At 54.7% G+C, this 57374-nt stretch carries 52 protein-coding genes, 1 tRNA gene and 2 rRNA genes (1 of these 55 running past the window's edge); 27 read left to right on the forward strand and 28 right to left on the reverse strand.

The features are described 5' to 3' along the window. Nucleotides 1-88, forward strand: a 23S ribosomal RNA gene (locus tag F7R27_RS14220); the annotation flags it as partial. Between the two features lie 154 nt (nucleotides 89-242). Next, a 5S ribosomal RNA gene (rrf, locus tag F7R27_RS14225) occupies nucleotides 243-358 on the forward strand. A gap of 249 nt (nucleotides 359-607) precedes the next feature. Here the strand turns inward: rrf and gcvH are convergent. Beyond that, nucleotides 608-997, reverse strand: coding sequence for a glycine cleavage system protein GcvH (gene gcvH / locus F7R27_RS14230; protein ID WP_151704939.1), 390 nt, complete (start codon nucleotides 995-997; stop codon nucleotides 608-610). A 54-nt stretch (nucleotides 998-1051) separates the two neighbouring features. Further along, entirely contained in the window at nucleotides 1052-2431 is a 1380-nt protein-coding gene (locus F7R27_RS14235) for an L-serine ammonia-lyase (RefSeq protein WP_151704940.1), read from the reverse strand. A gap of 192 nt (nucleotides 2432-2623) precedes the next feature. Here F7R27_RS14235 and gcvT point away from each other — a divergent pair, with 192 nt between their 5' ends. Then, on the forward strand, nucleotides 2624-3742 hold the full coding sequence (gene gcvT, locus F7R27_RS14240; RefSeq protein ID WP_151704941.1) for a glycine cleavage system aminomethyltransferase GcvT: 1119 nt from the start codon (nucleotides 2624-2626) through the stop codon (nucleotides 3740-3742). A 47-nt stretch (nucleotides 3743-3789) separates the two neighbouring features. Here the strand turns inward: gcvT and F7R27_RS14245 are convergent, their stop codons facing one another. From F7R27_RS14245 to pyrE, 3 genes are all read right to left on the reverse strand, one after another. Beyond that, a complete protein-coding gene (locus F7R27_RS14245; RefSeq protein ID WP_151704942.1) occupies nucleotides 3790-6051 on the reverse strand; it encodes a GspE/PulE family protein in 2262 nt (753 codons plus the stop codon). A gap of 133 nt (nucleotides 6052-6184) precedes the next feature. Then, a tRNA-Phe gene (locus tag F7R27_RS14250) sits at nucleotides 6185-6260 on the reverse strand. A gap of 65 nt (nucleotides 6261-6325) precedes the next feature. Further along, the gene (gene pyrE / locus F7R27_RS14255; protein WP_151704943.1) at nucleotides 6326-6967 is read right to left on the reverse strand and encodes an orotate phosphoribosyltransferase; all 642 of its coding nucleotides are present in this window, start codon (nucleotides 6965-6967) and stop codon (nucleotides 6326-6328) included. Nucleotides 6968-7137: 170 nt separating this feature from the next. Here pyrE and F7R27_RS14260 point away from each other — a divergent pair, with 170 nt between their 5' ends. After that, nucleotides 7138-7911: an exodeoxyribonuclease III gene (locus F7R27_RS14260; protein WP_151704944.1), complete on the forward strand. Its 774-nt coding sequence runs from the start codon at nucleotides 7138-7140 to the stop codon at nucleotides 7909-7911. 45 nt (nucleotides 7912-7956) lie between these two features. On the opposite strand, the gene rph is transcribed toward F7R27_RS14260, so the two are convergent. Beyond that, nucleotides 7957-8727 carry a ribonuclease PH gene (gene rph, locus F7R27_RS14265; RefSeq protein ID WP_151704945.1) on the reverse strand — a complete coding sequence of 257 codons (771 nt, stop codon included), beginning with the start codon at nucleotides 8725-8727 and terminating at the stop codon, nucleotides 7957-7959. Nucleotides 8728-8828: 101 nt separating this feature from the next. Between rph and F7R27_RS14270 the strand changes: the two genes are divergently transcribed. Continuing rightward, entirely contained in the window at nucleotides 8829-9692 is an 864-nt protein-coding gene (locus tag F7R27_RS14270; protein ID WP_151704946.1) for a YicC/YloC family endoribonuclease, read from the forward strand. A gap of 104 nt (nucleotides 9693-9796) precedes the next feature. Here the strand turns inward: F7R27_RS14270 and F7R27_RS14275 are convergent, their stop codons facing one another. Next, a complete protein-coding gene (locus tag F7R27_RS14275) occupies nucleotides 9797-10453 on the reverse strand; it encodes a type II toxin-antitoxin system HipA family toxin (RefSeq protein WP_240776382.1) in 657 nt (218 codons plus the stop codon). Nucleotides 10454-10731: 278 nt separating this feature from the next. Here F7R27_RS14275 and F7R27_RS14280 point away from each other — a divergent pair, with 278 nt between their 5' ends. Further along, complete coding sequence (locus tag F7R27_RS14280; protein ID WP_206060525.1) at nucleotides 10732-10974, forward strand: hypothetical protein; 243 nt, start codon at nucleotides 10732-10734, stop codon at nucleotides 10972-10974. 54 nt (nucleotides 10975-11028) lie between these two features. Continuing rightward, nucleotides 11029-11157 carry a hypothetical protein gene (locus F7R27_RS18930; RefSeq protein ID WP_276612568.1) on the forward strand — a complete coding sequence of 43 codons (129 nt, stop codon included), beginning with the start codon at nucleotides 11029-11031 and terminating at the stop codon, nucleotides 11155-11157. 25 nt (nucleotides 11158-11182) lie between these two features. Here the strand turns inward: F7R27_RS18930 and ppiC are convergent, their stop codons facing one another. The 3 genes from ppiC to F7R27_RS19040 all read right to left on the reverse strand — a co-directional run bounded on the left by ppiC (nucleotide 11183) and on the right by F7R27_RS19040 (nucleotide 13461). Then, nucleotides 11183-11518 carry a peptidylprolyl isomerase PpiC gene (gene ppiC / locus F7R27_RS14285; protein ID WP_151704947.1) on the reverse strand — a complete coding sequence of 112 codons (336 nt, stop codon included), beginning with the start codon at nucleotides 11516-11518 and terminating at the stop codon, nucleotides 11183-11185. Nucleotides 11519-11594: 76 nt separating this feature from the next. Continuing rightward, entirely contained in the window at nucleotides 11595-12944 is a 1350-nt protein-coding gene (locus F7R27_RS14290; protein WP_476739170.1) for a flavodoxin domain-containing protein, read from the reverse strand. Continuing rightward, complete coding sequence (locus tag F7R27_RS19040) at nucleotides 12919-13461, reverse strand: DUF7265 domain-containing protein (protein ID WP_476739171.1); 543 nt, start codon at nucleotides 13459-13461, stop codon at nucleotides 12919-12921. The genes F7R27_RS14290 and F7R27_RS19040 overlap by 26 nt, the downstream gene beginning before the upstream one ends. 92 nt (nucleotides 13462-13553) lie before the next feature. Between F7R27_RS19040 and F7R27_RS14295 the strand changes: the two genes are divergently transcribed. From F7R27_RS14295 to F7R27_RS14305, 3 genes are all read left to right on the forward strand, one after another. Further along, on the forward strand, nucleotides 13554-14156 hold the full coding sequence (locus F7R27_RS14295) for a PepSY-associated TM helix domain-containing protein (RefSeq protein ID WP_151704949.1): 603 nt from the start codon (nucleotides 13554-13556) through the stop codon (nucleotides 14154-14156). A gap of 184 nt (nucleotides 14157-14340) precedes the next feature. After that, on the forward strand, nucleotides 14341-16563 hold the full coding sequence (locus tag F7R27_RS14300) for a TonB-dependent receptor (protein WP_151704950.1): 2223 nt from the start codon (nucleotides 14341-14343) through the stop codon (nucleotides 16561-16563). A gap of 91 nt (nucleotides 16564-16654) precedes the next feature. After that, the gene (locus F7R27_RS14305; RefSeq protein WP_151704951.1) at nucleotides 16655-17353 is read left to right on the forward strand and encodes a Fe2+-dependent dioxygenase; all 699 of its coding nucleotides are present in this window, start codon (nucleotides 16655-16657) and stop codon (nucleotides 17351-17353) included. A gap of 22 nt (nucleotides 17354-17375) precedes the next feature. Here the strand turns inward: F7R27_RS14305 and F7R27_RS14310 are convergent, their stop codons facing one another. From F7R27_RS14310 to F7R27_RS14335, 6 genes are all read right to left on the reverse strand, one after another. Next, nucleotides 17376-18458, reverse strand: a complete 1083-nt coding sequence (locus F7R27_RS14310; protein WP_151704952.1) for an alpha-hydroxy acid oxidase — start codon at nucleotides 18456-18458, stop codon at nucleotides 17376-17378. 32 nt (nucleotides 18459-18490) lie between these two features. Next, nucleotides 18491-18928 (reverse strand): OsmC family protein, encoded by a 438-nt coding sequence (locus F7R27_RS14315; RefSeq protein WP_151704953.1) that lies wholly within the window; start codon nucleotides 18926-18928, stop codon nucleotides 18491-18493. Between the two features lie 91 nt (nucleotides 18929-19019). Continuing rightward, the gene (locus F7R27_RS14320) at nucleotides 19020-20405 is read right to left on the reverse strand and encodes a DUF3422 family protein (RefSeq protein WP_151704954.1); all 1386 of its coding nucleotides are present in this window, start codon (nucleotides 20403-20405) and stop codon (nucleotides 19020-19022) included. A gap of 52 nt (nucleotides 20406-20457) precedes the next feature. Continuing rightward, nucleotides 20458-21237, reverse strand: a complete 780-nt coding sequence (locus tag F7R27_RS14325; protein WP_151704955.1) for an ABC transporter permease — start codon at nucleotides 21235-21237, stop codon at nucleotides 20458-20460. Nucleotides 21238-21250: 13 nt separating this feature from the next. Next, nucleotides 21251-22030, reverse strand: coding sequence for an ABC transporter ATP-binding protein (locus F7R27_RS14330; RefSeq protein ID WP_151704956.1), 780 nt, complete (start codon nucleotides 22028-22030; stop codon nucleotides 21251-21253). Between the two features lie 10 nt (nucleotides 22031-22040). Further along, entirely contained in the window at nucleotides 22041-23105 is a 1065-nt protein-coding gene (locus tag F7R27_RS14335) for an ABC transporter substrate-binding protein (protein ID WP_151704957.1), read from the reverse strand. A 309-nt stretch (nucleotides 23106-23414) separates the two neighbouring features. On the opposite strand from F7R27_RS14335, the gene gmk reads away from it, so the two are divergent. The 4 genes from gmk to F7R27_RS14355 all read left to right on the forward strand — a co-directional run bounded on the left by gmk (nucleotide 23415) and on the right by F7R27_RS14355 (nucleotide 27987). Beyond that, nucleotides 23415-24035, forward strand: coding sequence for a guanylate kinase (gmk, locus tag F7R27_RS14340; protein WP_151704958.1), 621 nt, complete (start codon nucleotides 23415-23417; stop codon nucleotides 24033-24035). A gap of 62 nt (nucleotides 24036-24097) precedes the next feature. Further along, nucleotides 24098-24310 (forward strand): DNA-directed RNA polymerase subunit omega, encoded by a 213-nt coding sequence (rpoZ, locus tag F7R27_RS14345; protein WP_151704959.1) that lies wholly within the window; start codon nucleotides 24098-24100, stop codon nucleotides 24308-24310. Between the two features lie 96 nt (nucleotides 24311-24406). Beyond that, nucleotides 24407-26527 (forward strand): bifunctional GTP diphosphokinase/guanosine-3',5'-bis pyrophosphate 3'-pyrophosphohydrolase, encoded by a 2121-nt coding sequence (gene spoT, locus F7R27_RS14350; protein ID WP_151704960.1) that lies wholly within the window; start codon nucleotides 24407-24409, stop codon nucleotides 26525-26527. A 152-nt stretch (nucleotides 26528-26679) separates the two neighbouring features. Beyond that, entirely contained in the window at nucleotides 26680-27987 is a 1308-nt protein-coding gene (locus F7R27_RS14355) for an HDOD domain-containing protein (protein WP_240776383.1), read from the forward strand. 3 nt (nucleotides 27988-27990) lie between these two features. Here F7R27_RS14355 and F7R27_RS14360 read toward each other — a convergent pair whose 3' ends face one another. After that, complete coding sequence (locus tag F7R27_RS14360) at nucleotides 27991-29922, reverse strand: ABC-F family ATP-binding cassette domain-containing protein (RefSeq protein WP_151704961.1); 1932 nt, start codon at nucleotides 29920-29922, stop codon at nucleotides 27991-27993. 19 nt (nucleotides 29923-29941) lie between these two features. Between F7R27_RS14360 and F7R27_RS14365 the strand changes: the two genes are divergently transcribed. After that, on the forward strand, nucleotides 29942-30475 hold the full coding sequence (locus F7R27_RS14365) for a TIGR02444 family protein (RefSeq protein ID WP_151704962.1): 534 nt from the start codon (nucleotides 29942-29944) through the stop codon (nucleotides 30473-30475). A 54-nt stretch (nucleotides 30476-30529) separates the two neighbouring features. After that, nucleotides 30530-31219, forward strand: a complete 690-nt coding sequence (locus F7R27_RS14370) for a BamJ family beta-barrel-assembly machinery protein (protein WP_151704963.1) — start codon at nucleotides 30530-30532, stop codon at nucleotides 31217-31219. Between the two features lie 79 nt (nucleotides 31220-31298). Here F7R27_RS14370 and F7R27_RS14375 read toward each other — a convergent pair whose 3' ends face one another. Next, the gene (locus F7R27_RS14375; protein ID WP_240776384.1) at nucleotides 31299-32270 is read right to left on the reverse strand and encodes a WD40 repeat domain-containing protein; all 972 of its coding nucleotides are present in this window, start codon (nucleotides 32268-32270) and stop codon (nucleotides 31299-31301) included. 2 nt (nucleotides 32271-32272) lie between these two features. After that, a complete protein-coding gene (rsd, locus tag F7R27_RS14380; protein ID WP_151704965.1) occupies nucleotides 32273-32746 on the reverse strand; it encodes a sigma D regulator in 474 nt (157 codons plus the stop codon). A gap of 192 nt (nucleotides 32747-32938) precedes the next feature. Between rsd and F7R27_RS14385 the strand changes: the two genes are divergently transcribed. Then, nucleotides 32939-33343: a flagellar basal body-associated FliL family protein gene (locus tag F7R27_RS14385; protein WP_151704966.1), complete on the forward strand. Its 405-nt coding sequence runs from the start codon at nucleotides 32939-32941 to the stop codon at nucleotides 33341-33343. 87 nt (nucleotides 33344-33430) lie between these two features. On the opposite strand, the gene gshA is transcribed toward F7R27_RS14385, so the two are convergent. After that, nucleotides 33431-34996, reverse strand: a complete 1566-nt coding sequence (gene gshA, locus F7R27_RS14390) for a glutamate--cysteine ligase (protein ID WP_151704967.1) — start codon at nucleotides 34994-34996, stop codon at nucleotides 33431-33433. Nucleotides 34997-35085: 89 nt separating this feature from the next. After that, nucleotides 35086-37368, reverse strand: a complete 2283-nt coding sequence (locus F7R27_RS14395) for a Tex family protein (RefSeq protein WP_151704968.1) — start codon at nucleotides 37366-37368, stop codon at nucleotides 35086-35088. A gap of 226 nt (nucleotides 37369-37594) precedes the next feature. Between F7R27_RS14395 and F7R27_RS14400 the strand changes: the two genes are divergently transcribed. Both F7R27_RS14400 and F7R27_RS14405 read left to right on the forward strand, forming a co-directional pair. Further along, entirely contained in the window at nucleotides 37595-39877 is a 2283-nt protein-coding gene (locus tag F7R27_RS14400) for a PAS domain S-box protein (RefSeq protein WP_151704969.1), read from the forward strand. Between the two features lie 31 nt (nucleotides 39878-39908). Continuing rightward, nucleotides 39909-41279 carry a sigma-54-dependent transcriptional regulator gene (locus F7R27_RS14405; protein ID WP_151704970.1) on the forward strand — a complete coding sequence of 457 codons (1371 nt, stop codon included), beginning with the start codon at nucleotides 39909-39911 and terminating at the stop codon, nucleotides 41277-41279. 82 nt (nucleotides 41280-41361) lie between these two features. Here the strand turns inward: F7R27_RS14405 and F7R27_RS14410 are convergent, their stop codons facing one another. Continuing rightward, nucleotides 41362-42957 carry a methyl-accepting chemotaxis protein gene (locus tag F7R27_RS14410; protein ID WP_151704971.1) on the reverse strand — a complete coding sequence of 532 codons (1596 nt, stop codon included), beginning with the start codon at nucleotides 42955-42957 and terminating at the stop codon, nucleotides 41362-41364. 477 nt (nucleotides 42958-43434) lie between these two features. Between F7R27_RS14410 and F7R27_RS14415 the strand changes: the two genes are divergently transcribed. The 4 genes from F7R27_RS14415 to F7R27_RS14430 all read left to right on the forward strand — a co-directional run bounded on the left by F7R27_RS14415 (nucleotide 43435) and on the right by F7R27_RS14430 (nucleotide 47914). Next, nucleotides 43435-45630: a TRAP transporter permease gene (locus tag F7R27_RS14415; RefSeq protein ID WP_151704972.1), complete on the forward strand. Its 2196-nt coding sequence runs from the start codon at nucleotides 43435-43437 to the stop codon at nucleotides 45628-45630. A 12-nt stretch (nucleotides 45631-45642) separates the two neighbouring features. Further along, nucleotides 45643-46095, forward strand: coding sequence for a universal stress protein (locus F7R27_RS14420; RefSeq protein WP_151704973.1), 453 nt, complete (start codon nucleotides 45643-45645; stop codon nucleotides 46093-46095). An 82-nt stretch (nucleotides 46096-46177) separates the two neighbouring features. Continuing rightward, nucleotides 46178-47176, forward strand: coding sequence for a TAXI family TRAP transporter solute-binding subunit (locus tag F7R27_RS14425; protein WP_206060526.1), 999 nt, complete (start codon nucleotides 46178-46180; stop codon nucleotides 47174-47176). A 225-nt stretch (nucleotides 47177-47401) separates the two neighbouring features. Next, a complete protein-coding gene (locus tag F7R27_RS14430) occupies nucleotides 47402-47914 on the forward strand; it encodes a hypothetical protein (RefSeq protein WP_151704974.1) in 513 nt (170 codons plus the stop codon). A gap of 5 nt (nucleotides 47915-47919) precedes the next feature. Here F7R27_RS14430 and ilvA read toward each other — a convergent pair whose 3' ends face one another. Beyond that, on the reverse strand, nucleotides 47920-49437 hold the full coding sequence (gene ilvA, locus F7R27_RS14435) for a threonine ammonia-lyase, biosynthetic (RefSeq protein ID WP_151704975.1): 1518 nt from the start codon (nucleotides 49435-49437) through the stop codon (nucleotides 47920-47922). 183 nt (nucleotides 49438-49620) lie between these two features. Here ilvA and rpiA point away from each other — a divergent pair, with 183 nt between their 5' ends. Continuing rightward, nucleotides 49621-50295 carry a ribose-5-phosphate isomerase RpiA gene (gene rpiA, locus F7R27_RS14440; protein ID WP_151704976.1) on the forward strand — a complete coding sequence of 225 codons (675 nt, stop codon included), beginning with the start codon at nucleotides 49621-49623 and terminating at the stop codon, nucleotides 50293-50295. Between the two features lie 3 nt (nucleotides 50296-50298). Here rpiA and F7R27_RS14445 read toward each other — a convergent pair whose 3' ends face one another. Further along, entirely contained in the window at nucleotides 50299-52770 is a 2472-nt protein-coding gene (locus tag F7R27_RS14445) for an ABC transporter permease (RefSeq protein ID WP_151704977.1), read from the reverse strand. Next, nucleotides 52767-53462 carry an ABC transporter ATP-binding protein gene (locus F7R27_RS14450; protein ID WP_240776385.1) on the reverse strand — a complete coding sequence of 232 codons (696 nt, stop codon included), beginning with the start codon at nucleotides 53460-53462 and terminating at the stop codon, nucleotides 52767-52769. The genes F7R27_RS14445 and F7R27_RS14450 overlap by 4 nt, the downstream gene beginning before the upstream one ends. Between F7R27_RS14450 and F7R27_RS14455 the strand changes: the two genes are divergently transcribed. Both F7R27_RS14455 and F7R27_RS14460 read left to right on the forward strand, forming a co-directional pair. Continuing rightward, on the forward strand, nucleotides 53461-54063 hold the full coding sequence (locus tag F7R27_RS14455; RefSeq protein ID WP_151704979.1) for an arylesterase: 603 nt from the start codon (nucleotides 53461-53463) through the stop codon (nucleotides 54061-54063). The genes F7R27_RS14450 and F7R27_RS14455 overlap by 2 nt on opposite strands. 36 nt (nucleotides 54064-54099) lie before the next feature. Then, complete coding sequence (locus tag F7R27_RS14460; RefSeq protein ID WP_151704980.1) at nucleotides 54100-54645, forward strand: hypothetical protein; 546 nt, start codon at nucleotides 54100-54102, stop codon at nucleotides 54643-54645. On the opposite strand, the gene trmB is transcribed toward F7R27_RS14460, so the two are convergent. From trmB to cysQ, 3 genes are all read right to left on the reverse strand, one after another. Continuing rightward, the gene (trmB, locus tag F7R27_RS14465; RefSeq protein ID WP_151704981.1) at nucleotides 54608-55315 is read right to left on the reverse strand and encodes a tRNA (guanine(46)-N(7))-methyltransferase TrmB; all 708 of its coding nucleotides are present in this window, start codon (nucleotides 55313-55315) and stop codon (nucleotides 54608-54610) included. The genes F7R27_RS14460 and trmB overlap by 38 nt on opposite strands. Before the next feature lie 71 nt (nucleotides 55316-55386). Beyond that, nucleotides 55387-55971: a superoxide dismutase gene (locus F7R27_RS14470; protein ID WP_151704982.1), complete on the reverse strand. Its 585-nt coding sequence runs from the start codon at nucleotides 55969-55971 to the stop codon at nucleotides 55387-55389. A 230-nt stretch (nucleotides 55972-56201) separates the two neighbouring features. Further along, nucleotides 56202-57032, reverse strand: a complete 831-nt coding sequence (gene cysQ, locus F7R27_RS14475) for a 3'(2'),5'-bisphosphate nucleotidase CysQ (RefSeq protein WP_151704983.1) — start codon at nucleotides 57030-57032, stop codon at nucleotides 56202-56204. A 136-nt stretch (nucleotides 57033-57168) separates the two neighbouring features. Here cysQ and yrfG point away from each other — a divergent pair, with 136 nt between their 5' ends. Beyond that, nucleotides 57169-57374, forward strand: the beginning of a protein-coding gene (yrfG, locus tag F7R27_RS14480) for a GMP/IMP nucleotidase (protein ID WP_151704984.1). Its footprint extends 451 nt past the window's final position; only the first 206 of its 657 coding nucleotides appear in the window; the start codon lies at nucleotides 57169-57171; its stop codon lies beyond the right edge, outside the window.

The following is a 57374-nucleotide window of genomic DNA, read 5'->3' on the forward strand; positions in this document are numbered from 1 at the left end:
TCCGAGACCAGGACGTTGATAGGCAGGGTGTGTAAGCGTTGTAAGGCGTTGAGCTAACCTGTACTAATGGCTCGTGAGGCTTGACCATATAACGCCCAAGGCGTTTGGTTGAATGCTAGAGATTGATTGTAGAGACAGTAGATTGAGCTTGTGTTGTGGACAGGTTGTAGCAAGTGTTACGACAAGTACTAAACAAAAGACGCATCAAGTACAGACTTCAGATCCCGGTTGTTCCAGTTTTGTCTGGCGACCATAGAGACGTGGCACCACCTGATCCCATACCGAACTCAGAAGTGAAACGCGTCATCGCCGATGGTAGTGTGGGGTCTCCCCATGCGAGAGTAGGTCATCGCCAGGCACTTAATACCGCAGCCCCCGATCTCTTCGAGATCGGGGGTTTTTGCGTTATGGATATTTGCCCTCATAGCAGGGTACCCCGGTAGTGCTCTGAGTTGCAGTAGCAGGGTGGTGGCAGGCTATTGGTAACAGGATTGCAGGGATAGATGCAGCAAGAGATGAAGTGTGTGGCGGGTGTATCTGTAGCGTAACCTGGCAGCTGCAGCATCTGAATGAAAAGCTGCAGCTACCGGAAAGAGCTGATCCTGTATCAGGCGTCTGCGATCATCGCTGAATAGGCAGCAGCATCAAGCAGGTTGTTCAGATCGCCAGCATCATTCAGATGCAACTTGACCATCCAGCCATCGCCATAGGGATCGCTGTTGACGGTTTCGGGCGCATCACTCAGTGTGTCATTAACGGCTATCACGACTCCTGAAAGCGGTGAGTAGATATCGGATGCTGCTTTCACGGACTCTACCAGTGCAAACTCTTCGCCTGCTTCAACAGTGCGCTCCAGTTCCGGCAGTTCAACAAATACCACATCACCCAGCAGTTCCTGGGCATGGCTGGTAATACCGATCGTGACCGTTTCATCGCCATTATCCAGTACCCATTCATGACTCTTGGTATAACGCAGATTGGCAGGTGTTGTGCTCATTGATCTTTCCTTTTGTAAGCTGGTTTGGATGTTCTTTTTTCGGGTCTGGCAGACTCAGCAGGCAACAACGTTGACAGCCAGGCCACCGGTTGAGGTTTCCTTGTACTTGTCCTGCATATCCATACCCGTCTGGCGCATGGTCTCGATAACGCTGTCCAGTGATACATGGTGTTGCCCATCACCGTGAAGCGCCAGGCGTGCAGCATTGATCGCTTTAATAGCTCCCATGGTGTTGCGCTCGATACAGGGTACCTGTACGAGGCCGGCAATCGGATCACACGTCAGACCAAGGTTGTGCTCCATGCCTATCTCGGCTGCGTTCTCAACTTGCTGGTTGGTACCGCCGAGTACTGCACACAGTGCACCTGCAGCCATGGAGCAGGCAACGCCGATCTCTCCCTGACATCCAACTTCGGCGGCGGATATGGAGGCATTTTTCTTGTAGAGGGTGCCGATTGCAGCAGCAGTGGCCAGGAATTCGAAAATACCCTGTCGGCTGGCGCTGGGTATGAAGCGGTGGTAGTAGGCGAGTACTGCAGGGATAACGCCTGCAGCACCATTTGTCGGTGCGGTGACGACCCGCCCCCCTGCAGCGTTTTCTTCATTGACTGCCATGGCAAACAGGTTGACCCAGTCCAACACGATAAGTTGATCGTGCAGAGTGCCGTCAGTGCTTTTGTTCAGTGTAGTGAGCAACTGATTTGCACGCCGTCTGATTTTCAATTCACCGGGGAGGAGTCCTGTGGCATTACATCCCGCCTCTATACACTCCTGGAAGGTGTCCCATATTTTCAACAGTCCACGCTCCAGCTCTTCCTGTGTCTGCCATGAAAGCTCATTGGCGAGTTGCAGTTGTGCGATGCTGAGCCCGGCTTTTTCTGCTGTTGCGACCAGTTCGGCTCCATTATTGAAGGGATAGCGCGGTTCTGGCCTGCTGTTCGCGGAAGCTGGTTGTGTAAACTCTTCATCACTGAGGACAAAACCACCCCCTACTGAGTAGTAGATGTTTTCCTGCAGAATGATGCCTGCTGCATCAATGGCCTGAAAACGCATCCCGTTCGGATGCCTCGGCAGGGTTTCGGTAAAGTAAAAGCGCAGATGCTCGGCTTCGGTGAAGGCGATATGTCTCAGGCCGCCCAGCTTGAGGCTGCCACTTGTACGGATCTCCTGCAGATAATCACTCACCCTCTGCGGGTCGACCATATCCGGCCTCTCCCCTTGCAGGCCCAGCAATACAGCAGTATCTGTTGCGTGTCCTTTGCCCGTCATGGCCAATGAGCCGTACAGACCTACCCGCACACCGGCTATCTGGGTCAGCAGATGTCTGCTGCAGAGCTGTTCAACGAACCGGTTGGCGGCGACCATGGGGCCGACAGTATGTGAGCTGGAAGGACCCACTCCGATTTTAAACAGATCAAATATACTTAATGACATCAGGTCATCTCACTTTTTATCAGTCCAGGGCGCAGCCTTCATGACAGGCAAAGGCATCCTATAGTAGGGCCAAGGTTATCAAGTGAGTTTTCCAAAATCAACCAAATATTTCCTATTGGAAACTTTGCGCACTCATGCGATAATCATTTCTGTTCATAAATTGTACTGTAGCCTGCTCAATGGGAGAGAACTATGTCCGAACTGCTGAAAACACCACTCCATGATCTGCATGTCGAAACGGGTGCGAAGATGGTGCCTTTTGCCGGTTACAGCATGCCGGTGCAGTATCCAGCCGGGGTGATGAAGGAGCATCTGCACACACGTGATCAGGCAGGCCTGTTTGATGTCTCGCACATGGGCCAGGTTGTACTGCGTGGTGAAGGTGCAGCGGCAGCACTGGAGCAACTGGTGCCGGTTGATATTCTGGACCTTCCAGTTGGCAAACAGCGCTATGCATTCTTTACCAATGAGCAGGGTGGTGTGCTGGATGATTTGATGGTGGCTAATTATGGCGACTTTATCTATGTCGTCGTTAATGCGGCATGCAAGGAGCAGGATATTGCCCATATGCGGGCTTGTCTCGGTGCTGATGTTGAGCTTGAAGTACTGGATGATCGTGCACTGATAGCACTGCAGGGGCCTCTGGCTGCACAGGTGCTGGCCAGAATCCAGCCTGAGCTGAAATTGATGCTGTTCATGGATGTTCGTCAGGTGGAGATCGAGGGCATGTCCTGCCTGGTCAGTCGTTCCGGCTACACGGGTGAAGACGGCTATGAAATCTCTCTGCCGGGAGATCAGGCTGAGCGCTTCTGTCGCCTGTTGCTGCAGCAGCCTGAAGTGGCGTTGATTGGGTTGGGGGCACGTGACTCGTTGCGTCTGGAGTCTGGACTGTGCCTCTATGGTCATGACATCACGACGCAGACGACCCCCGTGGAGGCCAGTCTGCTGTGGGCGATCAGTAAGGTACGCCGTGTTGATGGTGAGCGTGCGGGTGGTTTTCCGGGTGCGGATAGAATTTTTGAGCAGATGCGCAACAGTGATGAGCTGCGCCAGAAACGCGTCGGCCTGATAGCTACCGGCAAAGCACCTGTACGCGAGGGTACTGAGTTGGTGAATATCGAAGGGGTCAAAATAGGTGAAGTCACCAGCGGCAGCTTTGGCCCTTCTGTCGGTAGTCCGGTTGCTATGGGATACATTGCGCGCGAGTATGCCGCACTGGATACCGAGGTATATGCTCTTGTGCGTGGCAAGGCGCTGCCGATGAAAGTGGCATCCATGCCTTTCGTCAAGCAGCGCTATTATCGTGGTTAGAGAGCCGTGGTTAGAGAGCCGTGGATAGATAGGATAGGGCAGGAAGGTTACTCGACGGCGACCTTTCTGACCTGCACGAAATCCGTATCCCCCTTTACCACTTTATAGATGCCATCCTGCAGTAGTGTCCGCATCCCCTCTTTGATTGCGATCTGTTTGATTGCGGCGACACTGCTCTGTTTATAGATCATCTCTCGCATCGGGGCCGAGGAGATGAGCAGCTCATGCAGCCCCGTTCTGCCTCTGTAGCCTGTATGGTTACAGGTGTCGCATCCGGTGGGTTTGTATAGCGTCATGCCGGGCTTCAGCTGCAGGTCCTTCTCATGCTGAGGCCCGTAGTGTCGCTTGAGCACTTCCACCTCCTCTTCACTGGCAGCATAAGGCGCTTTGCATTGGCCACACAGGGTTCTGACCAGACGCTGAGCAAGAATGCCAAGCAACGCGTCGGAGAAGCTGATGGGGTCTATACCGAGATCCAGCAGGCGTGTAATGGTTTCGGGTGCTGAGTTGGTGTGCAGGGTGGAGAAGACCAGATGTCCCGTTAGCGAGGCCTCTACGGCTGCATGAGCCGTCTCTTTGTCCCTCATCTCACCAATCAGTATCACATCAGGATCGGCACGCAGGAAGGCTCGCAGCGCAGCAGTAAAGTCAAAACCGATTTTCGGTTGTACCTGAACCTGTTGAAGCCCCGGCTGAGTGATCTCGACAGGGTCTTCAGCGGTCCAGATCTTTCTGTCCGGAGTATTCAGGCAAGCCAGTACAGCATGCAGCGTGGTGGTTTTACCCGAGCCTGTCGGGCCGACCACCAGAAATATTCCGTGCGGATGTGCCAGCAGACCTTCTATTGATTGCTGCGTGGCGGGTGCCAGATTGAGCTGATCGAAAGGGATCGGCTCGCCTGTCTGCAACAGGCGCATCACCACGCCTTCGCCGTTAACGGTCGGGATGGTGGCAACACGCACTTCCAGCGTCTGCCCCATCAGACGGACACTGAATTTGCCATCCTGAGGCAGGCGCCGCTCCGAAATATCCAGCCTTGAGATGATCTTGATGCGGGATATGGCCGCCTTGGCATGGCTGGCAGGTATCTGAATGATCTCCTGACAGACGCCATCTATACGCATGCGCACTGAGGTGGGTTTCTGACCCTTGCCTGGCTCGATGTGGATGTCTGACGCATTCAGTCGCTTACAGTCGATCAGGATGCGATTGACCAGTTTGACGATGGCTGAATCCTGATCAGAGATCTGTTCATCATCCGATTGCTCCTCTTCGGCAGAGGAGGCATCAGCCACCTCCAGCTCATCCAGCAGACTATTGAGGTTAGATGAATCACTGACATCGGGACTCATATAGCCGAGATACTGATGAATATCCTCCAGCAGCCCGACACAGATCAGTGCTTCACGAGTGCCGAGAATATTCTCAACCTCCATGATGCGTCTGGCATCATTGGGGTTATCTATCAGGATCAGAACCTTGCTGTCATCCTTGCCGTTGCTCAGCAGCGCAAGATTATTGTTCTTCAGATAGGCTTTGTTGATCTTATTGCAGATAGGGTGAGCAAAATAGCGATCAGGCAGATAGCTGATAAAAGGCACCTGATAGAAGGCCTCCAGCGATTGCCCGATTTCTGCTTTGGGAATCTTGAACAGCTCCGTCAGAATCCGGGTCACGGGCACCTGTGGCTTGTCTTTGCTGGCCTTATCGAGATCTGACTGCTTGAGCAGGCCTTTCTGGATAAGATATTCATAGGGTGCCTGAGTACAACCGAAGTCATAGCGGAACTTCTGTCCGATCAGTGACGCCAACTCGCAGGCTCTGCGCATATCCTCTTCGCTGAAACGCGTCCCATCCGAGCGGTTTATGATCTGCAGGACGCCCAGCAATACCTCATTATTAGCAATCGGTACCACCAGCATTGATTCGCTTCTGAAATCGGTCGGCTCCTCGAAGGCCGGGTTGAAATGCAGGTTGGGGTGCAGTTGCTTAAGCTCCTCAGCATCACGCACATCATTGATCAGCAGTGGTCGCCGACTGAAGGCAACATAGCCGGCAATGGATGTGGTGCTGACTGGTACGCGGATCTCACTGACGTCATCGCCGGTCTTGAAGCGGGAGACAATATCGTTGCTGGCCCGATTACGTTGGTAGATGGTCAGACGCTCGGCATGAAACAGGCGCAGGATTGATTTTTCAACAGCAGGATAAGCATCCTCGAAACTGCGTGAGTGATGAACCTTATTCAGAATCGACAATAGGCGCTGGTAGTACTGATCCTGCGTGTGGGTTTGCTGCGTTGTACTCATCGTTACCTGCTCATAAGGTTCAAACCTGAGATCAATCCCATATGGCTTGAGTTTAGAAGCATTCAGGTGTGATTGTCATTATTTCAGCGGGAGTGGCTGATGGAAAAGCATGCGGAGGGGGGAAGCATGGTAATGGTGCCCGGAGGCGGAATCGAACCACCGACACGAGGATTTTCAATCCTCTGCTCTACCGACTGAGCTATCCGGGCAAGGAAGATGCAGGATTACACCGGAAAACAGACTGTTAGTCAAGTGTACTCCTGCAGGGAGATGATCAGATACCGTAGTTGTGGCGGTAGTCTCGAATTGAGTCCAGCTCCTGCTTCATATTGCCCTGCTCTTCAAGATATTCAATCAGATCGGCGAGGCTGATGATGCTGATCACAGAGATGCTGTAGTCACGCTCGACCTCCTGAATGGCAGACAGTTCGCCGGTGCCGCGCTCCTGTCGGTCCAGAGCGATCACAACACCAGCGGGAGAGGCTCCAGCCTGATCAATGATGCTCATCACTTCACGGATGGCTGTACCTGCTGTGATCACATCATCAATGATCAGTGCCTTGCCTTCAAGCGGGGCGCCGACCAGGTTGCCACCTTCACCGTGGTCCTTGGCTTCCTTTCGGTTGAACACGTAGGGCACATCCAGTTGGTGGTCGTTGAACAGAGCCACCGCAGTTGCAGTCGCAAGTGGTATGCCCTTGTAGGCAGGACCCAGCAGCAGATCGTAGGGGATGCCCGCATCGACGATGGCGGCGGCATAGAACTTGCCCAGGCGAGCCAGCGCTTCGCCCGTGTTGAACAGGCCCGCGTTGAAAAAATACGGACTTTTTCGTCCTGATTTGAGGGTAAATTCACCAAATCGAAGAACTTTTCGGTTGATGGCGAAGTCTATGAAAGCGCGTTGGTAATCCTGCATCTGCTGTTATCCACGTGTATCATGTCCGGGAAGCTAATGATAACGTGCCTTTGGCAGCGCTTCCATGAAAGGGATACAGATAAATTTCAATTTGTGCTGCATACCTATACAATTTCCGTTTAATATCAACTAAAGAATAATTCACACACGCTCAATGGAGCTGGAGAGATATGCGCGTCATCACCTTCAATACACAAGGTATTGAACAAGCCGCAGACAGAGGTTTTTTTGACTGGATGGTTCGCCAGGATGCGGACGTAATCTGTCTGCAGAATCTTCGTGCAAAAGAGTATCAACTGGATGGCGATCGTTACCACCCAGAGGGCTATCACGCCTATTTTTTTGATGCCTTCGAAGATGGGGTCAGTGGTGTGGCCATATACACCCGACATGTGCCCAAGGCGATCATGACCGGGCTGGGCTTCGAGCAGTGTGACTTTCATGGTCGCTTCATTCAGGCAGATTTTGATAAGGTCAGTATCTCATCACTGACGGTTCCATCAGGCCTCAGAAGCGATGAAGCACAGGCCGCCAAGATGGAGTATCTGGGTCTGTTCATGGGGCATCTGAAAAAGACACTGCGCAAGCGCCGTGATTTCATCTTCACCGGTACGCTGCATATTGCACACAAATCGATCGATCTGAGCAACTGGTATGTGAACCAGCGTGTATCCGGCTTTTTGGCAGAAGAGCGTGCCTGGCTGGAAGAGGTGTTCAAGGATCTGGGGTATGTGGATGCGTTTCGTCAGATCAACAAGGCGGATCGGCAGTATACCTGGTGGCCAGATTACAACCGTGCCTGGTCATTGAATGAGGGTGCACGGCTGGATTATCAGATCACAACGCCCAACCTGCGTAAGAGTGTCAAGAATGTGTATATTTATCGTGAGCAGCGCTTCTCTGATCATGCGCCGCTGATCATCGATTACGATATACCGATGTAAGTTCTGCTCAGGGCAGTGTCTTGCGACCTGCCCTGAGAGCCCGGCTTATGCGTTCAGCGCCGCTTTCTGATGTTCCACCAGCTCTGTAATCCCTTTGCGGGCCAGCTCCAGCATCGCATTCAGCTCTTCCTGAGTATAGGGTGCTGCTTCTGCCGTACCCTGAATTTCAATGAATCCGCCCTGATCCGTCATGATCACGTTCATGTCGGTTTCGGCGACTGAATCCTCTTCATAGTTCAGATCCAGTACCGGCTGCCCTTTGCAGACACCAACTGATACCGCGGCGATCATGTATTTGACCGGGTCACCTTTCATGGCACCGTTCTTGTCTTTCTTCAGGAAGGCGATGGCGTCCATCAATGCTACGCAGGCACCCGTGATGGCTGCTGTGCGGGTGCCGCCATCAGCCTGAATCACATCGCAGTCGATGGTGATGGTGTTCTCACCCAGTTTTTTCAGATCAAGTGCAGCGCGCAGAGAACGGCCGATCAGACGCTGGATTTCGGTGGTGCGACCGCTTTGTTTGCCACGTGCTGCTTCGCGGTCATTTCGCGTGTTGGTAGAGCGCGGCAGCATGCCATATTCGGCCGTGACCCATCCCGAACCTGAACCACGCAGGAAGCGGGGAACGCCCCGTTCGACGCTGGCGGTGCAGATCACCTTGGTATCGCCAAACTCAACCAGTACAGACCCTTCTGCATGCTTGGTGAAATTGCGGGTAATGCGTACTTCCCGCATCTGATCCGGCTGCCTTCCGCCGGGACGTATCTTGTTCAGTCCAAGAGTCTGAAGTTGCTGTGAAAGGGTAGAGCTCATACTGGTTACCTTGTGACTGTACCGGCAAAAAATAGTGGATCGATTGCCGGGCTGTTAGAATGGTGCATCAGGACAACGATTTTAATCGAGATCGATCTATTATGACACGAAGCATGACTGCTTTTGCCCGTCAGGAGCAACAATATGAGGGTGGGACCCTGGTCTGGGAGATCCGTTCCGTCAATCATCGCTATCTGGAGTATCAGTTACGTCTGCCGGAATCGTTACGACATCTTGAAACGGCCCTGCGCGACAGGCTGCGCAAACAGCTCAGCAGGGGCAAGGTTGAATGCACGCTGCGCTTGCATACCGAGCAGACACAGCAGTCACTGGATATTGACGCGGCGCTGGCCGCTGAAGTGATCAGCGCCGCGGAAAAAGTCAGGGCACTGTTGCCGCAGCCGGGTAGCCTGGACATCATGGATGTTTTACGCTGGCCCGGCGTCATGAAAGAGGCTCAGCCGGATATCGAGCAACTCTCGAAAACCTCATTGGCACTGTTCGACAAGGCGCTGCAGGATCTGATCACCGGTCGTGAACGTGAAGGCACCGAGCTGCAACAGATGATCCGCCAGCGCCTGGATATGATCAGCCAGATAGTGGCTGAGGTTCGACAACTGATGCCCGAGATTCTGAATAACCAGGCGCAGATGCTGCGTAATCGTCTCGCTGAGCTGAAGTCCGATCTTGATCCCGCGCGGCTGGAGCAGGAGCTGGTTCTGCTGGCACAGAAAGCCGATGTTGCCGAGGAGCTGGACCGGCTGGAAACCCATGTGCAGGAGGTCGGCCGAGTGATGAAGGATAAAGCCTCGGTCGGGCGCCGTCTGGATTTCCTGATGCAGGAGCTGAACCGTGAAGCAAATACCCTGTCATCGAAATCGATCGTGGTAGCCACCACCCAGCGGGCGGTGGAGCTGAAGGTGCTGATTGAGCAGATGCGGGAGCAGATTCAGAATATCGAATAAGTTTTCTACCCGCCAAAACAAGGGCAGCTGTTCGCTGAAGTATGGGGTTTAGAGTAAATCGCTATTCTCTTTTCTGCGCTGATCTAAGATTTTTTGAATAGCACTCAGAGTGGTTTTTTTAATATCTTGATCTCTTGCAAGATTTGAAAAATCACCGAGCGCATCAACGACTTCGTGAATACTCTGCCTCGCTTCACTCCAGGATGCGAAACCCGCGCTGACAGCCAGTTCTTACTGTGATCGTCCTGGTTAGCGGCGAACAGATTAAACACCGCTCGACGAAATTGCAGTTGGCCAACACTCGGCGCTTTGCATAATTGCCGACTGGCTTTAATCAGGTCAACATAATCTAGACTTGTCGTACGAAAATCCGCATCTAATAAGCCACAGGCACTGTGCATGTGCAGCCGTCCGGGCATTACCATTTTGGTGTTGGGTTTTCTGGCATCATGCTCAACAGGAAGATAATCAAAGCGCTTTACGGCCAGCCAGGCAAGGGCACCACTTTGCTTGCTCTTATGTTGGGCTGCCGGGATCAGTTGCCAGGATGGTGGCTGGCAATTGGCTTGCGCTGCCATTTGTAAATAAACCGCTTCACAAAGCCCCTCCTCATGACCAAGTGCCAGATTCCTGGAAGTAAATTTCACCAACCAGGCTTCGTCTTCAGGTTCTGCATAGGTGCGGCACTGCTCCAGGTTGCCTGCACTCATAAACACTTGGGCTTTTGGTCTGGCACCACCAGAACTGCCAACCGCGACCAAGGTTGCGAGAACTTCCTGTGTTTGACCATCCAGTTCGTCAGTAAGGGACTTATCAAATAGGGTTTGGGCTTCAAAACCCAGTTGATAAAGTCCGGCTGATGATAAGCTTTTGAATAGGTTTAAAACTCACCTTTCAGCACCTCATCAATCGTTGTGGGCATGGACTCGGTAGCGCGTGAATTTTTTCCTGAAAAATTCATTAGACTAAAGTGTATGCGCGGGGTTGGTTTGTTAAGTTGTCTTACTTTCATAACCAGCTCCCTCAGGTACCCGACACCGTGAGCACGTCCAATCAGATCCACCTGTTACAGCGCTACCAGCAGCACGAGCAGACAATCCATTTATTGATGGAATCGATGATGACCCGTCTGAACGTCCGGGAGCTGATTTTCGATCGGAGCGCTCAACTGCAGACTGTCGAGCATCTCAGCCGTGCTTATCCTTTCGTTGAGCTGATGTACAGCCTGGACTCAAAGGGAGTTCAGCGCATGGATTCCGCCTATGCCCCGAATGTCAGTTAACGCAAACGGCGTTCTCTGGGCCAGGGCAGTGATCGCAGTAGCCGCCCTTATGTTGTGGCGAGCAGCATCGCGGGTACCGAGTTGATAGGTGCGGTCTGGATGTCGATGGCAGCAGTTGCGATGCTGGCAGGCCTGGGTGTTTATCTCTATCTGAGTCGTGAACCTGACAGCGTTAGAACCTGACGTCAGGTATCCTCAGCACTGAGCATTATCTGCGATACAGCACCTTGATAAGGTGGAAGCCGAAGCGGGTTTTTATCGGTCCTCTCAGGCCTGTTGCAGGGCCTGAGAATACCGCCTTGTCGAAGGCTGCCACCATATCACCGCGACGAAACTCTCCCAGATCTCCGCCGCGCTTCTTGGATGGGCAGGTTGAATGAGCACGTGCCAGTTTTCCGAAGTCGTCCCCTTTTTTCAGTTTTTCCAGAAGGGCCAGTGCCAGGCTTTCCTCCTTGACAAGGATATGCAGCGCGCTGGCATGGGTCTCTACCTTGCGGCTTTGAGAGGGGCTTCTGGTTGGTCGAACTGAACGGTTTTCAGGCATGGGCTTACTCGTAAGGTCAGGATCTTTGTCGAATAGTATTATTATAGAGTAGAACGCGCCTGCCATGGGATCTGCTTCAATACAGGTCAGTATGCAGCCGGGCAATAAGCAGATCCCGGTCCAGCAGCACTTCCAAAGTGCCCAACACCGACTCGCCAAAACCCTCGCGACTGCCACACACGAAGATGTGGGCTCCGTGCTCCTCAACCCATTCAAGCAGTGTTACGCTCAGCTGTGCGAGTCTGTCCTGCACATATTCGTTATCATCGCGTGACCAGACGCAGTCGAGCCGAGTCAGTACACCCAACTGCTGAAAATGCTCCAGCCGTTCGGCAAAATAAGCATCCTGCGCTTTGTACTGCTCGCCAAACAGAAGCCAGTTGGGTGTTGTTGCGCGCCAGGACTGCTTTTGTTGCAGAAACCCCATAAACGGCGCAAGGCCCGTGCCGGCACTAATCATGATCAAAGGAACATCTCCCGGGAGGTGGAAGGTCGCATGGGTGCGAACACTGGCTTCAATCTGGTCCCCCACTTTAAGCCCACACAGATAGCCGGATGCATGGCCGATACTATGATCCTGACGCAGATGACGGCGCACCAGCAGATCAAGATGATCAGCCTGGCAGGATGCAATGGAGTAGAGACGCTCATGTATCGGTTTCAGTTGATCCACCAGCGCCTGGGGGCTGTCTGCCTGCTCATCGATCCACTCCAGCGTCTGCAGCAGCTCCAGCAGTGTTCGGGCTTCGTTCTGATAGCGCACCGTCTCATGTGCAGACCAACCGAGTTGCGCCAGGCGCTGCTCGATCTGTTCAGGTTGGATGTGTGGTTTGACGGCCAGCAGATCTCCCGCCTGATAGTGTGTACCCGCTTTGAACAGGCGAAGATGATGTGCGTGGCGATGTGTTTGCTCAGGGTTGAGGCATCGGTTTTCCATCACGGTCAGCACCTCGTACGGCATCGCCTGAGGAGATGACACCTGTCCGAAAGCGGTCGAGACATGCTGCCACCAGTGGTTCACGGCACCCATGTCCATCCTGTCGACCTCAACAGTGGGGACAAAACTCTGCAGACCCTTGCTTTGCAATAGCTTGTAGAGATGATGGCCGAAGGCACAGAAGGACTGATAATGACGATCACCCAGGGCAAGAATGCTGAATCTGGGTTGTCCCGGCAGGGAGGGCTCTGCTTGCAGTGCTTTGATAAACCGGTTTGCACTGTCGGGGGCTTGTCCATCCCCTTGGGTACTGACAACGAACAGGACCTGATCATACTGGCTCAGACAGGCTGGTGTCAGTCGGGACAGGCAGCGCAGGTCGAGGGCGTGGTTGGCAGAGCGGTGCAGTTGTTGTGCCAGTTGCATGGCGCTGCCGGTCTGGCTGGCATACGCGATCAGACTGTTACGGTTGGTGGCACTGGGGCGCATGGCAAGTGCACGGTTGATCAGCAGTGTGCAAAGCAGTAATACGCTCAGCTTTACCAGCTCCAGCAGTGGCTGTGAGACCCCATGCGTGAGCAGATAGGGAAGTTCTGCACTGAACAGCATGACGCATAGAACGATGCCAAATACGAGGTGCCAGCGATAGCGTTGCCGATCTTGCAGAGCCAGAAAGATCGTTGCAGAGAGTAGTGTTGCCATACCAGTCCACAGAGTCAGGAGCAGACTTCGAATCACCATCACTTCTGGTTGCGTGAACAGGTGTGTGATGGACTGCTCCTGACCACTGATAATCTGCCCGGGTTGCAGAGCCAGCCATTGCTGACCAAACATCAGCACGGAATTGAGGCCGGGCTGAGTGGCGAACGGCAGGCTCAGTCGTGTTTCGCTGAGGAGTAACAGGAGCAGACCATTCAGGAAAATGCCTGACACCAGCATAAAGATGGCGATGCGTGCCAGATGGTCGGCTGTAAACGTTGCAAATTTCTGCACAATGGTACCGAATATAATAGTGAGAATGATTCGTATTATATTGACATTACCGGCGGGATGCGAGCATCATATGCGAAATTTCACATAGATTATTGATAATCATTCATGAATTCTACGTCAGGCCCCGTCAACCGCTGGATGCGCTGGTTACATATCTACAGCGCCGTTCCGGTGTTGATCTCTATGATTTTTTTTGCCGTGACCGGTTTTTTTCTGAATCATCCTGACTGGTCACCAGGGCAGACCAGAGCACATGAGTTGTCCCTGATCTTGCCTGATGAGCTTGCCAGTATCGACTGGCAGGCGAGCCCATCGATATTCACGCTGGGCGTGCTGCAGTGGCTTGACAGGGAGCAGGGGATCCGTGGCGTCAAGATGGAGGTTGAGTGGGAGGATGATGAGTTGCTGATCATCACTCTGGAAGGACCGAGCACCACCCAGACGGTTGAAGTGTTACCGGATGAGGGCGAGGTGGAGGTTTTCGCACTTTCGTTACCGCTGATGGCGATGCTGAATAACCTGCATCGTGGTAAGCAGGTCAGTGATATCTGGCGACTGTTCTCAGACCTGTCTGCCATATTCATGTTGGTTTTCTGCCTGACCGGTCTGTGGCTGGTGTGTGTAAACAGGATGCAGAGAGTGACAGCCGGATCGTGGGTCGCTATCGGTGGGGGCCTGTTTTTTGTGATTGTTTATCTTATGCACTGATAGAGCGTAAGCCTGCACCTTGGCAGGATAGCGTTAATCTACTATTCGAGGAGATTACGATAATAAAATGATAATCATTAGTCTTAGTTTTAAGAATTAATACTGATCCAGGTAATGAAACCTAACTGAAGTAAACCCAACACAAGTAAACAAACTCAAGAAATTTCAAAGGAAAGAAATTCACATGTCCCTTCATTCAGATCACCCTCGTGCGATACCCAAACTGAACCCTCTGGCTGTTGCGATAGCGTCAGCACTGGCATTCATGGTGACTCAGTCACACGCTCAGTCCGACAGTATTCATCTGCCTGAGCTGGAAATATCGGGTCAGGTCGAGCAGAGCTACAACGTCGAGAAGCCTTCCAGTGTCCGATTCACACAGGACCTGGTAGATACACCCAAAACCATCACGGTAGTAAACGAAGCGCTGCTGCAGGATCAGGGCGTGACCAGTCTGCAGGATGCGTTGCGAAATGTATCCGGGGTTTCTACCTTTGGTGCCGGTGAGGGCGGCGGCGGTCATGTCACTACCGGCGATACCATCACCATTCGTGGCTTTGATGTGAATGGTAGCATCTATGCTGACGGCATCCGGGATGTTGCCGGTTACAGTCGTGATCTCTTCAATACCGAGCAGATCGAGGTGGCTAAGGGTTCTGCAGGTAGTCTGTTTGGTAAGGGCTCGGCAGGAGGGAGTGTGAATCTGGTCACCAAGAGTGCCCAAACCGATGAGGATATGAATGCTTTCTCAATCGCCTATGATCAGGGGCAGCTTGGGCGACTCACGGGTGATATCAACAGAGTGCTGTCAGATAACAGCGCACTGCGTCTGAACCTGCTGGCGCAAAAGGGAGGAGACTACTGGGATAATGGTGAAGAGGATTATCAGACGCTTGCAATTGCACCTTCCTATTTCATGCAGCTGAGTGAACAGACTGATCTCACGCTTAATCTGTTCCACATGCGACAGGATAATACGCCGGTTCTGGGTCTTCCTTTCGTCAACGATGTGGCGGCTGAGCAGTTGAACATTCCGGCGGGCCCGATTGCAGATCAATACTGGGACAACTACTACGGTGTGAAAGGACGTGACTTTGAGAAGGTCGATGTGACGACCCTGACCGCTGTCGTTAATCACCAGATGAGTGATGCCTGGCGTTTGCGTAGTCAGACACGGGTAGGAAAAAACGAGCGTCAGGCGATGACATCACGTCCTGCATTGCATAATACCGGAACCCGTAACGATCCTGTTTACGACGGCAGTGTGAACCTGTCATCCGCTCTATCTGAGTTCAGCGAGAATAAACTGTTCGTCACGCAGTTGGATGCAATCGGCGAGATCCACACCGGCAGTATCAAGCATGACCTGGTTGTGGGTGCCGAACTATACCGTGAAAACAGTAAAACACCCGGTATTAATACCTCGGGTTTGGACTTGTCATCAGAGACGGTTGACCTGTTCAATCCCGCATTGGTGACGGCCAGTGGGCGTTGGCATAAGGATGGCTACACCTCCGATACAACAGCCAAAGGCCTGGCGACCTACCTGATCAATACCACCACTTTGAATGAATCGTGGCAGGTCAGTGGTGGCCTGCGCTATGAAGATTTTGATGCGAAAGGCTATAAAACATCCCGTGATGAAAAGGTGCATGCGCGAACCCGGTCTGATCTGATAAGTTGGCAGGCGGGTATCAACTACAAACCGGCTCAGAATGGCAGTATTTATGCCTCTATCTCCAACTCTCAGGAGCCCAACGCCACCAATCTGGTTCTGCAGGGCAACGCGACGACTATAGATACCTATGCCAGACTGGATCCGTTGGAATCAGTGACCAAGGAGATTGGCACCAAATGGATGCTGCTGGATGAACGGCTGCTGCTGGGAGCTGCCGTATTTGAGACCACCAAGGATGTCTACGATACGGTTGGTGATGTGATCACCACCTCCGGCCAGCAACGTAATCGCGGACTGGAACTCAGTGCGACCGGCCGTCTGACTGATCAGATCAATATGATTGCGACCTATACCAGGCAGAATGGCAAAGTGACTGAAGATGCGCCGAGCTCTTCGGGTGCAACGGCTGAAGGTAATGGGCTGACAGCCGCGCCGGATAACTCTGCCAGCCTGTGGCTGACCTACACGACGGGCCCGCTGGTGCTGGGTGCAGGAGCTGAGTACAACAGCGGTAACACTTTCTGGCGCCAGCAACGGGCGTTTTATGAAACAGGCAGTGTCACACTGGTGAATGCGATGGCTAACTATACCTTCACCGATCAGCTTTCTGCTCAGTTGAATATCAGCAATCTCACCGATGAACATTACGTCACGGACTACAGTGCTCGAGGCCATTTCAGGCCGGGCAATCCGCGTAATGTCAGGCTGAGCATGACCTACAACTTCTAAGCCTGCTGTTTAACCGGCCCTGCCTCAGTGCAGGGCCATTTTTGTTATATCAGTGCCAGGATAGCGTCATATAGAACGGGAGTAGATACTTATGTTGCTGCATTTGAAGCAAATTCTGAGCCCGGTACAGGTCAGGGAGATCCGCACGGCACTCCAGGCATCGGACTGGCAGGATGGCAAGCTGACTGCTGGCCATGCGGCGCGTCAGCAAAAGAGCAACTTACAGCTGGATGAACGCTCACCACTGGCGGTTGAGTTAGGTAACGCTCTTTTGCAAATACTGGGTGGGCGTGAGGATTTCATGGCCGCGGCCTTACCGGCCAAAATTTATCCGCCCATGTTCAATTGCTACTGCGATGGTGGTGAGTTCGGATATCACATCGATAACGCGATCCGGCAGGTGCCGGGAACGCCGGTCAAGATTCGTACTGATCTGTCAATGACACTGTTTCTCAGCAAACCTCAGGATTACGAAGGTGGGGAGCTGGTTATTGAGGATACATTTGGAACACAATGTATAAAGCTCGCGGCCGGAGACATGGTTTTGTACCCCTCCAGTAGTCTGCATCGAGTGACGCCTGTAACAAAAGGGCAGCGGATCAGCGCTTTCTTCTGGTTGCAGAGCCTGGTGCGGGATAATGAGCAGCGGCGCACGCTCTATCAACTGGATCAGAGCATTCAGGGCTTACGACGTAACCGGATAGAGGATGCTCAGGCAGACGCTGAGCATATCGAACGCCTGATCGGTGTGTATCACAACCTGCTGCGCCAGTGGAGTCAGACCAACTAGCGCCAGGCACTCTCAGGCGCTCTCAGTCAGATAGAGGCAGATAGAGGCAGGATGATTTGATATCCGCCAGTCTGGCACAGCCACACAGCGCCATGGTGGCCTCCAGTTCGTCGCGAAGAATGCGCAGGATATGCGCAACGCCGAACGGGCCGGCAACGGCGAGTGCATAAAAAACCGAGCGCCCCAGTAATACGGCATCCGCACCTGAGGCCAACGCCTTGAAAATATCGCTGCCACGCCGGATACCGCTGTCCAGCAGGACAGGTATCTCTGCCGGGACAGATCGTCGAATCGCAGGCAACACCTCAATTGTAGACGGCTGACTGTCCAGAACACGGCCTCCGTGATTGGACACGATAATCCCCTCTACACCCAGCTCGACAGCCTGCTGCGCATCAGCCGGGTGCATGACGCCTTTGAGAATAACAGGGAGGTGAGTCTGGCGGATGATCTCAGCGAGAGTGTTCCAGTTTGGCGCCTGTCGCATCCAGCAGGCAAAGACAGAGTCCCCGGCTTCGGGCTTGGGCAGTCCCTGCAGATTGACCGCAGCCACCGTATCGGGCAGGCGGAAACCGCTGCGCTGCTCGGCGTTGCGAACGCCGTTGATGGGAGCATCTGCTGTCACGACCAGCGCACGATAACCGGCTGCCTCTGCGCGGCGAATCAGGTTTAGCGTAGCGTTGGGGTCTGGTTGGCAATAGAGCTGGAACCAGCGCGCGGCATCTGGCGCTATCTGGGCAACCTCCTCCAGTGTTGAGCTGGCCAGTGTGGATAGGCAGAAGCCAACTCCCTGCGCGGCAGCAGCTTGAACACTGGCCAGTTCACCCATCGGATGGGCCAGTTTCTGATAAGCCAGAGGAGCTATCAGCAGGGGTAGGGTAAGTGTCTGGCCGAACAGCTCTGTATGGCAGTCACCCTGGCCGAGGCCATTCACGAGTATCCTTTGTTGCAGTAGCAAGGCATCGAGTCGGGATCGGTTACGCTGCTGCGTGAAGCCATCCATTGAGGCGCCTGAGATATAAGCCCAGATGTCGGCTGGCAGCAGTGTTTGAGCGCGATGCTGATAATCTTCCAATGAGCACAGGTCGGCAGGGATGGCAGACATAACGATTCCATTCAGTCAAAACACGAATCATATCAGGCCAGGTTGTGCAGTACATCGGTTTCCAGACGCGTATTGTCATGCAGCGGGCAGCGCTCACAGACCTGATCCAGAAACGCCTTTTTCTCTTCATGACTCAGGTCGGCGTCGATCTCGGCACGGATTCTGATCTGCTGAAAACCGGTACGGTCATCGGTCGGCTTGCCGAGCAGCCCGGCAGGGTTGTAGTCGCCCTCTACCCAGATTGTCATGCCGCGCAACGTGATCTTCTGCTGCATCGCTACAATGCGACCGATGGTGCCTATGCAGCCCGCCATCGCAAACATGTAATACTCAAGTGGCGTAGGTCCTTGGCCTGTGCCACGCGCAGCCACTGGCTGGTCTATCAGTAATCGGTGTTCGCCTATCTGGGCTTCGACAACAAAGCTATCGTTCAGAGAGGCCGTAACGGCAACTGTTTTGGTCTGACTCATGGCAAACATCCATTAAATTAAATAAATCTAATATATAGTGTGGCTGGCCAGAATACCAGTGCGATCAGGTGGTGGTATTGATCTTAATCAATTAGCGAGGGTCTTGAGACTCGCTGCTTGCTGTCTCTGTCTGCTCGTCCTGCAGAATGATCTTCTTGATGCGGTGGGTCAGCCACCAGACCGTGCCCACAACAAAGGGAACGGCAATGGCGGTACCGACATCCTTGTTGATGTCGATGCCCAGAGGTTCCAGTGCACCGAGCAGATAGCGGATCAGGCTGATGCCGTAATAGCTGATGGCGGCAATGGAGAGGCCCTCTACTGTTTCCTGCATGCGTAGCTGCACTTTCGAGCGACGGTTCATGGAGGCCAGGAGGCCGCGGTTCTGCTCTTCAAGCTTCAGATCAACGCGGGTGCGGATCAGGTCGCCGGCACGTTCGATACGGCGTGCCAGGTCCTCCAACCGGCTGCCGACCGATTCGCAGGTGCTGGCAGCCGGTGTCAGACGGCGGCTGAAGAAGGCGGCCAGGGTGAAGTTGGGACCAGCATCCAGCTCCTTCAGCTCTTCCAGTCGTTTCATCACCAGTTGGTAATAGGCCTGAGTGGCGGCAAAGCGTGACATGGTGTTGGCGCGGTAGCGTTCGATCTGCGCGGCCATGGTGGTGAGCTGGCGCAGTAGCTGTCGCTCCTCTTCAAGCCCTTCGGTATCGGATAGGTGGGTGATCATATCGGCCAGGCGTTGATCGAGTCGGCCCAGCTCCGGGGCCAGATCGCGTGCCGGTTGTGCGCCCAACAGCGCCATCAGGCGATAGGTTTCCAGTTCCAGCACCCGCAGGATCAAGCGTCCCGTCTGGTTGTCATTCAGGCCGTGGTTCTGCAGCAGGATGCGCCCGGCACCATCCCCATGCAGGCGAAAAGCGCTCCACAAGGTTGCTGAGCCCTCCAGCAGGCGACCGCTGACCAGTCTCTGCCCCTCGAAACACTCAGCAAGCGCTTCGCGGTCCAGTTGTTCAGCTTCGGGACTGACAACCTCAAGATGCAACGCGACCACCAGCTGTCCCGGGATCTCTTGCAGCCAGTCGGTTGGCAACATCGACAGCGTCGGATGGCTGAACGGCAGACTGTTGGTGCCCGGACGCAGAAAGGTATAGGTCACAAACTCCAGATGCCGCTCCCAGCGCACCTCAAACTCACCAAAACGCTGATGAAAACTGGTTTCATGGTCGGCCGGTGGGTTGACACCATAACGAATGCATAGATGACGCAGGTGCTGAAAGTCCCGCTCACGGTCCTCATCTGTCAGCAGTAGTGCCAGGTGCGAAATACGCACCGGGCTGGCTATCACCGGAAAGGGGCGGGCATGCAGCTCATGATAGAGCGCCTCACGGGCCGGGTGCAGCTGCAGTGGCAGAATATTGGGCGCAGATGAGTTGTTGGCTGGCACGATAAACCCTTCCTGATAACAAACTGCATGCATGATGCTGGCTCAGGCCGCAGCTTGCAAGCCTCTGTCGCCCATGGCCGGTCAATCAGAAGGCGCCACCCGGGCTGCGATGTGCCCAGCCGGTGAAGCGTTTCTCGAAAAAGGCAAACAGCTCATACATGCCGACACCCATGGCGCCGATCACGAACAGCCCAGCGAAAACCAGCGCCATATCCATGGATGAGCTGGCGGCCATCATCAGATAACCTATACCGAGATTGGAGGCAACGGTTTCGGAGATGACAGAGCCGACAAACGCCAGGGTGATGGCGACCTTCAGGGAGGCAAAGAAGTAGGGCAGCGCTCTGGGCAGGCCTACTTTGCGCAGTATGTCCATCTTCGAGGCGCCGAGTGATCTCAACACATCTTCCAGTTCCGGCTCCAGTGTTGCCAGCCCGGTGGCGACATTGACCAGTACCGGGAAAAATGAGATCAGAAAGGCGGTCAGGATAGCTGGCACTGTGCCTATGCCGAACCAGACGACCAGTACGGGAACAAAAGCCACCTTAGGGATGCTGTTGAACCCCACCAGCAGAGGGTAGAGGGCGCGATACACGACCGGGTAGGTGCCGACGGCAATACCCAGCAGTAACCCCACGGCAACAGCGATGGCAAATCCGGCCAGCGTGGTGAAGAAGGTCTGCAGTGCGTGCTGCAGGATCACCTCCCAACGTGCTACACCGGCCGACCAGATGGCTGATGGGGCAGGGAATAGATATTCCGGAACCTTGAGGCTGGAGCAGATAATCTCCCAGATCAGCAGCAATGACAGCAGCAGTATCCAGGAGGCGTGGGTGATAAGAAACTTCTGGTAACGGGGTTTCATGCGGATGTCCTGTTCAGGTCTGTCTGATGCGACCGATATGCTCTCGCAGCTCATGCACCTGGCTGGCAAAACTATCGGTATAGGTGTCTTCCAGGGTGCGTGGACGGGGCAGGTCGATTGGTTTGCGGACCAGAATGCGCCCGGGCCCTTTGCTCATCACATAGACGGTGTCTGCGAGAAAGACCGCTTCGCGCAGGTCATGGGTGACCAATACCACTGTAAAGGGCGACTCCTGCCACAGATCCTGCAACATGCACCAGAGTTCTTCACGGGTGAAGGCATCCAGTGCACCGAAGGGCTCATCCAGCATCAACAGACGAGGCTTGTGGATAAGTGCACGGCAGATGGAGGCGCGCTGCTGCATGCCGCCAGACAGCTCCCAGGGGAACTTGTCTTCGCAGCCTGCCAGACCGACCCGTGCCAGCAGTGCCCGAGCCTGCTCCTCAAACTCGCGACGATTACGGCGCATCTGTGAGCGATAGGGCTGAACTATCTCAAGAGGCAACAGGATGTTCTGCAGCGTAGTTCGCCAAGGCAGGAGATTGGAGGCCTGAAACGCCATGCCGATCGATTTCTGCGGCCCCTTGACCTGCTCCCCGCTGAGGTAGACAACCCCCTGTGAAGGCTTGCTGAGTCCGGAGACCAGTTTCATCAGGGTGGATTTGCCACACCCTGATGGGCCGACTACAGCGACGAATTCGTTGGCATCAACCGTCAGGCTGACATCCTCAATGGCCAGAGGGCCGCCTTCATCATAAGCGAGGCTGACCCTGTCAAAGCTTACAAACGACATGTTCAGACCCTTACATCTGTGGCACGGAGCGAGAGGCCCGCTCAGGCAGCAGGGCGAAGTTGAACAGTTGCGCTGCGTCCGGGCGGTTGGTCAGACCGAAGGATACAACCGCTTCATCTATAGCCAGTTCCAGGCGCTCCGGTGTGACAGCACCCAGCCCTTCGGCCAGCGTCTCGCCGGTCACAACCTGTGCATCCAGCGCGAGCTTCAGACGCCTCAGCTCGAGCTCTTCGTTCACCAGCGCATCACGTTTTTTTACATAGGTGACAGCGGTGGCAGGGTCTTCCAGGGTTTCGACCAGTGCGCGGTTAAAGGCTCTGTTAAATGCAGCGACGGCATCGGGGTTGTCGTTGAGTAAGCGCTCGCTTGCGATGATCGCATTGCCATACAGCTGCACGCCATGATCGGAGTAGGGCAGGATAACAATATCTTCAGGGCTGACGCCACGCGCTTCGAGGTTCAGCAGGCTGGTGAAGTAGAAGCCAGTGATCGCGTCCACCTGCTTGCGTGCCAGCAGGGTTTCACGCAATGCCGGTTCAACGCTCTGCCAGGTGACCGAATCTACCGCCAGATCGTTATGCCCGGCAAAGGAGGGCCAGGCTTTACGTCCACCATCGAAGACCGGTGCTGCGAGTGTTTTGCCCACCAGATCTGCCGGGCTGCTGATACCTGACTCCTTCAGTGCGAAAACTGCAGCCGGTGTAGAGTTGTATACCATATAGACCGCCTGAATACGGCTGTCCGGATTGCCTGCGCTGTGCTCGACCAGCGCATTGAAATCAGCAAATCCCATATCATAGGCACCGGTGGCAACACGCGTGACGGCACCTGCCGAACCATTACCAGAGTCGATGGTGACCGTCAGGCCCTCTTCCGTAAAGTAACCCTTATCCAGCGCCATCAGGAAGGGGGCGGAGGGGCCTTCAAAGCGCCAGTCCAGTGTGAAATTGATGGCTGTACTGGCTGCGGCACTGCTGCTCAGTGTGACTGCAGCAGGCAACAGAGCCAGACCTGCGATCGCCAGCAGTTTTCTTATCCCTTTGAAGTGGTGTGCGCTGCGGACATGCTTAATCATGCGTGCTTTCCCGTTAAATTGTTTTTCACTGTCGCTTCCCGTCTTGGGCTCAGGCGATTGAAAGAGGTTGAGCAAAGGCTGTGCCACTTTGCAGTTGGATACGGTCTGGTGTGGTTTCTGCGTACAAAATATGCAGCAGTCCGGCGGTGAGATGCACCATTGTGGGATAGATAAAATTGTCCCGGGCGACAGGTGTTTCAAAATGGTGCGAGGCATATCAATAGATCTGTACTGCAGGGTAAGGCATAATTCGCTATTGAATATTCAGCCTTGTGTCCCTGTATCAAGACCAGTAAGAGTGAGTCCGCCATGAGCTTAGGAACCCTTTATGTGATATCTGCCCCGTCGGGTGCCGGCAAGACCAGTCTGGTCAAGGCGCTGCTCGAGCGTGACGAGCAGATAGTCGTATCGGTATCCCATACCACCCGTGCGATCAGGCCTGGCGAGACAGACGGCAAGGACTATAACTTCACAACACGAGAAGCATTTATTGCGATGGTGGGGGAAGGCGTCTTTCTGGAATATGCCGAGGTGTTCGGCAATCTTTATGGCACCTCACAGGTCTGGGTCCGGGAGCAGCTTCAGGCGGGACGGGATGTGATCCTGGAGATCGACTGGCAGGGCGCGCAGCAGGTCAGACGCCTGATGCCTGAAATGATGTCGGTTTTCATTCTGCCACCGAGTCGTGACGCACTGCTGCAGCGCCTGACCGGCAGAGGGCAGGACTCGGCAGAGGTGATCGCGGGGCGTATGGAACAGGCAGTCAGCGAAATGAGCCACTATCCCGAGTTCGACTATCTGATCATCAATGACGACTTCGAGGAAGCTCTGGCCGATATGACCAGTCTGTTCCGCGGACGCCGCCTGCGACAGGAGGTCCAGCAGCGACGCCATCAAAACTTATTGACAGATCTCTTGTCTACACATTGATCAACCCGTAGACTACGCGGTTCTTCTGATTTCAATCTGTTTATCTGTTTTTGGGGTACGAAATGGCTCGTGTAACCGTTGAAGATTGTCTGGATAATGTTGATAACCGGTTTGAGCTGGTGATGGTGGCCTCCAAGCGTGCCCGTCAGCTGGCAACAGGCGGTAAGGATGCCAAGGTAGACTGGGAAAACGACAAGCCGACAGTTGTTGCGCTGCGTGAAATCAGCGAAGGCTTTATAGACAGAACGATTCTGGATGGTATCGAAGATATCTGATCTCCTCTTTTCCTCTGCTCGTATATGCGGCATCATCAAGGTTAACAGCCCCTTAGCAGGACAGCACTCGGAATTGCCAGTGCTACCGGAGGATTGATGCCAACCATCGACGAACTGTCACACCGTTTGACGGAGTACCTCGAACCTGAACAGGTTCGACAGGTTCGTCGTGCCTATTTCTATGCCGAACAGGCGCACGATGGCCAGCGGCGCAAGAGTGGCGAACCCTATGTCACTCATCCGCTGGCGGTCGCTTCTATTCTCTCAGCCATGCATATGGACCATCAAAGTCTGATGTCGGCCATGCTGCATGATGTGATCGAAGATACCGAGATCACCTACAGCGGAATCGAGGAACAGTTCGGCAAGGCGGTCGCTACGATCGTTGAGGGTGTATCGAAACTGACCCATCTGGAGTTTGAAACCCGGGCGGAAGCTCAGGCCGAGAATTTTCAGAAGATGGTGCTGGCGATGGCCACGGATATCCGTGTCATTATCGTCAAACTGGCAGATCGACTGCACAACATGCGCACTCTGGGCGCGATGCCTGCTCCGAAGCAGCGTCGTATTGCACGCGAAACGCTGGATATCTATGCGCCGGTTGCTGCCCGGCTGGGGATGAGGGATCTGCAGGTTGAGCTGGAAGATCTCGCGTTTCAGGCGCACCATCCGATGCGGGCCAAGTATATTCGACGTGCCGTGGTCAAAGCGCGAGGCCAGCGCCGGGACATCATCACCCAGATAGAGGAGTCAATCCGGACTCGCCTGTCGATGGAAGGGTTGAAGGGGATCGTTTCAGGTCGCGAAAAGCATCTTTACAGCATCTACCGCAAAATGAAGTCTCAGCGTAAGGCATTCGTCGATATCATGGATGTGTTTGCCTTCCGTGTCGTCACCGAGTCGGTGGATGAGTGTTACCGTATTCTGGGAGCCGTTCATAATCTCTACAAGCCGGTTCCCGGGCGTTTCAAGGACTATATCGCGATTCCCAAGGCCAATGGCTATCAGTCATTGCATACCGACCTGTTTGGTGCCAGAGATATCACCATTGAGGTACAGATCCGCACCAGAGAGATGGATGCGGTGGCCAGCCAGGGGATTGCTGAGCACAGCCATTATAAGATGTATGGCGATTCCGACAGCGCCGTCGGTTCCTATAACCGCGCCCGCAAATGGGTGCAGGGACTGCTGGAGATGCAACAGCGAGCCGGTGATTCGATGGAGTTCATCGATCATGTGAAAAAGGACCTGTTCCCGGACGAGGTCTATGTCTTCACCCCCAAGGGGCGGATTCTGGAACTGCCCAATGGTGCCACACCGATAGACTTTGCCTATGCCGTGCATACGGATATCGGCAACTCCTGTGTTTCCTGTCGTATCAACAAGCGCCTGGCCCCCCTGTCTCAGCCGTTGCAGAGTGGTCAGACGGTCGAGGTGGTGACAACACCACGTGCGCAGCCAAACATGGCCTGGCTGAACTTTGTCGTGACCGGCAAGGCGAGATCAAGTATCCGTCACTTTCTGAAAAACCAGCAACGGCATGAGTCGGTTGAGCTGGGCCGCCGGTTGCTGAATCAGTTCCTCGGCAACTATGGCAGTTCGCTGGATTCGATAGATCCGGATAAGATGGCGCAGGTACTCAAGGACTCCAATCTGGCGTCTCAGCAGGATCTTCTGGAAGATATCGGCATGGGCAATCGGATGGCCTATGTTGTTGCCAGACAGTTGAAGCCCGATGCGTTGGATGACGAGGCCACTGATACCTCTTCCCCACGTGGCAGGCCGCTTGCGATTCAAGGGGCAGAGGGGATGGTGCTGCAGTATGCCAAGTGCTGTCATCCGATTCCCGGTGATACGATTGTGGGTCATATCAGCAGCGGTCGAGGCATGGTTGTGCACCGGACCGATTGCCGGAATCTTGGCTCGCTGCGTGATGATCCACAGAAGTGTATCTTCCTGGACTGGTCTCAGTCAGGAGAGGAGGAGTATGCCGTCAGCCTGAATATCGAGGTGGAATCCCAGCGCGGTATTATTGCCAATCTGGCATCCGCTGTATCCAGCGCTTCCGCCAATATCATCAAGATTGACAGTGGCGAGCGTGAAGGCCAGATGTATAAGGTCGAGATGGAGCTGCTGGTGGCGGATCGTGTGCATCTGGCACGAGTCATCCGCAAGCTGCGTCGCCTGCGTCCGGTTACCCGCATTACCCGCCCCTAGCGCTTTCTTCGTCCTGCATCCTCAGGCGTGGCTCACTCAGGTTTCGCAGAGGTCAGACATTTAAAATTGATCAGCTTCGATCTTTCTTCTGCTAAACTGCAGCGAGGCTATTTGTATTGTCTCAGCGTAAATAATTGGCAGGAGGTAATAAATTGTCAGTAGGAGTCAAACCACTGGATCCCTCTGAGCGGGGCGTTGCTCGTTTGGTGCTGCTGCATGACAGTGCCGGTAAACATCTGGTGATACTGCCGGCTCACGCGCTGCTCAGTCTCTCCGTTGTCTGGCGTCTTACCGGTCGGCAGTTGCAACCAGCCAGCGCTGTTGATGCCGCAAAATTCTTCGGTCAGAAGGCATTGAGCACTACTGCAGGTCAGCGAGAGTTGCTGAAGATGCCTCTGGTGTTGGATGAGCACTACCTGCCGGATCAGGATATCGAGCTGTGGGAGCCTCACAGTGAGTTGCGCTTCACGCTGCAGGCGGGTTGGCTGTCCAGGCCGGAGTATCAGGGACCCCTCGGGCTCAGCAGTGAGATGCTGCAGGCGCAGCACTCTCCACACGCCGGTGCCGAGGCGATCACCCATGCGGTTGAGCGCTTTACTGCACTGCGTGTAAAACAACGCCTTGAGGACACTCTGGGCCTGCCGGCTTTTTCTCAGACAACACAGAAGCTGCTGTTGCTGCGTTCCGATCCTTCGGCGGATGTTGATCGTCTGCTGTCGGTCATTCGGGTTGATCCGAGTCTGTCCGCGCAGGTGATGAGTTGGGCTGTGTCGCCCTATTATGCGGCTCCTGGCAGACTTGAGTCGGTGGATGATGCGGTGATCCGCGTGCTGGGTTTTGATCTGGTGGTCAACCTTGCACTGGGTGTTGCGATGGGTAAGGTGATGCAGATACCGGGCAACTCCGTTCGTGGCGCAACACCTTTCTGGTTACAGTCCGTCACCATGGCCACTCTGGCTGAGCGTCTTGCCAAGAGTATGCCTGCTGCCATCAGACCCAAGCCGGGCCTGGTTTATCTGTCGGGTTTGCTGAATAACTTTGGTTATCTGCTGCTGGCGCATCTGTTCCCGCCACAGTTTGCCACCCTGACGCGCTATATTGAAGCCAATCCACATATGCCTTATGAGTTGGTGGAGCAGCAGGTGTTGAATCTGACGCGCGAGCAGGTAGGTGCCTGGTTGTTGGAGAGCTGGTCGATCCCGTCAGAGGTCTGTTTTGCCGTCCGCTATCAGAACCACCCCGAGATAGAGGGCGATGCTGCGGTATATGCCAGGTTGCTGCATCTGGCCAACTGTCTGCTGCGCCAGAAAGGCTTGTGTGATGGACCTCTGATGGAGCTCGATCCGACCTTGCTTGAGCTGTTACAGCTCAAGCCCAGTGCAGTTGATACTTGTCTCAGTGATCTGATCGCCAATCAGGAAGGGATCATGGAGCTGACTGAGTTGCTGCAGCGGCACTGACTGTCAGCTTTCGGCTTCAGTCAGTGTCTGTTCCAGTTCCTCCAGTGCTTCAAGCTGTTCCAGCCACTGTATTTCGACCTGCTCCGACTGGCGCGTCTGCTCCGCCTGATCAGCCAGTAACAGCTTCAGCTTATCCTTGTTGCTGCTGTCATAGAGAGTGGGGTCGCTCAGGGCCGACTCCAACTCTCTCAGCCTGGCACTGATGCTCTCCATCTGCTTTTCCAGCTGCTGAACTTTTTGCTTCAGCGGCCTGAGGCGAGCGCGCTGCTCAGCCTGAATCCGCTTCAGCTCCTTGCGCTCAACCGCGTTCAGTGAGCGGTTCTCGGAGGGTTGAGTGTCGCGCTGCGCTGACGGCTGCTGTGCTTTGGCCCGCTGGCTCAGCCATTTGTGGTAATCGTCCAGATCCCCCTTGAACTCCGTCACCTCTCCGTCTGCCACCAGCATGAACTGATCCACCGTGTTTCGCAGCAGGTGTCGGTCATGTGACACCAGAATCAGGGCGCCTTCAAAGGACTGCAGTGCCAGCGTCAGGGCATGGCGCACCTCAAGGTCAAGATGGTTGGTCGGTTCGTCGAGCAGCAGCAGGTTGGGCTTCTGCCAGGCGATCAGGGCCAGCGCCAGGCGTGCTTTCTCGCCCCCGGAAAAGCGGCCGATGGCATCCAGTGCGTCATCGCCGATAAAGCCGAAACTGCCAAGAAAGTTGCGCAGCTCCTGCTCACTGGCATCCGGCGACAGGCGCTGCAGGTGCAGCATCGCGGACGCATGCATATCCAGAGCTTCCAGTTGATGCTGTGCAAAGTAGCCTATCTTCAGATGCTCACCCTGCTGGCGCTCACCGCTCTGCTGTGAGATCAGGCCAACGAGTGTCTTGATCAGGGTCGATTTACCTGCACCATTCGGGCCGAGCAGGCCGATACGCTCTCCCGGTGCCAGATTCAGGCTGACCTGTCTGAGAATGATCTTGTCGGGATAACCGAGATCCGCTTTATGCATCGACAGCAGAGGGAAGGAGAGTTTGCTGCTGCATTCGAAGCTGAAACTGAAGGGGCTGTCGACATGTGCCGGTGCTATCTGCTCCATGCGTTCAAGCTCTTTCAGGCGGCTTTGCGCCTGTTTGGCTTTGGTCGCCTTGGCACGAAAGCGGCGCACGAACTGTTCTATCTGTGCTACCCGTTCCTGCTGCTTCTCATAGGAGAGTTGCTGTTGTGACAGGCGCTCGGCACGAATATGTTCGAAGGCGCTGTAGTTACCCTTATACAGCGTGAGCTGTTCAGCCGACATGTGCACGATATGGCCCATCACATTGTCGAGGAAGTCACGGTCATGCGAGATCAGCAGCAGCGTTCCCGGATAGCTGCGCAGCCACTGCTCCAGCCACATGATGGCGTCCAGATCCAGATGGTTGGTCGGTTCGTCGAGCAGCAGCAGGTCGGAACGGGACATCAGTGCGCGGGCCAGGTTGAGTCGTATGCGCCAGCCGCCGGAAAACTCTCCGACACGCCGTGCGGCATCCGACGGAGCAAAGCCCAGTCCTGCCAACAGCTGGTGCCCACGGGATTCGGCACGGTAACCGTCAGCCGATTCGAGCTCTGCGTGCAGTTCTGCAATACGGCTTGCCTGATGTTCCTCTTCGGCCACTGCGAGCTGTTGTTGAATCCGGCGCAGGCGCTGGTCACCATCCAGTATATAATCGATCGCTGTGCGGCTGGTTTCGGCCACCTCCTGTGCCATGTGCGCGATAGTGATGCCGGATGGCATCTCCAGATCACCGGCATCGGCATGCAGCTCGCCAAGCAGCAGTTTGAAGAGGCTTGATTTACCCACGCCATTGGCGCCGACTATGCCGACTTTCCAGCCGTTATGCAGTGTCAGATTGGCTTGTTCAAGCAGGCGCTGAGCGCCACGATGTATGCTAAGGTTCTGTAGTCTGATCATGCGGGGATTTTAACACAGGATGTCCATTCACAACCCTCTTTGGTGCTATGCCATCGCACTTTATCAACGGCCCGGCGTTGAGGATTCAGCTCTTGCACTCCAGGCGCGGGGATTGAGTGTCAATCGTCTGCTGCTGTGCTGCTGGCTGGGGCAAACAGGCCGTCGGCTTCAGCCTGATCAGTTGACAGAGGCTGATCAGTGGCGGGAGTCGGTTCTGGAGCCACTGCGTACGTTGCGTTATCGGGTCAGATCGATGCGTGATGATGCGGATCTGGATGAGTGCTATCAGCAGCTTAAACAGGCAGAGCTGGCGGCTGAACAGGTCGAGCTGCAGCGGTTATGGCAAGGTTGCATGCATTGGTCGACAGCAGATAAGGAGTCAGAGCCCCTGATGTTGGCACGGGAGAATATCGACATCTATCTGGCGCAGTTGGAGCAAGTGCCGGGTGGAGAGTGTCTGGCAGAGGTACAGTGCCTGCTGGGACTCGCTTTTCCTGTCGCAGACTGCGATGATAGGCCACCGGAGGCAGATCAGACTGAACTTTCACCCTGAATGTCTCACTAAGCATAACGATGAGTTTATCCAACAGGTTTTAAGGACGTGAAGATGAGAAAAACGACACTGGCGCTGATGCTCGCTGGAACGATGATGGCAGTGCCAGCGGTACATGCGGTGGATCTGACTGATGAAGAGCAGAAGCTGAGCTACAGTCTGGGGCTGATTCTGGGCGACAGTCTGAAGCAGGATTTCGAAGTGCTGAATATGGATGCGTTTCGTGAAGGTATCGAGACCATCTATGCCGAGGGCGAGCCTTTGCTGTCGCGCGAGGAAGTCGCTGAGGTGATGCAAGCCTACCAGAAGCGCGTTGCTGATGAGCGTCGTCAGGCGTTTGAGGTGCTGTCTCAGGAAAATCTCAAGAAAGGTCAGGATTATCTGGCTGAAAATGCCAAGCGTAAGGGTGTCACCACTACCGACAGCGGCCTGCAGTATGAAGAGTTGGAAGCCGGTTCTGGCGCGTCTCCTACCGCTGCAGATACAGTCAAGGTTCACTATCGTGGCCAGTTGATCGATGGTACCGAGTTTGACAGCTCCTACTCGCGTAATGATCCAGTGTCCTTCCCGCTTAACGGTGTGATTCCCGGCTGGACCGAAGGTCTGCAGATGATGAAGGAGGGGGCCAAAAGCCGTCTCGTGATTCCGGCTGAACTGGCCTATGGTGAAGGTGGTATGGGAAATGCCATCGGCCCGAACGAAACACTGGTTTTTGAAGTCGAGCTGTTGCAGATCAATCCCTGATCCTCGGGCTTAGCCCTACGAAAACCGGTAGCTCCGGCTACCGGTGAACTCTTGCTTTTCGGTGTTCAGCGCAAAGTGCTCAGCGCAACACGTTAAGTACGCCGTTTGATCCCAGCGCATAATAGCGCCCATCCCTGCCGAAGCTGACAGCATAGATTCCCGTACTTGTCGGGCCATAGGCCTTTAGTTTGTGTGCCTGCCAGCGTTGGAGCTGTTTTCCGTCTGCGGTATTCCAGAGTATCACTGCACCCGCTGCAGTGCCGGTCAGCAGTTGTTCAGAGTTGGAGGAAAAACGGGCGCTGAGATAGGTTGTGCGGCGCTTTATCAGTGATTCGTTCCCGCTCAGATGGTGCAGTATCTCACCGGTTTGCAGATCCCACAGGACCGCCTGATCCAGTGTTGCTGAGCTGAAAGCGATGCGATTATCCGGTGACAGTGCAACCGTATCGACAATATTACCCAGGGTGACCTGGTGCAGCAGCTCGCCACTGGCAAGATCCCACAGCCGTGTGATGTAATCGTCACTGCCTGTCAGGGCATAGCGGTTATCCAGGCTCAGGGCGACACTCCTGACCCGTGCCGGATGTCTGAGACTCTGAACGATGCCACCGTTCTTGACATCGAAATAGACAGCTTCATGGTTGGCCAGTCCCAACAGGGCATAGTCACCATTGCTGGATAGTGCCAGATCAAGAATCTCGCCGGGAGAGCTCCAGAACCAGACCGGCTCACCCGACTGCACACTCCACAACACCAGATCCTGGGGGTTGGCAGTGATGGCATAGTCGCCTTCTGGCGAAAAGCCACTCTGGCTGATGTTGGTGAACTCGCCCTGATGATGATTCCAGTCATACAGGCGTTCATCTGTACGCGTATCCCACAGGCTGCCGCCATGGGCGATGGAGCCTATCAGCGCATAATGGCCATCATGGGACAGGCTGGCATCAAACGCCCCCTGAACTGTGTAGCTGGCCCAGCGCTCGGGCTTGCCACCATCGCAGCCGGTCAGCAGCAACAGCAGCAGAGGCAGTGCGAGCCGGAGACGTTTCAAGGTCAGGCCTCAGTAACCTGGCTTCGGTGCGCGTTGTGTAGCACCTCGATCAACTGATCTTCTATCTCGAAACGCTCTTCCAGCTCCTCTCCCAGGTGAGACAGTGCGGCTGTAAATTCGCGCAGTTCACTGAGTGTCGGCAGATCAAAGCCGTTAAATGAGTCGTTGAAGTCCAGTGCTACATCAGTCGAGGGCTGAATTTTCGGCAGCAGTAGTTGGGCTTTTTCAACACTGCCATCGGCAAAGTCACTGCCCTCGCGCAGCAGTTGCTCATATACCTCAAAGTGTCCGGATGAAAGGTAATCCATCAGCAGGCTGCAGAACTTGTCCAGCTCCAGATTCAGCTCTTCGCCGACCCGGGCTTCGGGTAAGTTGATGAAGGTGCTGATAAGCTGCTGTCGCTGCTCCAGCCACTGATCAATGATCTTGCTGACGCCACCCCATCTTTCCTTGGCGTTCCGGCATTTCTCTAACATGGTTACTTCTCCATACACTTACGGCAGTCAGCAGTTATAACACGCTTGCCGTCACTACGCTGGAACTGAGTTGTCAGTTGTGAGCTCCAATAGTAATGCCAGACTCAAACTCCATGCAACTGAGACTGATGCTAATCTGGTGTATACTCGGCGGGTTGATCCTACAGGCTGCATCAGATCGGGAGATTAAAGATGCGCGTAAAGAACCATTTTCTGTTTTTGATACTCTGTCTGGCCTTGTTGGCCAAGTCGGCCTCTGTGATAGCACAGCAGCCGGATTATCTTAACTATATCGAGCTGAAGTCCTTTGTGACCAATTTTGGCCCGAATACGGGTCCGATGCGCTTCATGAAGGCGGAGGTGACGCTGCAACTGGCGGAAAATGGCTCACACAGTGATGTCAGCAAACACATACCACAGATCCGTAATGATCTGGTGTTCCTGTTTAATGAGCAGCAGGAGTCTGATCTGGCGACGATTGAAGCCCAGGCGATTCTGGCTCAGAGGGCGTTGATTGTGGTGCAGAGCCTGCTGATAGAGGAGACCGGCAGGCCCCAGGTCAATGATCTGTTTTTCACCAGTCTGGTGATCCAGTAAAAGAAAGCTCAGTAAACGAGAGCTCAGTAATCGAGAGCTCAGTAAAAGGTCGGTATGAGGCCGGGTCGGGCACAGTGCCCGACCCGCTTACTGTGCGTTGAACTGTGCCAGAAAGGTATCGAAGTCCTGAGTATCGCTGGCCTCAATACTGCTCTGCTCAAGCAAGGACGCGTTGGCTTCGCAGGCCATTTGCTTCAGCAGCTCAGGTGGCAGGGGTGTGGCCATGATCTCATCCCTGTGCTGCTTTGACAGTGCCAGAACCCACTCATGATGACTGGTGCCAGAGGCCTGTAAAGAGGCAAGCACTTGCGCTGAAGGCGTCAGAGCACTGTTCTCCAGCTTGGCCTGTTGTGCCGCGACTGCCTGTCGATAATGCCGGGTGCCTGCAGCCTGATCCAGCAGTTGAGCAGTCATATCCACCTGCTGCAGAATTCTGGCACCCAGCACTTCCCGCGGTACCTCTCCTTCATTGCTGAGCAGTAGCAGTCCCGGTTCCCGGCCACGATTGACAATGCGATTGTGGTTCTGCGCCAGCAGCGCGCACTCGTCATCGCTGATGATGGCGTCGTTGCAATAGAGACAAGTGACCAGAAATGCATCCATGAAATGCGCCTGCTCCAGGCTGATACCGACCGACAGCAGTGGATTGATATCCGTGTTACGCACCTCTACATATTGAATGCCGCGCTCGCGCAGTGCATGAATCGGTTTTTCTCCTGACTCTGCCACGCGTTTCGGACGGATATCGCTGTAGTATTCGTTTTCAATCTGCAGGATATTGCTGTTCAACTGCTGATAACTGCCATTGACCTTCACGCCGAGCTTTTCATACTGCGGATGAGGTGTGCGAATAGCCTGTTGCAAGGAGTCAGTATAGCTGCCGAGCTGATTGAAACAGATGTTCAGTGCAGACTGCGCGCGGTTAGAGTACCCCAGATCACTCATGCGCAGTGAAGTAGCCCAGGGCAGGTAAAGGGTGTCCTGGTTCAGTGTGTCGAGCTGATGATCACGTCCCTGAAGGAAGCTGCTCGACAGGGCCGGTGAAGCACCGAAGAGATAGAGCAGCAGCCAGCTGTAACGCCTGAAGTTGCGGATCAGGGTGAAGTAGCTGGCGGAACGAAACGCCGTCATGCTGTCGAGGTTGCCGGACATCTCCTGCCAGACGGGCCAGAGCTGTTCAGGCAGCGAGAAATTATAATGAATGCCGGCAATGGTCTGCATCATCTTGCCGTAGCGGTGCTGCAGGCCAACACGGTAGATATGCTTGAGCCGTCCGATGTTGGAGTGGCCATACTCGGCGATCGGTATCTCCTCTTCCGAAAAGATATTGCAAGGCATGCTGGCACACCAGATCAACTCCTGCTCCAGTCTGGCGTAGCTGAAACGGTGCAGATCTTCCAGATGTTGCAGCATCAGATCCGGGCGCTGGAATACCGGCGTGATGAACTCCATCAGTGCCTCAGAGTAGTCCGTGGTGATCTGGCTGTGGGTCAGTGTAGACCCCAGTGATCGTGGATGCGGTGTCTGGGCAAGTCTGCCTTGCAGGTCAACGCGCAACCCCTCTTTCTCTATGCCATGTTGAAGTTGTGTCAGCAGACCGCTGTGGCCATGTTTGACAAGCTGGTTCAGGTGATGCTCTAGAGTGACTGACAAAGCTCTGATCTCTGCTCGGACTTTTTATGGGTAGACACCATTATAAACCAGGAGCACTGGTTTGCAGTGTCCTCAAAGCGTCCATCTGTTCAGCGACCCTTGACCAGGCCGGCTGCTCTCAGTTTATCGGCAAGACTTCCTTCCACGGTTTTCTGTGGCTCTGGTTTCTGTAGTTCTGGCTTGCTCTGCCGCATCGACTTATCAGGTGTCGCAGCAGTCTTTCCAGCCTCTGGTGCCGACTTCATCGACAGGGCAATCCTGCGGCGGGCGACATCCACCTCCACCACACGAACCTGCACGATGGCACCGCTCTGAACCACTTCGTGCGGGTCGCTGACAAAGCGATCTGCCAGCTGTGATATATGTACCAGACCATCCTGATGCACGCCGATATCCACAAAGGCACCAAAGTTGGTGACGTTGGTCACGACGCCTTCCAACTGCATGCCTGGCTGCAGATCATTCAGTGTCTGGACCTGCTCATCGAAGTTGACCGAGCGGAAGGCCGGGCGCGGATCTCGACCGGGTTTTTCCAGCTCGCGCAGCACATCGATGATCGTGAAACGCCCATACTCAGGTGTAATCAGCGCTTCGACATCCACCTTGCTCAGTCGTTCAGCGTTGCCCAGCAACTGGTCAGGCTGGCATCCAAGCTGCTGCGCAATACGTCGCACCAGAGCATAGGACTCGGGATGCACGGCTGAATTATCCAGCGGGTTGCGGCCATCACGGATACGCAAAAAGCCCGCACACTGTTCAAATGCCTTGGGACCGAGTCGAGGGACTTTCAGCAGTTGCTGACGATCCTCAAAACGCCCGTGCTGTTCACGATACTGCACAATATTCTCTGCTGTGGTGCGGTTCAATCCGGCAACACGGGACAGCAGCTCACGTGAAGCGGTGTTCAGGTCCACACCGACATGGTTGACGCAATCCTCGACCACACTGTCGAGCGATTGTGCCAGTGCAGTCTGATCCACATCATGCTGATACTGGCCGACTCCGATGGAGCGCGGATCTATCTTCACCAGCTCGGGCAGAGGGTCCTGCAGCCGGCGCGCAATCGATATGCCGCTGCGCAGGCTGACATCCAGCTCCGGAAACTCCTCTGCGGCGAGGGCGGATGCCGAATATACCGAGGCACCCGCTTCACTGACCAGCAGAGTCTGCATCTGCAGATCCTTCTCACGCGTAGCAAGCTCTTTAGCCAGTTGTTCTGTTTCACGCGAGGCGGTGCCATTGCCCACTGCGATCAGGCTGACCTTGTAACGACGGCACAGGGTCGACAGGGTATCCAGCGAATCCCTCCAGCGCTTATGGGGTACATGGGGGTAGATGGTGGCACATTCAAGTAGCTTACCGGTGGGATCAACCACTGCCACTTTAACGCCGGTGCGCAGACCAGGGTCCAGACCCAGTGTTGCTCTGGCACCTGCCGGTGGTGCCAGCAGCAGATCACGCAGGTTGCGACCGAAAACGGAGATGGCCGCATCACTGGCCTGCTCCTGTAACTGGCGTATCAGATCTGTCTCAAGCTGTGGGCGGAGTTTCTTGTCCCAACACAGCTGCAGAGTCGTCTGTAACCAGGCTGAAGAGGATGCAAAGCGCAGACGCCAGTGGTCGGCAATCAGCTCAGCCGGGTTCTGTCGGGTGTTTTCAGGCAACTGCAGGGCATATTTCAGTACCCCCTCCTGATGCCCGCGCAGTATTGCCAGCGCACGATGCGAGGGTATTTTGGCAATTGCTTCGCTGTACTCGAAATAGTCACGAAACTTGCTGTCTGGGTCCGCTTTACCGCGGGCGGCTCTGACCTGCAGCTCTCCCTGCTTCCAAAGCAGTGTACGCAGTTGTCCAATCAGATCTGCAGACTCGGTCAACTGTTCCAGCAGGATAAAGCGGGCACCCTCGAGTGCTGCTTCGGTATCATTGATACCGGCTTCGGGATTGAGGTAGCCGGATGCCAGTTTCAGCGGGTCAGAGCCAGGCTGCAGCAGTTTGTCAGCCAGTGGCTGCAGACCTGCTTCCCTTGCTTCCTGGGCCTTGTTGCGGCGCTTGGGTTTGAAGGGGAGGTAAAGATCCTCCAGACGGGCCTTGTTGTCGGCATTACGCAGCGCTGACTCCAGTTCGGGCGTCAGATTGCCCTGGCTCTTCAGTTGCTCCAGTATGCTCTGGCGGCGCTGCTCCAGATCGCGCAGATATGCGAGTCGCTGGTGCAGGGTACGCAGCTGAATATCGTCCAGCCCACCGGTGATCTCCTTGCGGTAGCGGGCGATGAAGGGCACGGTGGCGCCGCCATCCATGAGGGCGATGGTGGCCTCGATCTGGTTCGGTCTGGCACCCAGTTCGGTGGCCAGCTGCTGGGTAATTGACATGCTTTCTGTCCTTAAAACGCTGAGTAGCACATACACCTGAGCTTTTGGCCCTGTGTATCAGTAGCGCTGAATGATACCGGCATTGTTTGCAATCCAGAAGGCTTGAACCAGTATCTGTTGCTTTTTTATCCGCCGAGTTCTTGGTATTCTGGGGCTCCTGTATCTCCTCACTCAAATAGACGCGTTGGGGCTTTTATCTTATCCCGATGCGCAGGAATTCTGTCCAATGAGTCACAACATCCTGGGAGCTTCATACCACGGATGGCTGAATAACCGGCCGGCACTGATTGTGTTGGTGTTCAGTGTGTTTGCCCTGATCATGATTCAGACTGCGCTATTGAGCCGACAGCAGACACTGGATGAGCTTGAACGTAAGACTGAAGCGGATCTCAACCGCTATATCCTCAGTGTTGAGCAGAAGCTGGATCGCTTCAAGGACCTACCTAAACTGCTGTCTACGCATTCAGAGTTATATGCTGTTTTGCCTGTGCCGGAGAACGAGACAGAAACCCTGCGGGTTAACCGCTATCTGGAGCAGGTGAATGAAACCATCGGCGCTTCCGATACCTACCTGATGAATGCCGAAGGCCTCACGGTGGCCGCGAGTAACTGGGCGTCCGAGAGACCTTTCGTCGGAGGCAATTTCCGCTTCAGGCCCTACTTTCAGGATGCTATCAGAGGCCAGGCAGGGCGCTACTTTGCGCTGGGTACGACCTCACTGCAGCGTGGATATTTCTTCTCCTACCCTGTTTTCGACAAGCAGCAGGTTGTGGGAGTCGTGGTGGTCAAGATCGATCTGAACGATGTAGAGGAGCACTGGGCAGATCCGCTGCTGGATATTCTGGTCACGGATGCGGATGACGTGATCTTCATCTCTACCCGCCCTGAATGGATGTTCCGCACGCTCAGACCGCTACCCCCGGAAGATCAGCAAAGGGTGGTGCAGAGTCTGCGCTATGGTGATTCCGCGCTGATACCCCTGGATATTATCAATCGGGAGCCGCTATCCAGTGGCTCCCAGGTAATCACACTGCTTGATCAGGAGCGAAAGCATGGGGGCGAGGTTGCGGAGCAGGTGCGCTCGAAACAGTATCTGCTGCTCTCCAAGGCAATACCCGATACTGGGTTGCATGCATCGGTGCTGGCGAGCCTGAAGCCGGTTGAGCAGCGCATGATCACAGCGCTGATGCTGGTGGCGTTTATCTATGTGGCGCTGGTGCTGCTGATTCTGGTGCTGGTGGCACGGCACAGGATCAAGCGTGAGCGCACCGAGTTCCAGACGCGTGAGCACAGTGCACTGGAGGAGAGCGAAGCGAGAGTCCGCGCCATTATCGATAATACGCATGCCGGTCTGATCACACTGGATACCAAAGGCTGTATTGCATCACTGAACCCTACGGCCGAGAAACTGTTCGGTTTCAATGCTCAGGAGATCTGTGGGCAGTATTTCAGTCAGTTGCTGGCGGAGGAGGACAGAGCTGTCTGCTGGCATCATATCATGGCGCCGGAGGAGCGTGAGTCTGAATTGATGGTGGAGGCCAGTGGGCGCCGTAAGGATCACAGCGTGTTTCCTATCGAGCTGACCATCGGCACCATGAATGTTGACTCACAGCAGCAGTTTCTGGTGACGATTCATGATATCACCGAGCGCAAGGAGTATGAGCAGCAACTCAAGAATGCGCGGGAGGATCTGGAGTTCAGAGTGCAGGAGCGAACGGCGGACCTGAGTCGTGCCAACAGTAAGCTGCTGGAAGAGATGGCGCTGCATAGCCGCACTCAGAACGAGTTGATCCAGACCGCCAAGCTGGCAGTTCTGGGCCAGCTCTCAGCAGGGATCAACCATGAACTGAATCAGCCATTGACCGCCATTCGCAATTATGCCGATAATGCCAGTGCTTTTTTGCAGCGCAGCAAATATGACGTGGTGGCGAGCAATCTGCATGAGATCAGTGGTCTGACCGAGCGAATGGCTAAAATCATTCATCCGTTGAAGGAGTTCGCGCGCAAAAGCTCTGGCCAGATAGAGATCGTTTCCATCCGTGCCGTGCGTGATGGCGCGATGTCGGTGATGTATGGGCGCCTGGATAAAGAAGAGGTTACCGTTGTATGGCCGCAGAACCTGGATGAGCTGTATGTCCGGGGTGATACGCTGCGCCTTGAACAGGTGTTTGTGAATCTGCTCAGCAATGCACTGCAGGCGATGACCGGGCAGGCCGAAAAACGTATCGAGATAGACGCCAGCCTGACTCAGGATCGCGTGACCCTGACGTTGCGGGATCTGGGGCCGGGCCTTGAGGAGCCGGGCAAGGTTTTTGAACCCTTCTATACCACCAAGAAGGCCGGGCAGGGATTAGGCTTGGGACTGTCGATTTCACATCGTATCATCGAGTCACTGCAGGGGCGGCTCAGTGCCGGTAACCACCCGGATGGCGGGGCTGTTTTTACGCTGGAGCTGCCAAGGGCACAGGTTCATGCGGCAGATGAAGCGTTGGATAAAACCGGCAGTTAGCCCACATTCAGTTGTTCATAAGGAAATACACATGAGTTCAGAGCCCTTGGTCAGTCAGGTACTGCTGGTAGATGATGAGCGTCACATCCGTCTGGCGGCCGGTCAGACACTGGAGCTGGCAGGCTATGATGTCACCCCCCTGACCAGTGCCGAAGCAGCGCTGCCCCTGCTGAATGATGAGTGGCCGGGCGTGGTGGTCACGGATATCAATATGCCGGGTATCGATGGTCTGGAACTGATGCGGCGGGTGATGGCGATTGATGCCGATCTGCCGGTGATTCTGATCTCCGGGCATGGCGATATCTCGATGGCTGTCAGTGCCATACGTGATGGCGCCTATGACTTCATCGAAAAACCCTTTGCTTCAGAGCTGTTGCTGGATGTGGTCAGGCGTGCGATGGATAAGCGCCGTCTCACCCTGGAAAACCGTCGTCTGCGCATAGAACTGGAAACACAGAGTGCACCGGGGCCGCGAATTATCGGTAATACCCCTCAGATTCAGCAGCTGCGTCGGTTGATCCGAGCCATTGCAGACACCCCCGCCGATATTCTGATCACGGCCGAGACCGGCTCAGGAAAGGACCTGTTGGCGCGATTTATTCATGAGCACAGTATCCGCTGTGAGAAGAACTTTGTAGCGATCAACTGTGGTGCCGTTCCGGAAAGCCTGATCGAGAGTGAGCTGTTCGGCCATGAGGCAGGTGCTTTTACCGATGCCAAAGCGCGCCGCATCGGCAAGTTTGAACATGCCAACGGCGGCACACTCTTTCTCGACGAAATCGAGAGCATGCCGATGCCGCTGCAGATCAAGCTGCTGCGAGTGCTGGAGGAGCGGGCAATCGAGCGTCTGGGTTCAAACAAGTTGATTCCACTGGATCTGCGCATTGTGGCGGCCACCAAGGTTGATCTGCGCAAGCTGTGCGAGGAGGGCGGTTTTCGCGAGGATCTCTACTATCGGCTCAATGTGCTGCGCGTGGATATCCCGCCGCTGCGTGAGCGGCGTGATGATATACCTTTGCTGTTTCATCACTTTGCGCTGGTGGCTTCAGCTCAGTATGGGCGCGAGGTGCTGCCGCTGCCCGCCGAACGGATGCACAGTCTGATGACTCATGGCTGGCCGGGAAATGTGCGGGAGCTGCGTAATCTGGCAGAGCGCTATGTCTTGCTGGGTGAATCCTGCATCTTTGATTTTGATAATCGTCCCATCACCCAGTCTGACAACGGCAGTGGCATGACCCTGCCGGAACAGATAGATCGCTTTGAAAAGATGCTGCTGCACACCGAGCTGGCGCGTCATGGTGGCTCCATCAAGGATACCCTCGTATCCCTGGGGCTGCCGAGAAAGACCCTGTATGACAAAATGAAGAAGTACGGTCTGGATAAGGGTGATTACAAGAGCTGAACCGGTGCATCCGGTCAACCCTTGTGAGACACCTCGTACCAGAGGTTTTTTTTGCGTACAGGATCTTGCTGGTATCCGAAAATCAGAGCTTGAAGCGGCGCAACATCTCTTCCAGTTGGCTCGACAGTTCAGTCAATTCACTCGAAACGCGTGTCAGATGCTGAGCGTGCGCTGCGGTATCAGAGGCGCTGGCGTGAATCTCGCTGACACTGCGCTCGACGCTGCCGGTCACCTCGCTTTGCTCACGCACTGCGTTGGCAACCTCATGGTTCATATCATTGATCACCTTGATCTCTTCAGCAATGTTAGCCAGCGCGCGGGAGGTGTTCTGAACCTGCTCCACACCTTCGGATGCGCTGGAGAGTGAGCGCTGCATCACGGTGACGGCATTCTGAGCGTTGGACTGCAGAGTGCTGATGATCGCATTGATCTCGACTGTTGAGCTGTGAGTGCGGCTGGCCAGTGTCCTGACCTCATCCGCCACAACCGCAAAACCACGTCCCTGTTCACCAGCACGGGCTGCTTCAATTGCCGCATTCAGGGCCAGCAGGTTGGTCTGCTCAGCGATCTTCTGAATCACTTCCAGTACTGTGCCGACTGTCTGACTCTGATCGTCCAGTTGCTGAATCACCGTGGTGGCCTGCTCAATGTTCTGGCGCAACTCCTCAATGGCAACTATTGCCGTGCCGGTGATGCGATTACCCTCAAGGCTCTCCTGCAGTGCCAGATCAGATGCCGTGACGGTATTCTCCGCACTGGCGGCGACACTGCGGGTGGATGCCTCCATCTGTTCCATGGCTGCCGTGACAGAGGTTGTCTGTGCCTGTTGCAGGTTCACAGCCTTGCTGGTCTGGTTGGCGATATCATTTATCCGGGTGCTGGAGGATGACAGGCGCAGAACTGTCTGGCTGACCTGGCGCAGGCTGTCATGCACACTCTGCAACAGCGAGTTGAAAGCCACTGACATGCGGCCTATCTCATCATCGCCACGGGAGTCCAGGCGCAGATTGAAATCACGATTGCGTTCAATGTCATGGATGGTATCGGCAAAATCGTTCAGTGGGCGAATAACAATGCGGTTTAACAACAGGCTGATAGCGATAATACCAGCGATGAACAGCAGCAGTTCTATCAGTGCTACATTAAACATGTTGGTACGTATCGCCTGATTCATCGCTTCCAGTGAGTAGGTGACACGCACGGCGCCCAGTACGGTGCCCTCGGCGTGCTGATGACATAGCATGCAGTTGGTGCCCTTATAATCCGGAACTGCTTTCATCGGCATGATCACTGTGAGGCGATGCCCATCCTTGTCACGAATCTCTTCAATTACTTTCTCACCTGCCATGGCACGGCGATCAAGCTCATCACGCACGCTGGAGTCGGCTGAGCCGGGTCCATATACGGCGTTCAATTCCTGGCTGCGAAGGATGCGTGCTTCAACGATGGCGTCATTGCTCAGGATCTTGTCCTGCAGGGCGCTGCGGTTGGCCATGGCGCCACTGAGCATGAGTATGTTGATGCTGTCGAAATAGGAGTCAGCTGTGTCGATCGTACTGGTGGTAGCCACCTGACGGATCAGAGCGGTTTCGCTGCGATAGATCGCAGTCAGGGAGCCTATCAGCACAATGAGGAATACAACAATCAGAGACAGATTCACTTTTGTTTTAATCGACATGCACGGGACTCGCAGCTTGATAAGTTGTTATATGAGTATGGCCACTCATAGCTTATGGGATTTTTTTGGAAAAAAACACTACAGGTGTTGTATCAACCATGCGCTGTTTAGTAAACATCTGGCCACTCCTCGATCAGGATTGGCGATAATTCACCCATTTTAGACTCAATGTGGGTGAATTTACGCTGATACAGATCAATACCTTTTCCAAGTGACAAGGCATCATAAAAATAATTTATTCATTTATCAGTGTTTTTTGAGGCTCTCGGAGTGTTGGCACGATAAGTGCTTATACCGAACTGAGATGAGAAGACGCTGTGTAATGCAGTAAATAGAAAATCGTCTAAAGTTAGTTAAGAGCCATCATGGCCCCGGGTGCTGAGTAAACTGGAGTGTCTCAGCATCAACATAACAACATAAGAATCATCATGGCCAGGCAGGTTTGAAGTCTGCAAAGCCCGCATACAGAGGTTTGAGATGTCTGACGCTGAAAAATCATTAGAGGGCATGAGCCCCGAAGAGCGTAAAAAGCTTCAGGAGTTGATGGAGAAGGATGCGAAGACGGAGCGTCGTCTGGAGGGGTTCTGGAAGTGGCTGGTTGCACTGCTGGGCGGCGCCATGGTCCTGATCTATTTTTATGGCTCAGGTATCAGTGTCCTGAGCACCCAGTATCATCTGGGTGTTTATGTATTGATCACTTTTGCACTGGTGTTTCTGCTGTATCCGGCCGGTAGCAATCGAGTCAGTATCGGGCTGGGGGTTATCGGTGGAGCATTGATCTCCTGTGCAATCAGCAGCTATCTGTTTTTTGAATCACCCTATGCCTTTTATCAGCAGGTTCAGATGTTTACTGAAACCTGGGGCTATGATGGGCTGGTTGTGGCGTGGCAGCAGGATCTGGGTAATCTTCTCTATTTCGTGTTGATGACCATCCCTTTTGCCATAGTTCTGATAGTGTTGGATCGCCGGATAGTCAGGCGCACCAGTCATTGTCCTACAGTGACCGATGTGCTGTTCTGTATCGTGGTATCCGGCACAGTTCTTTACTGGATGAGTCAGTTTGAAGCGTTGAACTATCGTGCTGGCGCTGAGCATGAGCTGGATATGCTGATCAGTATCATAGGTCTGGTGTTGTCGCTGGAAGTGTGTCGTCGAGTGCTGGGCTGGTCGATCACGCTGATCGGTATCGGCATGATCTGCTTTGCGCTGTTCGGACCCTATCTGCCTGAACTGTTCGCGCATCGAGGCTTCCGCTTTGAGCGTCTTGCCACCTCACTCTTCCTGACCACCAATGGTGTATTTGGTGTCATGGCAAGTGTACTGGCCACCTATGTCATTCTGTTTATCTTCTTTGGCGCGTTTCTGCAGAAGTCCGGGGCCGGCAAGTTCTTCATCGAACTGCCGCTGGCGGTTGCCGGTCGCTCTGTTGGTGGCCCGGCAAAGGTGGCGGTCATGTCATCGGCGCTGTTTGGTTCGGTTTCCGGCAGTGCGATTGCCAATACGGTGTCTTCAGGCGCCTTTACCATCCCGATGATGAAACGTGCCGGGTTCAAACCTCATGTCGCAGGGGCGATTGAGCCGGCTGCCTCCATCGGCGGGATGTTCCTGCCACCGATCATGGGTGCAGGTGGCTTCCTGATGGCCGAGCTGACGGGTACACCTTATTCCACGATCATGCTGTTGTCGATTGGGCCGGCTTTCCTCTACTTCCTGTCGATCTTCATGATGGTTCACTTCTATGCCAAGCGTAACGGTCTGGTGGGTACGCCAGGTGAGGTGCTGCCTGAGTGGCGAGTGGTGTTGAAGGATGGCTGGTACTTTGCTCTGCCACTGGTCATCATCACGGTAATGCTGCTGATGGGACGCTCGGCCGGTAACGCAGCATTCTGGGCTACCATCTCCTGTATCGCCGTGAGTTGGGTCAAAAAAGAGACGCGTATGGGGCCGCTGGAGATCTGGGAAGCGATTCAGTTGGGTGCCAAGAATACCCTGATCGTGGGTGCGACTATCGGTGTGATCGGTGTGATAGTCGGCACCATCTCCCTCACAGGTATGGGCCTCAAGTTCTCTGATCTGGTGATCTCCATGGCGGGTGGTAACCTGCTGCTGGCGCTGGGTCTGGTGGCGATCGCCTCTCTCGTACTCGGTATGGGTGTACCGGTGACTGCTGCTTATCTGATTGTTGCTGTTCTGGCTGTTCCGGCCCTGGGTGAGTTGGGTGTTGCCGTGATTGCCGCCCATATGATCGTTTACTGGCTGTCGCAGGATTCCAACATAACGCCACCTGTCTGCGTCGCCGCTTATGCCGGGGCTGCTATTGCCGGTGCCGATCCCTGGAAAACCGGTTGGACCTCGTTCAAGTTCGCCAAGATGCTGTATGTCGTTCCTCTGCTGTTCGCCTATGTTCCGGCGATCCTGATGGATGGCACGGTTACCGAAATTCTGGTGGCTTACAGCTCTGCCATCATGGGTACCGTTGCCTTCAGTTCATTTGCCATGGGCTTCATGAGACGCAAAACCAGCATCATCGAATGGATCATTCTGGGTGCCGGTACGGTTGCCCTGTTCTGGCCAACGCTGATATCTGATGCTATAGGTCTGGCACTGATTGCGGTTGTTTACTGGCTTCAGCGTGATGCGCAGCCAATGAAACCGGCAACAGTCAGCCAATAAGGAGTTATCACGATGATCAAGTACGACTGTATTCTGTTTGCGACCGATTTTTCCGATTCATCCGAAAAAGCCTGTGAGCATGCGTTGACGATAGCCTCGATGGCTGGGGCCAGGCTGCATGTACTGCATGTGATCACCGAGTTGGTCGATAAGCGCAGAAGGCGCTTGCCGGCAGAGGTGATTGAGATCTTCACCCGCGAAGTTGAAACCCACGCGGTTGAAGATATTAACGAGTTCTGCCGCCGTTATCTGTCGGCAGACAAAGTCGGAGAGGTCAAGGTTACCAGTGATGTGGTGATCGGGCGTAGTGAGGAGGAGATACTGCGCCAGGCAGCGAAGGTGAATGCGGATCTGATAGTGCTGGGAACACATGGTCGTACCGGTATCGAAAAGGTGCTGGTGGGATCAACTGCCGAGCGGGTTGTGCGTGACTCGAAGGTTCCGGTACTGACAGTTCGAATCTGATTATTAACGAATTTCATCGTCTGGTTTTTCACCAGGACGACGATTGCAACACTCAATAAATGATAATAAAGAGGAAACATCGATGTTGAAAAAAATGCGATTCACTAAAACGGCATCAATTGCGGGTATCGCCGCAGCAGCTGTTGCAGCACTGACCCTGAGTGTTACAGCGGTTGCCACTGAGCGTCTGGCATTCTCCGGTGGCCCTGATGGCGGTACTTTCCAGTACTTCTCTAACGGTATGTCCACGCGTCTGTCCCGTGCCTTGGATGGGATCGATGTCTCCAACATGGCATCAGCCGGTTCTGTTGAAAACCTGCGCCGCGTGAACTCCCGTGATGCCGACTTCGGTATTACCTATTCAGGTGATCTGTTCCTGGGTGCCAATGGTCAGTTGACCAACGACACACGTAACTATCGTAACGTGCATGCCGTGTCTTATCTGTTCGGTGCACCAGCGCATCTGATCGTGCTGGAAAATGCAGGTATCACTGATGTTGCTCAACTGGAAGGCAAGCGCGTTGCAGTAGGACCAGCTGGTTCCGGTGCGGCGGCGTCTGCTCAGCGCTTCTTTGAAAGCCTGGGTCTGTGGGATAAAATCAGCCCACAGTACATTGGCTACAGCCAGGGTGCTTCTGCCATAGGTGACCGTCAGATCGACGCACTGTGGGTCTTTGCAGGCTTCCCGAATGCCTCTGTTATTCAGGCTGCCACCAGCAACCGCATCCGTATGCTGCAGGTTAATGAAGCGGCTCAGCAGGGTACTCTGGGACAGGATCACCCTTACTACACTCCAGTCACCATTCCTGCCGGCACCTACCCAGGTGTGGACTATGATGTCGTGACAATTCAGGACTCTGCTCTGTGGACTGCAGGCCGTCATCTTTCAGAAGACGTTGTCTACAATGCTCTGAAAGAGGTTTATTCAACTGAAGGTCTTGAGTTCATGTACTCTGTTGCCGGCGCTGCAAAAGCGATGACAATCGAGTCTGGCCTTGACGGTATCGTGACACCTGTTCATGCGGGTGCTCAGAAGTTCTGGGCTGAGCATGGCAAGGAACTGACCGACGCACAGAAGTAATTCTGTTTCGTCAGATTCAGCTGGCGGCAGCATCTGCTGCTGCCAGCCTTAGCCTTACTACCCCACGCTCTCTGCAATCAGATTCTTCATCCTGGAACCTCTGTACATCCCATCCCAGAGTGCTGGCCTCAGCATACTTCTCGTCTGTAATCCCACCTCTTCGACACTGTAACTGCACGTCAGTCACGTTATAATAACGCGTTGATTTTTTCCGGTGAGGTTGATGTGTCTTATCTGATAGCTATTTTCTGGGGGCTCGGTGCTATTTTGCTGCTGCTCGGTTCAGCTATTTACAGGCTCGGTCTGATCAGTCTGGAAATGTTCAGCTATCCGATGAGCGGGTGGCACTGGCTGGCTCTGTTTGCCAGTCTGGTTTTCATGGGCTTTTCTGAAGGTTACCGAGGATTTCAGAAGGGCTTTTCGCCGCGTGTGGCATCCCGTATCTACTATCTGACACAGAACCCGACTCCTCTGCGTCTGCTACTGGCGCCTGCTTTCTGTTTGGGCTTGTTTGATGTTGAGCGCAAACGTCAGATGATCACCCTGACCCTGATAGTTGCAATTGTTCTGGTGGTTCAGGTGGTGCATCTGATGCCACAGCCCTGGCGTGGCATCATAGATGCTGGAGTGGTGCTCGGACTTGGCTGGGGTGTGATCACTCTGCTGATCTTCACCGTCAGCGCCTTTGTCAGTCGTGAGTTTGAGCATGTGCCGGAGATGCCTGATACGGTACGATAACCGGATCAGGCAAGAAACAGCTTGTATGCCTCGTTATCGGTTTCATCCCAGTAGTTGTAACCGATATCCTCCAGGAACTGCGCAACCAGTTGACGATCTTCAGGAGGTACCTGCATACCGACCAGTACGCGGCCATAGGCAGCGCCATGGTTGCGATAGTGGAACATGGAGATGTTCCAGCGCCCACCCAGTTTGCTCAGGAAGGTCATCAATGCACCGGGTCTTTCCGGAAACTCGAAGCGGAAAATCACTTCGTTATCCACACTGGCTGGCGCGTGGCCACCCACCATGTAACGCACATGGATCTTGGCGATCTCATTGTCGGTCAGGTCCACCACTTGATGGCCCTGCTCGGTCAGCAGGTCTATCAGCTCCTGGCGGCCGTTGTTTTCCGGCTTGATCTGAACACCAACAAAGATGATCGCTTCCTTGTCATCACTGTAGCGATAGTTGAACTCGGTGATATTGCGCCGGCCCAGTGCAGTACAGAACTGCTTGAAACTGCCGGGGCGTTCGGGAATCCGTGTGGCGATGATCGCCTCACGCTTTTCACCCAGCTCAGAGCGCTCGGCGATATGACGCAGGCGATCGAAGTTGACATTGGCACCTGAGTCTATGGCGATCAGGGTTTGATCGCTGCACTTTTCGCGTTCGACATACTTCTTCAGACCGGCAACACCCAGAGCGCCTGCGGGTTCGCAGACGGAGCGGGTATCGTCAAAGATATCCTTAACCGCGGCACAGATCTCATCGGTGGTAACGGTGATCACTTCATCCACAAACTGGCGTGCCAGGTCAAACGTGTGCTCACCTATCTGAGCCACGGCCACGCCATCAGCAAACAGACCGACTTGCGGCAGAACCACACGTGAGCCGGCTTCCAGTGCGGCCTTGAGGCAAGCCGCATCCTCGGGCTCAACACCGATAACCTTGACGTCGGGGCGCAGGTATTTGATATAGACCGAGATGCCGGCAATCAGGCCGCCGCCGCCGACAGGAACGAATACGGCGTTGATCGGGCCGCTTTCCTGACGCAGTATCTCCATCGCGATGGTGCCCTGACCGGCAATTACATCCGGGTCATCAAAAGGCGGGATGTAGATGAATCCCTTTTCGCTCACCAGTTTCTGCGCATGTGCCTGAGCTTCATCAAAAGTATCCCCATGCAGCACAACCTTGCCGCCACGTGCTCGGACATTGTTGACCTTGATCTCGGGGGTGGTTTTTGGCATGACAATCGTTGCCTTGACACCCAGTGCATGTGCCGACATCGCCAGCCCTTGAGCATGGTTGCCGGCAGAGGCGGTAATCACACCGATTCGACGCTCCTCTTCAGACAGCTGCGCCATGCGGTTATAGGCACCGCGCAGTTTGAATGAAAATACCGGCTGCATATCCTCGCGCTTGAGCAGCACGCGGTTGTTCAGGCGGATGGAGAGTGCGGGTGCAGGATCCAGCGGTGTTTCAACCGCGACGTCGTAGACACGCGCTTCAAGAATCTTTTTGATGTATCGGTGTGCCATATCAGAGACTGTTCATCAGAGTTGGTGGTTAATACAGGATCAGTGATGGTATCGGCTCAGCCAGCCATCGTCTATAAAGCTGAGGCTCAAGGGATGATTTTTACCCAATTACGGGCCAGAAAATCTATAATGAAGTATGAAACCGAGCATTTAACCTTTGATGGCATAACCAGGCGGGACAAAATGACACAGGATGAGATGAAACGTGCTGTTGCACAGGCGGCAGTGGAGCATATTCTGAAAAAACTGGAACGAGACAGCATTGTCGGTGTAGGCACAGGTTCCACGGCGAACTGCTTCATAGATGCTCTGGCTGCTCATCGGGACCGTTTTGCCGCTACGGTTGCCAGCTCAGAAGCGACAGCCGAGCGCCTGCGAGGGCACGGTATTGAAGTACTTGACCTGAATTCGGTCGGCGGGATCGATGTCTATGTGGATGGCGCGGATGAGTTTGACCCTCATCTTAATTTGATCAAGGGCGGCGGTGGCGCACTGACACGTGAAAAAATCGTTGCGGCGGCTTCGCGTGAATTTGTCTGTATCGTGGATCAGAGCAAGCAGGTGGATCTGCTCGGCAACTTTCCATTACCGGTTGAGGTGATTCCGATGGCGCGCTCACTGATCGGACGTGAGCTGGCCAAGCTTGGGGGACAGCCTGTCTATCGCGAAGGCTTCGTGACCGATAACGGCAATCTGATTCTGGATGTGCATGATATGGAGATCGTTGATCCGAAAGCACTGGAAAGACACCTGAACAATCTGCCGGGTGTCGTCTGCAATGGCCTGTTTGCCTTGCGCGGTGCGGATCTGGTGTTGATGTCGACGCCCGAAGGCGTGAAAACCTTCAAGGCGTCTTGAACATCAGGTAGCGCTGCGCAGCAATCGGTAGCACTGCTCCAGCAGCAGAGGGCGTCGCATGACGATACCGCTGAGGCAGAAGAACAGCGCTGCGCCCAGTGGCAGCACGACCCAGAGCTGCCAGTGCAGCTGTACCGGGATTTTCAGCAGTGTCAGGTGCAGTGCTCCCAGCGTCAGCTCTGTTGCCAGACTGGCCAGTAAGCCTCCGACCAGCCCCAGCAGCAAAAACTCCAGCAGGTCGAGCTGGCGCGTCTGTTTAGCCGTTGCACCCAGGGTCTGTAGCAGCGCCACTTCATAACGGCGTTGCTCAAGTGCCTGCAGCAACGTGACGATCAGCAGCAATCCCCCGCAGATCAGACTCATTGCCAGAATCAGTGCCGAACTGTCACCCAGGCGTTTGAGCCAGAGCGCCGCCTGTTGCAGTAACTGATCGATATCGATCAGTGTCAGGGAGGGAAAGGCGCGCAGCATATCGTTAACCAGATGCTGCTTGTCAGTCTCCAGATGAAAGCTGGTGATAAAGGTCGCCGGGAAGGCCTCCAGAGCTTCCTGATTGAAGATAACGTAGAAGTTCGGCTGGAAAGACCCCCACTCCACCTGCCTCAGGCTGGTGATGCGTGCCTCTAAAGGCAGTCCTCCGATATCGAACCCCAGCGTGTCGCCCAGAGAGAGTCCCAGCTCATCGGCCATCTCCTGCTCGACCGATATTTCGGGCTCAGTGGCGCCTTGTGACCACCAGATGCCTGCCGTCAGCGGGTTGTTGTCCGGTGCCTGCGCAGCCCAGCTCAGGTTCAGCTCACGATTGAGCGTGTTGTGCTCCAGTTGCACCTCGTTCATCTGTGGGCGAATGGGCTCGCCATTGAGTGCATTGATGCGTCCTCGTACCATGGGGTAGAGAATACTGCCGATCTCGTGGGTGGCGAAAAAATCATCCAGCTCATCTTTCTGCCAGGGCTGAATATTGACGACGAAATAGTTCGGCGTATCCACTGGCAACTGCGCCTGCCAGGACTCCAGCAGATCGGTGCGGCTGATCCAGACGACACTCAGCAGGGTCAGCAGCAGTACCAGTACGGCTGATTGCAGGCGATGCCAGCGTCGTTGCTGACGCAGGCGCATCGATAACAGTCGTCCCAGCAATAAACGCTTGGCGAGAGGGCGTGTCAGCAACAGTAGCGCCTGCTGGGTGATGACTCCAAATATTGCGCCTCCTGCCAGCAGCAGTAACAGCAGCGCAACAGCGGCCAGGTACTCCTCCAGAAAGCTGAGCAGCACAACACCCAGCAGTATCAGGCAGATAAGGTAGAGCAGGTTGGCGCGCCTGTCCTGAGGGGCGCCATCACCACGAAACAGATGTGATACGGGAACACGCGCGAGCTGCAGAATCGGTGGCAGGCCCAGAAGTACCAGCAGTGCCAGCCCCAGTGCGGCGCCGCTGAAGTAGCGCAGAGGTGCCGCTGCAGGCAGTGCCTGAGGCAAAAGGTCCTCCAGCCACCCGACGACCAGTTGCTCGAGCAGCAGTCCGGTGGCCGTGCCGAAGAGGGCCACTATGGCCCAGGCCATCAGCAGTTGCAGCAGGTAGAGCCTGATCAGTTGACGCGGCGGCATGCCCAGGCTCAGCAGCAATGCGCAGCGTGTATATTGTCCATTGCTGAAACGGCGCAGGCTCAGGGTGATGGTCAGTGCTGCCAGTAGCAGTGCAATCAGTGCCGTGAGTTTGAGGTAGCGCAGCCCGTTGCCCAGTGCAGCTCCCGTCATGGGTTGATCATTACGCAGGCTGAACAAGCGCTCATCACTGCGCAGATCCTGTCGCCAGAGTGCATCAAGTTGGATGATCGACTCTTCATCACCCGCCAGCAGCAGACGAAACTCGGCTCGACTGCCCGGTGCAAGAATGCCGCTGGCTTCCAGGTCTGCTGCATTGATGATCACATGCGGACTGAAGCTGCGAAAGCCGGAGCCCCGATCAGGCGAACTCTGCAGCACCGCCGTGACCTCGAAATCTGCATAGCCCAGTTGAACGCTGTCTCCAAGATTCAACCCCAGCTGTGTAAAGACACGCTGCTCGGCCCAGATCTGACCGGACTCAGGCAGGTCGCCCTCCTGCGGGGGAGTTGTGACTATTTGTCCTCGCAGAGGGTAGGGAAGCTGGGCTGCCCGGACAGAGACCAGCATCATCTCATCATCCAGCGCCAGCATACTGGGAAACTGAGTCACCTGTGTCGCCACCAGACCAGCGGCTTCGGCGTCATCAAGGCGTTCAGGGCTGATCGGCCGTTGGCCGGAAAGAATCAGGTCAGCACCCAGCAGAGCTGCACTTTCCTGCAACAGTCCGCGTTCCAGGCGGTCGGCCAGTAATGCAAGAGGGGTGGCGATGGCTATGGCGATCCAGCAGGCGAGCAGCAGCGCACGCCATTCAGTGGTGCGCAACTGATTGCGCAGCTGGCGCCAGGCCAGCCCGATGGTGCCTGTCATGCGCTCACCTCATGCAGCTGTCCGTTATGCAGGCTCAGACGGCGCTGGCAGCGGGCAGCCAGCTCGGTATCGTGTGTGATCAGCACCAGCGTAGCGCCCTCCTGTGCATTCAGCCGGAACAGCTGGTCGATAATCTGGTGGCCTGTTTCCTCATCAAGGTTGCCGGTGGGTTCATCGGCAAACAGCAAGCCCGGGCTGGTGGCAAACGCACGGGCTATAGCCACACGCTGCTGCTCGCCACCGGACAGTTGCGATGGGAAATGATCCAGACGCTCTGCCAGACCAACCTGAGATAACCAGTGCTTTGCAATTGCATCAGGATCCTTGTCGCCTCTGATTTCCAGTGGCAGGCGTACATTATCCAATGCATTAAGTTCGGGCAGGAGATGAAAAGACTGGAAAATAAAGCTGATGTGGTGGGCGCGCAGTTGTGCCCTGGCTTCATCATCAAGTGTCTCCAGAGCTTTGCCGTCAAAGCTGATACTGCCCTGACTGGGTGTATCCAGACCAGCCAGCAGGCTGAGCAGGGTTGACTTGCCGGCACCGGAGCGGCCAATGATCGCGATGCTTTCACCCTTGCCTATAGTCAGATTAAGGTCGCTGAAGAGGGTCACACGGCCGCCTTGTGTCGGGAACCATTTTGCGACATTGTGTGCCTCAAGGATGTTATCAGCTGAATTGAGGTTAGCCATGCGTATTGTCTTATCCCTGTTAATGGTCATATTTCTGGCCATGCCATTGCACGCCGGTACGATTCTGGTGCTGGGCGACAGCCTGTCCGCCGCTTATGGTATACCCCAGCAACAGGGCTGGGTCAGTCTGCTGGAAAAACGCCTGCAGGATCAAGGCTATGCTTATTCCGTCGTCAACGCCAGCAGCAGCGGTGAAACAACCAGTGGTGGCCTTAATCGGTTGCCGGCCCTGCTGGAGCGGCATCAGCCTGACTGGGTGCTGGTGGAGCTGGGTGGCAATGATGGTCTGCGGGGCCTGCCTCTGCCGGTCATCCGCAAAAACCTGAGCCAACTAGTGGAGCTTCCACTGGATGCCGGGGCTCAGGTGTTACTGATAGGTATACGTCTGCCGCCCAATTATGGAGCTCGTTACGGTGACTCCTTCTTCGAACTCTATGCCGATATAGCAGACCAGTACAGGGTAGAAAGAGTTCCGTTCATGCTCGAAGGTGTCGCGCTGGACTGGGATCTGATGCAGGATGACGGTATTCATCCCAATGCCCAGGCACAGCCGTTGATTCTGGATACCATCTGGCAACATCTGGAGCCATTAATACGCTAAAATAGCGTTTTTCTGATAACACTGCGGGAATATGAGATGAAATTCACTAAACTGCTCGGTGCAGGCCTGCTGTTGCCGTCACTACTGCTGCTTTCAGCCTGTGGTACCCTGGATGATATATCCATCCCTTATCTGACGTCGTCCTCGGCGTCTGATACACGGTCAATACCTGTGGTTGCAGAACCAGTACCGGCAGAGCCGGAGATCACACCCATCATCACTACGCTGGAATGGAGCCCGAGCTTTTCGAGGCCGATTCGCCAACTGGAGGAGGTGCTGACCGAGGCCACCGACCAGGCTGATCTGAATCGGACCATCTCCAATATTTCCCATCTTTATGATGCCCAGCTTTACGTATTGTTTCATGATCTGCTGGATTATCTGCCTGAGCAGGCTCGTTTCCGGGAGGTTGAAGAGCAGAACCAGTGGCTGGATATGCGCATGACACAGGCAACCAGTTCATTCCATCGTTATGACGGCGGTGATCTGGGTGTTTACCATGCCGGTGCGACGTTTATCGCCGTGACTAAAGATCGTATAGAGGTTATTTCGCGTCGCCTGGATCAGGTGGCGGTACGCTGAGCAACTTCCATACAGCCTGTCCACTGTTGCGATATTTCTGCTCGAAAGGTGTCATGGACGGCTCGTCGGGCACTGGTGTGATGTGCGAGTTGATACCATACAACTCTAGCGCAAGGGCCAGCTCTTTCAGATAGATCAGCCAGTTGCTGCGACAATGGATGGTGCCGCCCAGCCTGACGAAGTCAGGGAATACGGGGTGCCCATGAAAACGGCGTTGCAGCTGCTGTGGCTTGGGATAGGGGTTCGGGTAGAGTAGAAAGTGATGTTCCGGCTTCCAGCCGGCAGTCGCAGCCAGGCGCCAGAAGTCGATCAGGTCGGTTCTGATCAGTCGTGCATTGTCCGGCAGAGGCTCCTGTCGCTGGCGTACCAGACGATCTTCGGAGCGATCCAATCCCAGTACCAGATGATCCGGGTAGGTGCGGGCGATAACGCGAGTACTGTCACCGACCCCGCAGCCTGAGTCCAGAATCAGTGGCCCACCATGCGCAGACAGAAGTTCACTGGCCTGATCAAAGGCAAGCTGGTTGAAATCGGCCACGGGCTTGCGAAAGTGTAGATCACGATAGCGCTCAGCGAGTGCCGAAAGGCCAGGATGGATATCACTCTGACGTGAGGTGACCGGGCGAGAATTACCTTCGGGGTGGGTGTCTGTAGAGGTGATCTTTGTCATGGTATAAGCGGCCGCTGACACATCAGAGTCAGCGGCAGATCTGCTCCAGCGGAGCAGATCCTTCAGGGGCCTTACTTGGCGAAGTTTTCGTTCACGAAGTCCCAGTTTACCAGCGCCCAGAAGGCATTCAGGTAGTTTGGACGCACGTTGCGGTAGTCGATGTAGTAAGCATGTTCCCACAGGTCGACTGTCAGCAGCGCGGTCTGGCCACTGGTCATTGGTGTGCCGGCGTTGCTGGTGTTGACGATCTCCAGAGAGCCATCGGCATTCTTGACCAGCCAGGTCCAGCTGGAGCCGAAGTTGTTCACAGCCTTGTCGTTCAACTCGGTCTGGAAGGCTTCGAAAGAGCCCCACTTGGCATTGATCGCATCAGCAATCGGGCCAGTCGGTGCGCCGCCACCGTTGGGTGACAGGCAGTGCCAGTAAAACGTGTGGTTCCAGATCTGTGCAGCATTGTTGAAAACGCCGCCAGCCGGTGCGGAAGTGATGATCTCTTCCAGTGTCTTGCCTTCGTATTCAGAGCCTGGGAGCAGACCATTCAGCTTGTCTACATAGGTTTTGTGGTGCTTGCCGTGGTGATACTCAAGGGTTTCGGCAGAGATGTGTGGTTGCAGAGCGTCTTTGGCATAGGGCAGTGCTGGCAGTTCAAAACTCATCGTGATTCACCTTATTGATTTGACAGTGTTCTAGCATAAAACTGATTGTTATCGATGGATGCAGGCATCCGCAGTGTCATGATCATAGCACTTAATATGGGCGGTATCATGGCACAAAATGTGTGGTATTCGAGGGGGTCAAGCTGCTGCAGCCGGTGAGTTGGCTGCAGCAAAGCGACATTCAGCCCTTTCTCCATTAGTTGATGGGGACGGCACTGTGGAAATCAAGGTCAGTGGCTTTCCAGTGTTGTGCTTTTTTCCAGCAGCAGCTGCAGCAGCTCAGGATCACCACAGGCGACGAAAGGAGGATTCAACAGGGATTCCTTACAGTTGTAATGTAAAATGTTGTGAGTATCCAGGTTGTAAAGTGCTCCACCTGCTGCCTCCAGTATCGCTTGTCCTGCGCCGGTATCCCACTCGCTGGTGGGTGCCAGTCGTGGATAGAGATCCGCTTCGCCAGCCGCAATCAGGCACAGCTTGATGGAGCTGCCATAAGCCAGTGTATCTACTTCGTCGCAGCAGGAGGCGAGTTTATCGGCAAAGGCCTCAGCTTCAGCCTTACCGTGACGACGACTGGTAAGCAGTGTGATTTTTCTGCCGGCAGTGCGAGTATGGATCCGGCTGGTGTGATCAGCTACCCGTTGCCAGGCTTTACCATCGCCACCCCAGTAGAGGTGTTTCGATACAGGCGCATAGACGATACCGAATATGGGCTTGCCCTGCTCGATCAGGGCCAGGTTGACCGTGAACTCATCATTACGCTGCAGAAACTCCCGTGTACCATCCAGAGGATCCAGCAACCAGTAACGACCCCAGCTCTGCCGGATTGACCAGGGTATCTCGGCAGATTCCTCACTGAGAATCGGTATATCGGGTGTGATGCGCTGCAACCCCTGCAACAACAGGTGATGTGCGGCGATATCTGCCGCCGTGACCGGTGAGTCGTCTGACTTGGTATTCTCCTGCCATCTGTCGACATCATGGTAGATCTCGAGAATGGCCTCTCCGGCCTGTTCGCTGAGTTGAAGAAGTGACTGTGTCAGTTCCGGGGTAATTGTCATCTGCTCTCCTGAGTCGCTCTTCTAAATCGCTCTTCTAAATCACTCTTCTAAATCACTACAGCCGGGGGCATACTAGAGCCAGCCTGTTACTGAACCCGTTACTGAACCCTTTATAGAACTGAAGTGTTAACTGATTATGCTTGATTGGCAAGCCATAGATACCGTACTTCTGGATATGGATGGCACCCTGCTTGACCTACATTTCGACTCCCATTTCTGGCTGGAGTTTCTTCCGCTTCGTTATGCTGAGTTTCATCAGATGGATCCTGAGCAGGCCAGAGCCTGGTTGCATGAGCGCATCGTGCGTGAGCAGGGGACCCTGAACTGGTACTGCCTTGACTA

Origin of the sequence: Nitrincola alkalilacustris (assembly GCF_008973755.1) — a bacterium.
Lineage (GTDB): Bacteria > Pseudomonadota > Gammaproteobacteria > Pseudomonadales > Balneatricaceae > Nitrincola > Nitrincola alkalilacustris.

Coding starts and splice junctions, on each gene's coding strand:
- gcvH (WP_151704939.1), bottom strand. CDS start 997: ATGAGCACAACACCTGCCAATCTGCGTTATACCAAGAGTCATGAATGG.
- F7R27_RS14235 (WP_151704940.1), bottom strand. CDS start 2,431: ATGTCATTAAGTATATTTGATCTGTTTAAAATCGGAGTGGGTCCTTCC.
- gcvT (WP_151704941.1), top strand. CDS start 2,624: ATGTCCGAACTGCTGAAAACACCACTCCATGATCTGCATGTCGAAACG.
- F7R27_RS14245 (WP_151704942.1), bottom strand. CDS start 6,051: ATGAGTACAACGCAGCAAACCCACACGCAGGATCAGTACTACCAGCGC.
- pyrE (WP_151704943.1), bottom strand. CDS start 6,967: ATGCAGGATTACCAACGCGCTTTCATAGACTTCGCCATCAACCGAAAA.
- F7R27_RS14260 (WP_151704944.1), top strand. CDS start 7,138: ATGCGCGTCATCACCTTCAATACACAAGGTATTGAACAAGCCGCAGAC.
- rph (WP_151704945.1), bottom strand. CDS start 8,727: ATGAGCTCTACCCTTTCACAGCAACTTCAGACTCTTGGACTGAACAAG.
- F7R27_RS14270 (WP_151704946.1), top strand. CDS start 8,829: ATGACACGAAGCATGACTGCTTTTGCCCGTCAGGAGCAACAATATGAG.
- ppiC (WP_151704947.1), bottom strand. CDS start 11,518: ATGCCTGAAAACCGTTCAGTTCGACCAACCAGAAGCCCCTCTCAAAGC.
- F7R27_RS14290 (WP_476739170.1), bottom strand. CDS start 12,944: ATGCGCCCCAGTGCCACCAACCGTAACAGTCTGATCGCGTATGCCAGC.
- F7R27_RS14295 (WP_151704949.1), top strand. CDS start 13,554: ATGAATTCTACGTCAGGCCCCGTCAACCGCTGGATGCGCTGGTTACAT.
- F7R27_RS14300 (WP_151704950.1), top strand. CDS start 14,341: ATGTCCCTTCATTCAGATCACCCTCGTGCGATACCCAAACTGAACCCT.
- F7R27_RS14305 (WP_151704951.1), top strand. CDS start 16,655: ATGTTGCTGCATTTGAAGCAAATTCTGAGCCCGGTACAGGTCAGGGAG.
- F7R27_RS14310 (WP_151704952.1), bottom strand. CDS start 18,458: ATGTCTGCCATCCCTGCCGACCTGTGCTCATTGGAAGATTATCAGCAT.
- F7R27_RS14315 (WP_151704953.1), bottom strand. CDS start 18,928: ATGAGTCAGACCAAAACAGTTGCCGTTACGGCCTCTCTGAACGATAGC.
- F7R27_RS14320 (WP_151704954.1), bottom strand. CDS start 20,405: ATGCATGCAGTTTGTTATCAGGAAGGGTTTATCGTGCCAGCCAACAAC.
- F7R27_RS14325 (WP_151704955.1), bottom strand. CDS start 21,237: ATGAAACCCCGTTACCAGAAGTTTCTTATCACCCACGCCTCCTGGATA.
- F7R27_RS14330 (WP_151704956.1), bottom strand. CDS start 22,030: ATGTCGTTTGTAAGCTTTGACAGGGTCAGCCTCGCTTATGATGAAGGC.
- F7R27_RS14335 (WP_151704957.1), bottom strand. CDS start 23,105: ATGATTAAGCATGTCCGCAGCGCACACCACTTCAAAGGGATAAGAAAA.
- gmk (WP_151704958.1), top strand. CDS start 23,415: ATGAGCTTAGGAACCCTTTATGTGATATCTGCCCCGTCGGGTGCCGGC.
- rpoZ (WP_151704959.1), top strand. CDS start 24,098: ATGGCTCGTGTAACCGTTGAAGATTGTCTGGATAATGTTGATAACCGG.
- spoT (WP_151704960.1), top strand. CDS start 24,407: ATGCCAACCATCGACGAACTGTCACACCGTTTGACGGAGTACCTCGAA.
- F7R27_RS14360 (WP_151704961.1), bottom strand. CDS start 29,922: ATGATCAGACTACAGAACCTTAGCATACATCGTGGCGCTCAGCGCCTG.
- F7R27_RS14365 (WP_151704962.1), top strand. CDS start 29,942: ATGTCCATTCACAACCCTCTTTGGTGCTATGCCATCGCACTTTATCAA.
- F7R27_RS14370 (WP_151704963.1), top strand. CDS start 30,530: ATGAGAAAAACGACACTGGCGCTGATGCTCGCTGGAACGATGATGGCA.
- rsd (WP_151704965.1), bottom strand. CDS start 32,746: ATGTTAGAGAAATGCCGGAACGCCAAGGAAAGATGGGGTGGCGTCAGC.
- F7R27_RS14385 (WP_151704966.1), top strand. CDS start 32,939: ATGCGCGTAAAGAACCATTTTCTGTTTTTGATACTCTGTCTGGCCTTG.
- F7R27_RS14395 (WP_151704968.1), bottom strand. CDS start 37,368: ATGTCAATTACCCAGCAGCTGGCCACCGAACTGGGTGCCAGACCGAAC.
- F7R27_RS14400 (WP_151704969.1), top strand. CDS start 37,595: ATGAGTCACAACATCCTGGGAGCTTCATACCACGGATGGCTGAATAAC.
- F7R27_RS14405 (WP_151704970.1), top strand. CDS start 39,909: ATGAGTTCAGAGCCCTTGGTCAGTCAGGTACTGCTGGTAGATGATGAG.
- F7R27_RS14410 (WP_151704971.1), bottom strand. CDS start 42,957: ATGTCGATTAAAACAAAAGTGAATCTGTCTCTGATTGTTGTATTCCTC.
- F7R27_RS14415 (WP_151704972.1), top strand. CDS start 43,435: ATGTCTGACGCTGAAAAATCATTAGAGGGCATGAGCCCCGAAGAGCGT.
- F7R27_RS14420 (WP_151704973.1), top strand. CDS start 45,643: ATGATCAAGTACGACTGTATTCTGTTTGCGACCGATTTTTCCGATTCA.
- F7R27_RS14425 (WP_206060526.1), top strand. CDS start 46,178: ATGTTGAAAAAAATGCGATTCACTAAAACGGCATCAATTGCGGGTATC.
- ilvA (WP_151704975.1), bottom strand. CDS start 49,437: ATGGCACACCGATACATCAAAAAGATTCTTGAAGCGCGTGTCTACGAC.
- rpiA (WP_151704976.1), top strand. CDS start 49,621: ATGACACAGGATGAGATGAAACGTGCTGTTGCACAGGCGGCAGTGGAG.
- F7R27_RS14445 (WP_151704977.1), bottom strand. CDS start 52,770: ATGACAGGCACCATCGGGCTGGCCTGGCGCCAGCTGCGCAATCAGTTG.
- F7R27_RS14455 (WP_151704979.1), top strand. CDS start 53,461: ATGCGTATTGTCTTATCCCTGTTAATGGTCATATTTCTGGCCATGCCA.
- F7R27_RS14450 (WP_240776385.1), bottom strand. CDS start 53,462: ATGGCTAACCTCAATTCAGCTGATAACATCCTTGAGGCACACAATGTC.
- F7R27_RS14460 (WP_151704980.1), top strand. CDS start 54,100: ATGAAATTCACTAAACTGCTCGGTGCAGGCCTGCTGTTGCCGTCACTA.
- trmB (WP_151704981.1), bottom strand. CDS start 55,315: ATGACAAAGATCACCTCTACAGACACCCACCCCGAAGGTAATTCTCGC.
- F7R27_RS14470 (WP_151704982.1), bottom strand. CDS start 55,971: ATGAGTTTTGAACTGCCAGCACTGCCCTATGCCAAAGACGCTCTGCAA.
- cysQ (WP_151704983.1), bottom strand. CDS start 57,032: ATGACAATTACCCCGGAACTGACACAGTCACTTCTTCAACTCAGCGAA.